At 38.9% G+C, this 57,671-nt stretch carries 39 protein-coding genes, 1 tRNA gene and 1 pseudogene (1 of these 41 only partly in view); 19 read left to right on the top strand and 22 right to left on the bottom strand.

Translation table 11 applies throughout. The annotated features are described in order from the left end of the window. The 9 genes from FJR09_RS19175 to ndhD1 form a co-directional block, all read left to right on the top strand. Positions 1-8,079, top strand: the 3' portion of a protein-coding gene (locus FJR09_RS19175; RefSeq protein ID WP_168653542.1) for a non-ribosomal peptide synthetase. It extends 7,110 nt beyond the left edge of the window; the window shows 8,079 of its 15,189 coding nt (coding positions 7,111-15,189); its start codon lies beyond the left edge, outside the window; it ends in the stop codon at positions 8,077-8,079. Between the two features lie 202 nt (positions 8,080-8,281). Further along, positions 8,282-10,159 (top strand): FAD-dependent monooxygenase, encoded by a 1,878-nt coding sequence (locus tag FJR09_RS19170; RefSeq protein ID WP_015079725.1) that lies wholly within the window; start codon positions 8,282-8,284, stop codon positions 10,157-10,159. Then, positions 10,156-14,403: a non-ribosomal peptide synthetase gene (locus FJR09_RS19165; RefSeq protein WP_168653543.1), complete on the top strand. Its 4,248-nt coding sequence runs from the start codon at positions 10,156-10,158 to the stop codon at positions 14,401-14,403. The genes FJR09_RS19170 and FJR09_RS19165 overlap by 4 nt, the downstream gene beginning before the upstream one ends. A 54-nt stretch (positions 14,404-14,457) precedes the next feature. Then, positions 14,458-15,249 (top strand): class I SAM-dependent methyltransferase, encoded by a 792-nt coding sequence (locus FJR09_RS19160; RefSeq protein ID WP_168653544.1) that lies wholly within the window; start codon positions 14,458-14,460, stop codon positions 15,247-15,249. A 35-nt stretch (positions 15,250-15,284) separates the two neighbouring features. Continuing rightward, positions 15,285-16,022, top strand: a complete 738-nt coding sequence (locus FJR09_RS19155) for an SDR family oxidoreductase (protein ID WP_015079722.1) — start codon at positions 15,285-15,287, stop codon at positions 16,020-16,022. Positions 16,023-16,187: 165 nt separating this feature from the next. Further along, on the top strand, positions 16,188-18,002 hold the full coding sequence (locus FJR09_RS19150; protein ID WP_015079721.1) for an ABC transporter ATP-binding protein/permease: 1,815 nt from the start codon (positions 16,188-16,190) through the stop codon (positions 18,000-18,002). Positions 18,003-18,396: 394 nt separating this feature from the next. Continuing rightward, entirely contained in the window at positions 18,397-19,566 is a 1,170-nt protein-coding gene (locus tag FJR09_RS19145) for a DUF6014 family protein (RefSeq protein WP_015079719.1), read from the top strand. Between the two features lie 379 nt (positions 19,567-19,945). Then, positions 19,946-20,176 (top strand): hypothetical protein, encoded by a 231-nt coding sequence (locus tag FJR09_RS19140; RefSeq protein WP_041457863.1) that lies wholly within the window; start codon positions 19,946-19,948, stop codon positions 20,174-20,176. A gap of 340 nt (positions 20,177-20,516) precedes the next feature. After that, complete coding sequence (ndhD1, locus tag FJR09_RS19135; protein ID WP_174782929.1) at positions 20,517-22,085, top strand: photosynthetic/respiratory NAD(P)H-quinone oxidoreductase subunit D1; 1,569 nt, start codon at positions 20,517-20,519, stop codon at positions 22,083-22,085. Positions 22,086-22,246: 161 nt separating this feature from the next. Here the strand turns inward: ndhD1 and FJR09_RS19130 are convergent. Next, positions 22,247-22,317 (bottom strand) — tRNA-Gly (locus FJR09_RS19130). Between the two features lie 50 nt (positions 22,318-22,367). Then, a complete protein-coding gene (locus tag FJR09_RS19125) occupies positions 22,368-23,471 on the bottom strand; it encodes a hypothetical protein (protein WP_015079717.1) in 1,104 nt (367 codons plus the stop codon). 540 nt (positions 23,472-24,011) lie between these two features. Between FJR09_RS19125 and FJR09_RS19120 the strand changes: the two genes are divergently transcribed. Next, entirely contained in the window at positions 24,012-24,608 is a 597-nt protein-coding gene (locus FJR09_RS19120; RefSeq protein WP_015079716.1) for a GNAT family N-acetyltransferase, read from the top strand. Positions 24,609-24,784: 176 nt separating this feature from the next. Here the strand turns inward: FJR09_RS19120 and FJR09_RS19115 are convergent, their stop codons facing one another. The 5 genes from FJR09_RS19115 to FJR09_RS19095 form a co-directional block, all read right to left on the bottom strand. After that, positions 24,785-25,924: a histidinol-phosphate transaminase gene (locus FJR09_RS19115; protein ID WP_015079715.1), complete on the bottom strand. Its 1,140-nt coding sequence runs from the start codon at positions 25,922-25,924 to the stop codon at positions 24,785-24,787. 120 nt (positions 25,925-26,044) lie between these two features. Continuing rightward, positions 26,045-27,031, bottom strand: a complete 987-nt coding sequence (gene dcm, locus FJR09_RS19110; RefSeq protein ID WP_015079714.1) for a DNA (cytosine-5-)-methyltransferase — start codon at positions 27,029-27,031, stop codon at positions 26,045-26,047. A gap of 79 nt (positions 27,032-27,110) precedes the next feature. Then, the gene (gene gor, locus FJR09_RS19105) at positions 27,111-28,490 is read right to left on the bottom strand and encodes a glutathione-disulfide reductase (protein WP_168652391.1); all 1,380 of its coding nucleotides are present in this window, start codon (positions 28,488-28,490) and stop codon (positions 27,111-27,113) included. 76 nt (positions 28,491-28,566) lie between these two features. Beyond that, a complete protein-coding gene (locus FJR09_RS19100; RefSeq protein ID WP_254433157.1) occupies positions 28,567-28,830 on the bottom strand; it encodes a hypothetical protein in 264 nt (87 codons plus the stop codon). A gap of 4 nt (positions 28,831-28,834) precedes the next feature. Continuing rightward, positions 28,835-29,650 (bottom strand): sulfurtransferase, encoded by an 816-nt coding sequence (locus FJR09_RS19095; RefSeq protein ID WP_015079711.1) that lies wholly within the window; start codon positions 29,648-29,650, stop codon positions 28,835-28,837. A gap of 142 nt (positions 29,651-29,792) precedes the next feature. On the opposite strand from FJR09_RS19095, the gene FJR09_RS19090 reads away from it, so the two are divergent. Beyond that, on the top strand, positions 29,793-30,665 hold the full coding sequence (locus tag FJR09_RS19090) for a tRNA (5-methylaminomethyl-2-thiouridine)(34)-methyltransferase MnmD (protein ID WP_015079710.1): 873 nt from the start codon (positions 29,793-29,795) through the stop codon (positions 30,663-30,665). A 29-nt stretch (positions 30,666-30,694) separates the two neighbouring features. Here FJR09_RS19090 and FJR09_RS19085 read toward each other — a convergent pair whose 3' ends face one another. Beyond that, positions 30,695-31,798 carry a cellulase family glycosylhydrolase gene (locus FJR09_RS19085; protein ID WP_015079709.1) on the bottom strand — a complete coding sequence of 368 codons (1,104 nt, stop codon included), beginning with the start codon at positions 31,796-31,798 and terminating at the stop codon, positions 30,695-30,697. Positions 31,799-31,814: 16 nt separating this feature from the next. Beyond that, a complete protein-coding gene (locus tag FJR09_RS19080) occupies positions 31,815-35,294 on the bottom strand; it encodes an AAA-like domain-containing protein (protein WP_168653888.1) in 3,480 nt (1,159 codons plus the stop codon). Positions 35,295-35,564: 270 nt separating this feature from the next. Here FJR09_RS19080 and FJR09_RS19075 point away from each other — a divergent pair, with 270 nt between their 5' ends. The 3 genes from FJR09_RS19075 to FJR09_RS19065 all read left to right on the top strand — a co-directional run bounded on the left by FJR09_RS19075 (position 35,565) and on the right by FJR09_RS19065 (position 38,092). Further along, positions 35,565-36,893, top strand: coding sequence for a tectonin domain-containing protein (locus FJR09_RS19075; RefSeq protein ID WP_015079706.1), 1,329 nt, complete (start codon positions 35,565-35,567; stop codon positions 36,891-36,893). Positions 36,894-36,975: 82 nt separating this feature from the next. Next, positions 36,976-37,524, top strand: coding sequence for an AbfB domain-containing protein (locus FJR09_RS19070; protein ID WP_015079705.1), 549 nt, complete (start codon positions 36,976-36,978; stop codon positions 37,522-37,524). Positions 37,525-37,627: 103 nt separating this feature from the next. Then, positions 37,628-38,092, top strand: a complete 465-nt coding sequence (locus FJR09_RS19065; protein ID WP_015079704.1) for a DUF6006 family protein — start codon at positions 37,628-37,630, stop codon at positions 38,090-38,092. Between the two features lie 30 nt (positions 38,093-38,122). Here FJR09_RS19065 and FJR09_RS19060 read toward each other — a convergent pair whose 3' ends face one another. Continuing rightward, the gene (locus tag FJR09_RS19060) at positions 38,123-39,466 is read right to left on the bottom strand and encodes an AAA-like domain-containing protein (RefSeq protein WP_168653887.1); all 1,344 of its coding nucleotides are present in this window, start codon (positions 39,464-39,466) and stop codon (positions 38,123-38,125) included. A gap of 249 nt (positions 39,467-39,715) precedes the next feature. On the opposite strand from FJR09_RS19060, the gene glmU reads away from it, so the two are divergent. Next, positions 39,716-41,071 carry a bifunctional UDP-N-acetylglucosamine diphosphorylase/glucosamine-1-phosphate N-acetyltransferase GlmU gene (gene glmU, locus FJR09_RS19055; protein ID WP_168653886.1) on the top strand — a complete coding sequence of 452 codons (1,356 nt, stop codon included), beginning with the start codon at positions 39,716-39,718 and terminating at the stop codon, positions 41,069-41,071. Positions 41,072-41,191: 120 nt separating this feature from the next. On the opposite strand, the gene FJR09_RS19050 is transcribed toward glmU, so the two are convergent. Together FJR09_RS19050 and FJR09_RS19045 are read right to left on the bottom strand one after the other, a co-directional pair. After that, positions 41,192-41,698: a hypothetical protein gene (locus FJR09_RS19050; RefSeq protein ID WP_168653885.1), complete on the bottom strand. Its 507-nt coding sequence runs from the start codon at positions 41,696-41,698 to the stop codon at positions 41,192-41,194. A gap of 17 nt (positions 41,699-41,715) precedes the next feature. Then, positions 41,716-41,979, bottom strand: a pseudogene (locus tag FJR09_RS19045) (GNAT family N-acetyltransferase); the annotation flags it as partial. Positions 41,980-42,122: 143 nt separating this feature from the next. On the opposite strand from FJR09_RS19045, the gene FJR09_RS19040 reads away from it, so the two are divergent. Together FJR09_RS19040 and FJR09_RS19035 are read left to right on the top strand one after the other, a co-directional pair. After that, positions 42,123-43,058, top strand: coding sequence for an AccI family restriction endonuclease (locus tag FJR09_RS19040; protein WP_168653884.1), 936 nt, complete (start codon positions 42,123-42,125; stop codon positions 43,056-43,058). A gap of 6 nt (positions 43,059-43,064) precedes the next feature. Further along, positions 43,065-44,558 (top strand): Eco57I restriction-modification methylase domain-containing protein, encoded by a 1,494-nt coding sequence (locus tag FJR09_RS19035; protein ID WP_015079697.1) that lies wholly within the window; start codon positions 43,065-43,067, stop codon positions 44,556-44,558. Between the two features lie 82 nt (positions 44,559-44,640). On the opposite strand, the gene FJR09_RS19030 is transcribed toward FJR09_RS19035, so the two are convergent. The 4 genes from FJR09_RS19030 to FJR09_RS19015 all read right to left on the bottom strand — a co-directional run bounded on the left by FJR09_RS19030 (position 44,641) and on the right by FJR09_RS19015 (position 50,421). Continuing rightward, on the bottom strand, positions 44,641-46,233 hold the full coding sequence (locus FJR09_RS19030; protein ID WP_015079696.1) for a 2-isopropylmalate synthase: 1,593 nt from the start codon (positions 46,231-46,233) through the stop codon (positions 44,641-44,643). Positions 46,234-46,440: 207 nt separating this feature from the next. Beyond that, the gene (locus FJR09_RS19025; protein ID WP_015079695.1) at positions 46,441-46,962 is read right to left on the bottom strand and encodes an NYN domain-containing protein; all 522 of its coding nucleotides are present in this window, start codon (positions 46,960-46,962) and stop codon (positions 46,441-46,443) included. 851 nt (positions 46,963-47,813) lie between these two features. Next, the gene (mreC, locus tag FJR09_RS19020) at positions 47,814-48,602 is read right to left on the bottom strand and encodes a rod shape-determining protein MreC (protein ID WP_015079694.1); all 789 of its coding nucleotides are present in this window, start codon (positions 48,600-48,602) and stop codon (positions 47,814-47,816) included. A gap of 811 nt (positions 48,603-49,413) precedes the next feature. Next, the gene (locus FJR09_RS19015; RefSeq protein ID WP_041457858.1) at positions 49,414-50,421 is read right to left on the bottom strand and encodes a rod shape-determining protein; all 1,008 of its coding nucleotides are present in this window, start codon (positions 50,419-50,421) and stop codon (positions 49,414-49,416) included. 365 nt (positions 50,422-50,786) lie between these two features. Between FJR09_RS19015 and FJR09_RS19010 the strand changes: the two genes are divergently transcribed. Continuing rightward, positions 50,787-51,149, top strand: a complete 363-nt coding sequence (locus tag FJR09_RS19010; protein ID WP_015079692.1) for a single-stranded DNA-binding protein — start codon at positions 50,787-50,789, stop codon at positions 51,147-51,149. A gap of 15 nt (positions 51,150-51,164) precedes the next feature. After that, the gene (locus FJR09_RS25965; protein ID WP_256370272.1) at positions 51,165-51,287 is read left to right on the top strand and encodes a hypothetical protein; all 123 of its coding nucleotides are present in this window, start codon (positions 51,165-51,167) and stop codon (positions 51,285-51,287) included. A 7-nt stretch (positions 51,288-51,294) separates the two neighbouring features. On the opposite strand, the gene FJR09_RS19005 is transcribed toward FJR09_RS25965, so the two are convergent. The 6 genes from FJR09_RS19005 to FJR09_RS18980 form a co-directional block, all read right to left on the bottom strand. Continuing rightward, positions 51,295-52,038, bottom strand: a complete 744-nt coding sequence (locus FJR09_RS19005) for an SIMPL domain-containing protein (RefSeq protein ID WP_015079690.1) — start codon at positions 52,036-52,038, stop codon at positions 51,295-51,297. 109 nt (positions 52,039-52,147) lie between these two features. Further along, positions 52,148-52,954 carry a phosphate ABC transporter ATP-binding protein PstB gene (gene pstB, locus FJR09_RS19000; RefSeq protein ID WP_015079689.1) on the bottom strand — a complete coding sequence of 269 codons (807 nt, stop codon included), beginning with the start codon at positions 52,952-52,954 and terminating at the stop codon, positions 52,148-52,150. 165 nt (positions 52,955-53,119) lie between these two features. Then, positions 53,120-54,001 (bottom strand): phosphate ABC transporter permease PstA, encoded by an 882-nt coding sequence (gene pstA, locus FJR09_RS18995; protein WP_015079688.1) that lies wholly within the window; start codon positions 53,999-54,001, stop codon positions 53,120-53,122. A gap of 14 nt (positions 54,002-54,015) precedes the next feature. Continuing rightward, the gene (gene pstC, locus FJR09_RS18990; protein WP_015079687.1) at positions 54,016-54,966 is read right to left on the bottom strand and encodes a phosphate ABC transporter permease subunit PstC; all 951 of its coding nucleotides are present in this window, start codon (positions 54,964-54,966) and stop codon (positions 54,016-54,018) included. A 161-nt stretch (positions 54,967-55,127) separates the two neighbouring features. Then, a complete protein-coding gene (pstS, locus tag FJR09_RS18985; RefSeq protein WP_015079686.1) occupies positions 55,128-56,291 on the bottom strand; it encodes a phosphate ABC transporter substrate-binding protein PstS in 1,164 nt (387 codons plus the stop codon). Positions 56,292-56,505: 214 nt separating this feature from the next. Continuing rightward, positions 56,506-57,120: a 2OG-Fe(II) oxygenase gene (locus tag FJR09_RS18980; RefSeq protein WP_015079685.1), complete on the bottom strand. Its 615-nt coding sequence runs from the start codon at positions 57,118-57,120 to the stop codon at positions 56,506-56,508. Positions 57,121-57,671 lie beyond the last annotated feature (551 nt).

Raw genomic sequence — 57,671 nt, 5'->3', positions numbered from 1 at the left:
TCCCTTCCCACCGACAGGCCCAGACCTGCTGTGCAAAAATTCCTGGGCGCGTATCAAGAGTTTGCACTTTCTCTGGAATTAACTCAAGGCTTAATGCAACTGAGTCAGCAACAAGGGGTAACTTTGTTCATGACGCTGTTGGCAGGGTTTGATACATTACTTTACCGCTATACCGGACAATCAGATATTTTGGTGGGGACACCAATTGCTAACCGCAATCACAGCGAAATAGAAGGGTTAATTGGCTTTTTTGTGAATACTTTAGTGATGCGGACTGATTTATCGGCAGATCCTAGTTTCTCATCATTACTGGGGCGTGTTCGGGAAATGGCGCTGTCCGCCTACGCTCATCAGGATTTGCCGTTTGAAATGCTGGTGGAAGCATTACAGCCCCAAAGAAACCTCAGCCATACACCCCTGTTCCAGGTGGCATTTGTGTTCCAGAATGCGCCTAACTCTCAAGTAGAACTGACTGGGTTAACTGTTAGTCCACTGGTTGTAGAAAGCACAACTGCCAAGTTTGATCTTACCTTAGCAATGGAGAACACAGGGACTGGACTGGTGGGAGTGTGGGAATATAACACTGATTTGTTTGATAGCAGCACCATCGAGCGGATGGCGAGTCATTTTGTGACACTACTTGAGGGAATTGTAGCGAATCCCTTTGAGCGAATTTCCCAATTACCTCTGTTGACAGCAGTTGAGCAGCAGCAGTTATTAATTGAGTGGAATGATACACAAGTAGACTATCCCCAAGATAAGTGTATCCATCAGTTATTTGAGGAGCAGTGTTTGAGGACACCCGATGCTGTGGCTGTGGTGTTTGAGAATCAACAACTTACATATCACGAGTTGAATTGTCGAGCTAATCAGTTAGCGCATTACTTGCAGTCTTTGGGTGTGGGTGCGGATGTACTGGTAGGGTTGTGTGTAGAGCGATCGCTAGAAATGATCGTGGGACTACTTGCAATTCTCAAAGCCGGGGGCGCTTATGTGCCACTTGACCCAGATTATCCCCAAGAGCGTTTGAACTTGATCTTAGAAGATGCTCAAGTTTCAGTCTTATTGATTCAACAACATCTAGTTGAGAAATTACAACAGCATCAGGCGCATATCGTCTGCTTAGATAGCGATGGGGAAAAAATTGCTCAAAACAGCAACTCAAATCCTCTCAATATCGCCACACCAAGTAACCTAGCTTATGTCATCTACACTTCGGGTTCTACAGGTAAGCCCAAGGGCGTTTTAGTCAACCACTCTCATGTAGTGCGTCTGTTTGCAGCCACAGACTCTTGGTATAACTTTAACTCTCAAGATGTGTGGACAATGTTCCACTCTTATGCATTTGATTTCTCTGTCTGGGAAGTTTGGGGTGCATTGCTATATGGTGGACGACTGGTAGTAGTGGGATATTTAGTAACGCGATCGCCCAAATCCTTCTATGAATTACTATGTCAAGAGAAAGTTACAATTCTCAATCAAACACCATCAGCTTTCCGTCAGTTGATTCCAGCAGAACAGTCAATTGCAACTGTTGGAGATTTGAACTTGCGCCTGGTAATTTTCGGAGGAGAGACTTTAGAACTCAATAGTTTGCAGCCTTGGTTTGACCGACACGGCGACCAGTCGCCCCAGTTAGTGAATATGTACGGGATTACAGAAACCACTGTACATGTAACTTATCGTCCATTGAGCAAAGCCGATTTGCATAGTAAAGCAAGTGTAATTGGTCGTCCGATTGGGGACTTACAGGTGTATGTGCTGGATGAACATTTACAGCCAGTGCCGATTGGGGTTGCGGGTGAGATGTACGTTGGTGGTGCTGGGGTGACTCGTGGCTATCTCAATCGCGCCGAACTGACAGCACAACGGTTTATCTCTAATCCCTTTAATGGCAACTCCGAGCAGCTACTATATAAATCCGGTGACTTAGCTCGTTATCTGCCGAATGGCGAATTGGAGTATTTAGGGCGAATTGACAATCAAGTAAAAATTCGTGGCTTCCGCATTGAGTTGGGCGAAATTGAAGCTGCGCTGTCCCAGCTAAGAGAAGTACGGGAAGTAGTGGTCGTAGCACGGTCAGACCAACCGGATAACAAACGCCTGGTAGCTTATGTTGTACCGCAACAGAAAAACCTCGAATCATCAAAGAAACCAGAAAAATTATCAACAGACAAAGTAGAGCTATGGCCATCTATAGCTGAATACTATGTCTATGACGACTTGCTGTATTACGCTATGACCAATGACCATCGACGTAACGATAGTTATAAAGTCGCTATTAATCAATTGGTCAAAGATAAAATAGTCGTTGAAATTGGCACAGGTAAAGATGCAATCTTATCCAGATTTTGTGTCCAAGGGGGTGCCAATAAAATTTATGCAATTGAAAGAAATGAGGAAACCTGCCGCCAAGCAAGAGCTTGTATTGAAAAGTTAGGTTTAGCAGACAAAATCACAGTCATTCATGGAGATGCAACTTTAGTTGATATCCCAGAACTCGCTGATGTCTGCGTTTCCGAAATCGTGGGAGCAATTGGTGGCTCTGAAGGAGCAGCAGTAATTATTAATAACGCGAGAAGATTTCTCAAGCCTGATGGTTTGATGATTCCTGAAAGAAGCATTACTAAGATGGCGGCTGTCACTCTCCCAGATGAAATATTACACAATCCTAAATTTGCTGAAATTCCGGCATATTACACCAAAAAAATCTTTGAGGAAGTCGGATATCCATTTGACTTAAGGGTATGTATTAAGAAATTTTCCCAAGCAAATGTTCTATCCACTGTGGATGTTTTGGAAGACTTGAACTTCAATGAATATATTAGCCCAGAATTTTCCCATGAAGTTCAATTGGAAATTCACAAAAATGGGCGAATGAATGGATTTTTGGTATGGCTGAATTTGCATACTATTGCCGGAGAAGAAATAGATATTCTCGAACATGAATATTGCTGGCTTCCTGTTTATTTACCATTATTTGAACCGGGGATTGAGGTTGAGTACGGTGATGTCATTCAAGCAGTTTGTTCCAGGACACTTTGCGAAAATAATCTCAACCCAGATTATGCAATTAAAGGTCGTCTGCTGAAAAAGAATGGAGAAAATATTAACTTTGAATATGTCTCCTATCACTATAAAAATAATTTCCGGCAAACACGTTTCTATCAACGATTATTTGCTGATTATGGCAATGTAAAAAATAATTACCCCGATAATTTAGCTCGATATTTGAGAGCTAATCTTAAGAAACTCTTGCCCGACTACATGATACCCTCCAGCTTTGTGGTGCTAGAGAACTTGCCCTTAACACCAAACGGCAAGATAGACCACCTTGCCCTGCCAAAACCAGAGCTAACTGTTCTAAGTGAAGCTGATTATGTCATGCCAAATACAGAAGCAGAAAAAATCATTGCTGCTATTTGGCAAAAAATACTACAAATAGAAAAGGTGGGTCTTGAGGATAATTTCTTTGAACTTGGAGGACATTCTCTACTAGCAACTCAGGTAATCTCTCGCTTGCAGGAAGCTTTTGGAATTTCGTTGCCGTTACGCTATATCTTTGAATCACCGACAGTTGCTCAGTTAAGTGAGGCGATTTTAAGTCAGCTAGAAACTGGTTCAGGTTTGACGGTGCCAGCCATCGCACCTGTTGACCGAGACAGAGACATACCTCTATCGTGGGCGCAGGAACGCCTGTGGTTTGTAAATCAGTTGGAAGGTGAAAGTAGTGCTTACACAATAGATTTCACCATGCGGCTGGTGGGGAATCTCAATGTCAAAGCTTTAGAGCAAGCTTTTGCGGCGATCGGGCAACGTCATGAACCGCTGCGGACTCAGTTTAAGATTAAGGATAATAAGCCAGTGCAGGCGATCGCACCCAGTATGACCATCACCCTACCAGTGGTGGATTTACAAAATCTCCAAGACCCCACCAAACAAGTAGAGGAACTGGCGACAGCAGAAGCCTGTAAACCCTTCGATTTGGCTAATGGTTCAGTGCTGCGAGTCAAGCTTTGGCAAGTTGCGCCCGACGAGTATGTATTGCTACTAGCAATTCATCATATTGCAGCTGATGGTTGGTCAATGGGCATTTTGATCGATGAACTCTCAGCCTATTACCGCAGCTTTTCAACGGGTAGTTCTGTTGAATTACCAGAATTATCCATACAGTATGCCGACTTCGCTGTCTGGCAGCGTCAGTGGCTGACAAATCAAGTATTAGAGCGTCAATTAAGCTACTGGAAGCAACAGTTAACAGGTGCGCCACCTCTATTAGAATTACCCACAGACCGCCCCCGCCCAGCTATACAAACTTTCCGAGGCGGTACAGAGCAACTGCAACTAGATAGCCAGCTAACCCAGCAGCTGAAAAAGCTCTCTCAAAAGTCTGGAAGCACTCTGTTTATGACACTGTTGGCGGGTTTTGTAGTGTTACTGTCTCGTTACAGTGGACAAACAGATTTGGTGGTTGGCTCACCGATCGCTAATCGCAATCGCCAAGAAATCGAACCATTAATTGGCTTTTTTGTCAATACATTGGCGCTAAGATTCGATCTTTCCCCAGAACCGAGCTTTGAAGCCTTACTAGCGCAGGTGCGAAAAGTTACCCAAAACGCCTACGAGCATCAGGATTTACCCTTTGAAATGTTAGTGGAAGAGTTGCAACTGGAGCGGAACTTGGATCGCAATCCCTTGACGCAGGTGGTATTTGCCCTCCAGAATGCGCCAACTGCGCCTTGGGATTTTCCTGGTGTCAGGGTCCAGGATATGCCTTCAGGACTGGACTCGGTTCGAGTTGACCTAGAACTTTACTTGTGGGACGTACCAGAAGGTCTGGGGGGCTTTTGCTCGTACAACAGGGATTTGTTTGATGGGACAACTATTGCCCGGATGATGCAAAATTTTGTAACTTTATTAGGGGCAATTGTTGACAATCTCCAACAATCGGTGGCTTTACTACCCTTACTAACAGAGGGCGATCGCCATCAACTATTAAAGGAATGGAATGATACCCAAACCGATGATCCCTACCACAAGTGTATTCATCAATTAGTAGAAGAAAAGGCAGAACAGACTCCCGATGCAATCGCAGTAGTCTGTGGAAATCAACAACTGACCTATGCACAGTTGAACAATCGCGCTAATCAGTTAGCTCATTACCTGCGGTCTTTGGGGCTAGAAACCGAGCAGTTGGTGGGGATTTGTGTAGAGCGATCGCCCTTAATGCTCGTGGGAATTTTAGGAATTCTCAAAGCAGGCGGTGCTTACGTGCCGCTTGACCCTGAGTATCCCCAAGAACGTCTGAGCTTGATGTTAGAGGACAGTCAAGTTTCGTTACTGCTGACCCAATGGACACTCATTGAAAAATTACCCCAACATCCAGCCAAACCTGTATTTTTAGATGAAATTTGGCAACAAATTGCCCAAAACAGCCAAGAAAATCTCACGGGAATCGTCACTGCTGCTAACTTAGCCAATGTAATTTATACTTCTGGGTCTACAGGTAAACCGAAAGGGGTAATGGTTGAGCATCAAGGATTGTGCAACCTAGCTCAAGCTCAGATTCAGGCTTTTGGTTTGCATTCTGATAGTCGAATTCTCCAGTTTGCTTCCTTGAGTTTTGATGCTTGTATATCAGAAATTTTGATGTCCTTGGGATCGGGAGGGACACTTTATCTAGGAAGCAAAGATTCTCTAATGCCCGGTACGCCCTTAATTGAGCGATTACGAGATTATGCCATTACCCATATCACCCTACCACCATCGGCATTAGCTGTTCTGCATAAAGTCGAACTGACTACCCTGCAAACCATAATTGTCGCGGGAGAAGCCTGTGCGGTTGAACTTATCAAACAATGGTCAGCGGGGCGCAATTTCTTTAATGCTTATGGACCGACAGAAGGAAGCGTCTGTGCAACTCTGGCAAAATGCACCCCTTTCGACCCAAAAGTTACCATTGGTCGTCCCATTGCCAACGTCCAAGTTTACATTTTAGACTCCCAGTTACAGCCTGTACCGATTGGTGTACCAGGAGAATTACATATTGCTGGCGTTGGGGTAGCCAGAGGCTATCTCAACCGACCAGAATTAACCCAAGAGAAATTTATCTCCAATCCCTTTGGCCCATCAAAATTGTATAAAACCGGGGATTTAGGTCGTTATTTAGCGGATGGGACGATTGAATACCTGGGACGCATCGACAATCAAGTGAAGATTCGGGGTTTTCGCATAGAACTGGGTGAAATTGAAGCAGTTGCAAGCCAACACCCCTTAGTACAGGAAAGTGTCGTCATAGCAAGAGAAGACATCCCTGGTGATAAACGTCTGGTGGCTTATTTAGTTCCGGCTCTCCAGGGTCAAGTTTTACCAGAACAGTTGGCGCAATGGCAAGGCGAGTATGTTAGTGATTGGCAAAAACTCTATGAACAATCCTATAGCCAACAGCAAACCCCAACAGATGACCCCACCTTCAATATTAGTGGTTGGAACAGTAGTTATACTGGCAAAGCCATTCCCGATTCAGAAATGCGGGAGTGGGTTGAGAGTACGGTGAGCCGAATTTTGCTAGGGAAACCGCAGCGAGTGTTAGAAATTGGTTGCGGTAGTGGGTTATTGCTATTTCGCGTTGCTCCCCATTGTCAAGAATATTGGGGAGCGGATTATTCCTCAGCAACTATTCGCAATCTGGAGCGATTATGTGGGGAGATCCAGGGTCTAGAAAATGTCCGCCTGCTACACAAAACAGCAGATAACTTTGAAGGTATCCCCCAAGGAGCCTTTGATACGGTGGTTGTGAACTCAGTAGTACAGTATTTTCCCAGTGTGGACTATCTGTTACAGGTTTTAGAAGGGGCAATGACAGCGATCGCCTCTCAAGGTAAGATATTCGTGGGGGATGTCCGTAGTTTACCCTTGCTCTTGCCATACCATGCCGCCGTACAGTTAGCCCGCGCCGAGTCTGACAAAACCGTTGAACAATGGCAACAGCAGGTACATCAGACTGTGGCTGCCGAAGAAGAACTACTCATTGATCCCAGATTTTTCATTGCTCTACAACAACGTTTTCCCCAGATTACTTGGGTAGAGATTCAACCTAAGCGCGGTCATGCTCAAAATGAGTTAACCCAATTCCGCTATGATGTCACTCTGCATCTAAATACTAATGTGGAGAAAAGGGCAGTTCCTTGGTTAAATTGGCAACTTGACCAACTTTCGTGGACACAATTACAAGATCAGCTCAAGTTGGTTCAGCCAGAATGGTTAGGAATCAGAGATGTACCTAATCAACGGCTACAACAGGCGCGGCAGGTTTTAGGCTGGTGGGAAAATCCTCCTGCCGCCTCTACGGTGGGAGAACTGCGACAACGGTTAGCCGCACAGCCAATGGTGGGGATCAATCCTGAGCAAATTTGGCAGATAGGAGAGGAGTTAGGCTACACAGTCCACCTCAGTTGGTGGGAAAGTAGTCAGGATGGTTGTTTTGATGTGGTATTGAGCCGTAACAGTTCAACGCCAGTTTCTGATATACAATCATACCCAAGTTTTTGGGAGCATGAGACAATTACAACTAAACCCTGGACTGACTATACGAACAATCCCCTCTATGGTAAGTTAGTCCAGAAGCTTGTGCCGCAAGTGCGGGAATTTATCCAACAAAAGCTACCCAATTACATGATTCCTCAAGCTTTTGTCCTGCTAAATGCTTTACCCTTAACTCCCAATGGTAAAGTAGATCGTCGCGCATTACCTACACCTGATACAGCTTCCAGAAATCTGGGAACGGGTTTTGTCTCACCTCGCACTCCTATTGAAGCTCAAATGGCACAAATCTGGAGTGAAGTTTTGGGATTGGAACGCATTGGGGTTAAGGATAATTTCTTTGAACTAGGCGGACATTCTCTATTAGCCACTCAGGTGATCTCTCGTTCCCGCGATATTTTCTCGGTGGAATTGTCCTTACAAAATTTGCTGGAGTATCCAACTATCGTCAATTTAGCCCAAATGATTGAGGTACTTGGGGTTAGTCAAATATCTATTACCGAAACCCCAGAAGATTACGAAGAGGGAGAATTATAGAAAAATTTCCCCGCTTTCAAAGTAGGTAGCTCATCACTTTGTTGCGAAAATCAAAGCCCAAAAAGCTGATAATTTCGTAGGGTGGGCACTCAGGGGGAACGGTAGAGGGCAATACGGCTCAGATAGGGTTGGGGAATGTGGGGGGTGTGAAAGAATAATTGTTGGTGCGATTCGTTGTTATATTTTTATAAAATTTAAACCGATGAAAACAGTTAATTTTTTGTCTCATCTCAATGATTTAGGAATAAATGTCTGGGTGGAAAATGATAAGCTGCGTTATCGTTCACCCAAGGGAGTAATAATTCCAGAATTACTGCAAGAGTTAAAAGAGCGTAAAGAGGAATTAATCGCTTTCTTGCGCCAACAAGCGGAGGATTTAAATCAAGCAGAAACCTATGATGTCGTAATTTGTGGTGGTGGATTAGCGGGTTTAACTTTAGCAAGACAGTTAAAATTGCAAAAGCCTAATATGGCGATCGCCGTGCTTGATAAAATGTCTGGTCTTTCACCAGAAGCTAGTTTTAAGGTGGGAGAGTCAACGGTTGAAGTGGGAGCTTTTTATTTAGCGAATACTCTGCAATTAACCGATTACTTTGAAGAACAACATTTAGTTAAACTGGGATTACGATATTTCTTTAACAATAGTGCTACCAATTTCCAAGAAAGACCAGAACTAGGACTATCAGAGTTTCATGCTCCCAATTCTTATCAAATAGATCGGGGAAAATTGGAAAATGATTTGCGCCAGTTTAATATGGAAGCGGGAGTAGAATTACGGGAAGGTTGTTTAGTTAATGAAATTGCTCTCGCGGAAGGATTACAGCAACATCATAAAGTTGTTTATACCCAAGGTGATGGAGATAATAGAAAAAACAAAATCATTAAAGCAAGGTGGGTAGTTGATGCAATGGGTCGCCGTCGATTTCTGCAAAGGAAACTGGGTTTAGATAAACCTAATAATGATAACTTTGGTGCTGTTTGGTTTCGGGTTAATGGTCGCTTTGATATCGGCGATTTTGTCCCTAGCAGTGAAGAAAAATGGCATAATCGTGTTCCCAACAAAAATCGTTATTATTCTACGAATCATTTATGCGGTGAAGGCTACTGGGTTTGGACAATTCCTTTATCTACTGGTCATACCAGTATCGGGATTGTGGCTCGTCAAGACATTCATCCTTTGAAGAATTATTATAACTACGAATTGGCTTACCAATGGTTACAGAAAAACGAACCTGTTTTGGCTTGTCACTTAAAAGATAAAGAGCCTGAAGACTTTAGGAAAATGCCCAAATATAGCTACTCATCTAAACAAGTATTTTCCTCGAATCGTTGGGCTTGTGTGGGTGAAGCTGGAACATTTCCCGATCCATTTTATTCTCCAGGTACAGATAATATTGGATTTGGTAATTCATTAACGACCCAGTTAATCGCACTCGATTTGGAAGATAAACTTACCAAAGAAAAGGTTGAAGATGCTAATTATTTTTACATAAGCTATAGCGATGGGGTCACGTTAAATATTCAAAATGCCTATAACTGTCTGGGAAATGGGATAGTAATGGCGACAAAATTCATCTGGGATACTTTGTCAGGATGGACATTTAGTGGTTTGATGATGTTTAATTCTATCTTCCTTGATCAGGATTTTAGAACAAGAGTTCAAGAGATAAATAGCAAATTTTTCCCCCTTTCCTATCGGATGCAACAGTTATTTAGAGATTGGGCGAATAAATCTTTAAATCGGGTTAACTTTGAATTTATTGATTATTTAGCGATTCCTTTTGTTGATGAACTGCGAACCCGTAATTTAAAATCTAACAAAACTAAGTCGGAAATCATTGAAAATTATCTCAGTAGCCTCAAATTATTGGAGGAAGTGGCGCAAGTTATGTTTCACTTAGCCCTAGAAGATACCATGCCAGATATGTTATCTAAAGTTAACTCTAATTCATGGTTAAATGCCTGGGCAATTAGTCTAGATATTAGTAAATGGGAGGCGGATGGACTTTTTACTCCTAAGAGCGAACCGCGCAATTTAAACTTGATTAAACAACAGCTTTGGGAGGCAATTGGCAAGTGAAAGTAGTAGAGTTTTTATCTTATTTAAATAGTTTAGATATCAAAGTTTGGCTGGAGGAGCAGAAGCTACGATATCAGGCTCCCAAGGGAGTAATGACATCAGAAATTAAGCAAGCAATCGGGACTAGAAAATCTGAAATTCTGGACTTTTTAAAACAAGCAAAAACGCCGACGAATACTGCTGAATTAGCGATTATTCCTGTCTCACGGGATGAAGATTTACCCCTATCTTTTGCCCAACAGCGGCTCTGGTTTCTGCACCAGCTATCACCGGACAGCACTGCTTACAATCTGTTGGAGGCGTTGCGGCTAGAAGGTGCGCTAAATTTAGTGGCTCTGGAACAGAGTTTGACTGAACTGATTCGTCGTCACGAGATATTAAGAACTACTTTTCCCATGGTAGACGGAAAACCTATCCAGCGAATTGCTCCGCCCTCAACAGTAACCTGGCAAATCGAGGATTTACAGGGGTTATCTACAGAAGAACAAACGGCGCAATTTCGACAGATGGCGATCGCTGCCGCATTAAAACCCTTCGATTTGGCAGGAGAACCCCTAGTACAGTTTACGTTACTGAAACTGAGTCCCTATTCGTATATACTGCTGTTGAAGATGCACCACATTATCTACGATGGTTGGTCATTGAGCATTTTCTTCGGTGAATTATCTCAGTTATATGAAGCTTTCACTCAAGGTTTACCCTCCCCTCTAGCTGAATTACCGATCCAGTACGCGGATTTTGCAGTTTGGCAACGTCAGTGGCTCACAGGTGAAGTCCTAGATCGCCAACTCAATTACTGGCGAGAACAATTAGCAGGGTTAACTCCCATCTTGGAACTGTCAACGGATTATCCCCGTCCCCCAGTTCAGACTTTTCAAGGTGGGGTTGAGTGTTTTCAACTGGATCGCGATCTGACGCAACGCCTCAAGCAGTTTAGCCAGGAGTCAGATGCTACGCTGTTTATGACCCTACTGGCAGCTTTTTTGGTCTTAATTTCTCGTTATAGTGGTCAGTTGGATCTGGTGGTTGGCTCCCCCATTGCCAACCGCAACAGCAAGAGTGTCGAGCCGCTCATGGGGTTTTTTGCTAATACCCTAGCATTCAGGGGTAATCTCTCTGGAAACCCCAGCTTTCGAGAATTCCACGAGCAAGTGCGACAAACAACATTGTCCGCCTATGCTCACCAGGATTTACCCTTTGAAATGTTGGTGGAAAAGTTGCAGCTAGACCGCGATTTGAGTCGTAATCCCCTGGTACAGGTGCTGTTTTCTCTCCAGAATACCCCCCAATCTTCTAGCAATTTGTCAGGTTTAATCATCGAAAATATGCCCTTACCACTTGATGTCAGGGCCAGATTTGACTTGGAAGTGAACTACTGGGAAATTCCAGGAGGTCTGGAGGGTGTTTGGTGCTATAACTCTGATTTATTTGATGCAACCACAATTACTCGTATAGGGGAACATTTTCAAACTTTACTCCAAGCAATTGTGGCAAATCAAGAAATGCGAATTTCGGAATTACCACTGTTAAGTCCAGCCCAGCGTCATCAATTATTGGTGGAGTGGAATGATACACAAGTAGACTATCCCCATGATTTGTGCATTCATCAGTTGTTTGCGGAGCAGGTAGAGCGCAACCCGGATGCTGTGGCGGTGGTATTTGAAGAGCAACAACTTACATATCATGAATTAAATTGTCGAGCTAATCAGTTAGCGCATTACTTGCAGTCTTTGGGTGTGGGTGCGGATGTACTGGTGGGTATTTGTGTGGAGCGCTCTTGGGAGATGATTGTGGGATTACTTGGTATTCTCAAGGCGGGTGGTGCTTATGTGCCCCTTGACCCTGAGTATCCAACTGAGCGGTTGCGCTTTATGTGGGCAGATGCTCAAGTTTCAGTCTTATTAACCCAACAGCATTTAGTTGAGAAATTACCTGAACATCAAGTGCCTGTCGTTTGCTTAGATACCGACTGGCTGGTGATCTGTGAATCTAGTCCGGAGAGTCCAATCACTGAGGTGCAACCTGGTAACTTAGCTTATGTGATTTATACCTCCGGTTCTACTGGCACACCCAAGGGAGTAGTCGTCAATCATCAGGCTGTAAATCGACTCGTCAAAAACACTAACTATGTACAGTTAACACCTGATGACCGTGTTGCTCAAGCGGCAAATATTGCTTTTGACGCCGCAACCTTTGAAATTTGGGGAGCATTGCTCAACGGAGCAAAGTTAGTGATGATCACTAAATCTGTCTTACTTTCCCCTCAAGAATTTGCTGCCAATATCCGCGATCGCGAAGTCAGCGTCTTATTTTTAACCACAGCTTTATTCAATCAGTTAGCTAGTTTTGTACCACAAGCATTTAGTTCTCTTAGATATCTACTATTTGGTGGTGAAGCGGTTGACCCCCAATGGGTGCAAGAAGTCTTAGAAAAAGGCGCTCCAAAACAACTGCTCCATGTCTATGGTCCTACAGAAAATACCACTTTTTCTTCTTGGTATTTGGTAGAGGAATTAACAACGATCGCCACAACAATCCCCATTGGTCGGGCAATTTCTAATACACAAATCTATTTGTTAGACCAAAACTTACAACCAGTTCCCGTAGGTGTACCAGGAGAGTTACACGTTGGTGGAGCAGGTTTAGCACGCGGCTATCTCAACCGACCAGAGTTAACCCAAGAGAAATTTATCCCCAACCCTTTTGATCATTCAAAATTATATAAAACCGGGGACTTGGCACGCTATTTACCTGATGGAAATATCGAATACTTGGGTCGCATTGATCATCAAGTTAAAATTCGTGGCTTCCGCATTGAATTAGGCGAAATTGAAGCCGTACTTAGTCAACATGAGGATGTGCAAATATCTTGCGTCATTGTCCGCGAAGATACCCCAGGTGAGACTTGTACTGAGCGTAGCCGAAGTAAGCAGTTAGTCGCCTATATTGTGCCGCAAAAAGATGTCACACTCACAACTAGCGAACTGCGTCAGTTTCTTGGCAATAAACTACCTGGATACATGATACCAAGTGCTTTTGTGATGTTGGACTCTTTACCACTTACTCCTAATGGTAAAATAGACCGCCACGCCTTGAAAGCACCTGCTCACACCAGTAACTCCGATAGATTTATCGAAGTGCGTAATCAATTGGAATTGAAACTGCTGCAAATCTGGTCAAATATTCTTAAAATTGACAAAATTGGGGTACAGGATAACTTTTTTGATTTGGGTGGTCATTCTCTTTTAGCTCCCTATTTAATGACTCAAATTAAGCAGCAGATTGGTAAAGATATTCCTGTAAAAGACCTTTTTCAAAACCCCACAATAGAACAGTTAGCAGCAATTATCCAAAAAGAATCCGATGATTCTTCTCCATCTTGTTTAGTAGCAATTCAGCCCAATGGTTCAAACTTACCTTTCTTCTGTGTTCCCGGTGCAGGGGGTAGACCTTTTTACTTCTATCACTTAGGACGTTGTTTAGGAGATGATCAACCGTTATACAGTTTTGAAAATAATCTGTATCAGGAATTAGGTGCGATTACTCATATTGAGGATATGGCTAGTATTTACATTGAAGCCATGCAAGCTGTTCAGCCACAGGGACCATACTTTTTAGGCGGACATTCTTATGGGGGAAATGTAGCTTTTGAAATGGCTCAACAGTTGCGTAACCAGGGACAGGAAGTTGCTTTGTTGGCAATAGTTGATTCTTCAGCACCAACCTATAAAGATAAACAAATGCTGATTGATTATATTAATTGGGATCATGCGAGGTGGTTAGTTGAAGTGAGCAAAGGCATAGAAGTTTATTTAGAAAAGAATGTGGATATTTCTTATGATACTCTGCAATCTTTGACTGTGGATGAGCAACTAAAATACGTTTTACACTATTTCAAAATGGCTAATATGCTGCCTCCAAATGCTGAAATTACCCAGTTGACAAATATCGTCCAAGCTTATAAAAATAGTTGTTTATGTCTAGTTGATTATGTACCAAAACAGCCTTATTCAGGTAAATTGACAATTCTCCGCGCTAATGAGGATCTACCAGAAGACCCTAATGGTTATTTAAATGCTGAGGTTTCACAGGATTTATCCTTGGGCTGGAGTGAGTTTTCTAGCGAGCCAGTTGATATTCATTTTGTCCTCGGAAACCATATCACAATTATGGTTGAACCCCATGTCCAGGTTTTAGCCGAAAAGTTGAAAGCTTGTATTCAGCAAGCACAAACAAACATCTAAATGATGAGTGGGGTTGATCACAATGAAAACCAATATAAACAAGTGTGAGTAAAAATGGATAAAAACGAATTTATCAGTATATTTGACAGTTTAATTTTAAATACCTCGACTAGAGATTACTATGGTGAAAAAGAGTTTTTCAATGTGGGTTATTGGCACTCTGATACTCAAAATCAGCATGAAGCCTGTTTTAATCTGATGGAAAAGCTGTTAGAATTTATGCCAAGAAAGCAGGGAAATATCCTCGATGTTGGTTGCGGTTTGGGAGCAACTACCAGTCATCTCCTTAACTATTATTCCCCTGCGGATGTTGTGGGCATTAATATTTCCAGAAAACAAATCGAAAGAAGTATAGTTAATGCGCCAGGCTGCAAATTTATTTGCATGGATGCTGTGCAGATGGAATTTGAGGATGATTTTTTTGATAACATTATCTGTGTGGAGGCTGCTTTTTACTTTAACACAAGAGAGAAGTTTCTGAAAGAGGCAATGCGAGTATTGAAGCCAGGGGGAAATCTGATCCTCGCCGATATCATTTTCGACACTACAAAGTATTTTGGTGATTTGATTGTTCCTGAAAATATTGTCAAAGATAAAGATATTGAAGATTATAAACGTCTTTATCAACAAGCAGGATTTCAGCCAATAGAATTTGTGGAAGCGACAGAGGTATGCTGGAAAATACACTACCGAGATTTAAAATCTTCGATTATAGAGGAATTTAACACAGGAAAGATAGATGAAGAAACTTATAATTTCAATGTGGTTGCTATAGATGCTTTGCTAGATTCTTCATCTATAGATTATTTGTTGGTTTCAGTAAAGAAGCCAGTAAACTTAATGTGATATTTTGTTCTGTTTTTATTTGATGAGGTAAGACAATGTTTCAGTTGCTATCAGGCAAAAAAGTGGTGATTATTGGTATAAGCTCAGGGATTGATTTGGCGATCGCCAAAAAAATGGTAGAAATGGGGGCAAAAGTTGTACTTTCCCACTCATCTCAAGAGAAATTAAATGAGGCGATGGCGTTGATTTCTCTGGGAATTGAGGGTAAAACTGTTGATTTGTTGAATGAGGATGCAGTCAATGGTTTTTTTGAGCAGATCGGCAACTTCGATCATTTGATTGTAACGGCGATGGGAGACAGAAATATGCCGCGATCGCTTTTAGCAGAGATGACCACCCAAACGGCTCAAGGTGCGATGGATAAATTCTGGGGGACGTTCTTGGCTGTGCGTGGATCGTTGAAAAATATAGCGCCTGACGGCTCTATTACTCTCACATCCAGTGTCACTATCTTCAAATCTTCAAAAATGGGGGGGATTTCCGCTATCGCCGCAGCGAATGGTGCTGTTGCGGTGTTTGGGCGCTCACTGGCCTTAGAAATTGCACCGATTCGGGTCAACGTGATTGCGCCTGGACTGATAGAAGATACAAGTATCTGGAGCAGTCAAAGCGAATCTGAACGCTCAGACCTGACAAAATGGGCGATCGCCGCCTTACCTGTCGAGCATCTTGGTCAACCTGAAGAAATCGCGCAAGCAGTGTTAAGTGTAATTACTAATCCCTATCTCACAGGGGTGATTTTGCCTGTGGATGGTGGTGTAACTTTACTTTGAATTGTCAGTAACCCAGCCCTAAAGGGACTGGGCTTGTAAGAGAAATCAAGCAAGCTGTACTGACCAGACCACCCTGAGCGGAGTCGAAGGGAGTCCAAGGGTAGCCGTTATTTGAATGATTAATTTTTCATATTCAGCATTCATAATTTATCTTATTTCTAAAATATGCCAACCCAAGTTGTTCAAGCTCAACCCATAACAAATGCTTTTTCAGATTTTACTCAATTTTTGGCAGGTGTAAAAGCGATTGCGGCACCTTATTGGTATCCAACAAAGCAAGGTGAAAGAGCATTCTCAGACGTGATTCGTTCATGGGGAATGCTGATTCTCCTGATATTACTAATAATCGCGCTTGTGGGTATGAATGCTTTTAGTAGTTTCGTTAATCGTTATTTGGTCGATACTCTGATTCAAGAAAAAGATTATTCTAAGTTCATTAATACCTTATCAGTCAATATTGTTGTACTTGTTTTTGTAACGCTTTTAGTAGGATTTTCTAAATTTGTCAGAAAACAAATTGCTCTTGATTGGTACAACTGGCTCAATTATCATATTTTAGATAAATATTTAAGCAATCGTGCTTATTATAAAATTAACTTTAAAGCAGATATTGATAACCCAGATCAGCGTTTATCCCAAGAAATTGAACCTGTTACCACTAAAGCTCTGAATTTTTCGGCTACTTTACTGGAAAAAGTCCTGGAAATGGGGACTTTTTTCATAATTATCTTGTCAATTTCCCAACAGATTGCGGTTATTTTGCTTGCTTATACAATTATAGGTAATTTTATTGCCATTTACTTAAATCAAGAATTGACTAAAATTAATCAAGAGGAACTCGTATTTAAAGCTGACTACAATTATTCCTTGACGCATGTTAGGAATCACGCTGAATCGATAGCTTTTTTTCAAGGAGAACCCCAAGAATTAAATATAATTGCGAAGCGATTTAATCATCTTTTCAAAAATACCCAACGCAAGATAGGTTGGGAGAGAGGGACGGACATTTTTAGCAGAGGATATCAATCTATTATCCAAATATTCCCCTTTTTAGTACTTGCACCTTTATATATTAGAGGTGAAATTGATTTTGGACAACTGGGACAAGCCGCTTTAGCTTCTAATATGTTTGCTATTGCAATGGGTGAATTAATCAGTGAATTTGGGACTTATGGACAATTTTCTAGTTACGTTAAGCGTTTAACTGAGTTTTCAAATGCTTTAGAAGCAGTTACTAAAAAACCAGAGAATGTCAGTACCATTAAAACAGTAGAAGAAAACCATATCGCTTTTGATCATGTCACTTTACAAACACCCGACTATGAGCAGGTGATTGTTGAAGAATTATCACTTTCTGTCAAAGCAGGAGAAGGTTTATTAATTGTTGGCCCTAGTGGTCGAGGTAAAAGTTCTCTGTTGAGAGCGATCGCTGGTTTGTGGAATGCGGGGACTGGTCGTCTGGTGAGACCACCCTTAGAAGAAGTCTTATTTTTGCCGCAACGTCCTTATATAATCTTAGGAACTTTGCGCGAACAGTTACTTTATCCTAGTACAAATCGTCAAATACCTGACGCAGAACTGAAAGATATTTTGCAACAAGTTAATCTGCAAAACTTACTAAGTCGAGTCGATAACTTCGATACAGAAGTTCCTTGGGAGAACATATTATCGCTGGGAGAACAACAACGCCTTGCATTTGCACGACTGTTAGTTACTCATCCTAGTTTCACTATATTAGATGAAGCAACGAGTGCTTTAGATTTGAAAAATGAAGGTAATTTATATCAACAATTACAAGAGAGAAAAACAACATTTATTAGTGTGGGACATCGGGAAAGTTTATTTAATTATCATCAATGGGTTCTGGAACTTTCACAAAATTCCAGTTGGCAACTTTTGACTGTACAGGATTATCGGCGACAAAAAACCACAGAAATTGCCACTACTAGTTCTTTGACCCTTATTAAGAATAATGCTTGAAAAGGCTCATACTACATTATGAAGTGCAACTTTAGTTTCTTATCTGTTCCTTGTTCCCTGTTCCCTTTTTTTGTAAGATTGAAGAGGATGTTGGAAAAGTTTATGGCTAAGAGGTTGTTTGAAAAGTATTATATGAAACCCATAATCTCCAAAAACCTAACCCCCCTACCCCCATTCCCTGCAAGGGAATGGGGGTTTTAAAGCCTCTCCCCTTGCAGGGGAGAGGTTTGGAGAGGGGTCAGTCTATACATTCAAAACTTTTCAAACACCCTCTAAGGCCACGCTACGCTATCGGCGATTATAAATCGCCCAGAGAGTGTGAATTTAGACTTTTCAAACACTCTCTAAAGCAATAAACGATATCAAACTTTGATTAAATCATTAGGCATAAAAAATGGTAACCATCTTTGTAGATGAACAAGAATTAACTAAACAAATAGTCCAAGATATTGGGCGAAATGAAATTGCTATTGCTGTCAAAAAACTGCGTCAACAGGCTAAAAACTCTTGTGAACTTCCTCCAACTTGGCTACTCAACACAGCCGATGCTTTAGAAAATAACGATTGGAGTATCTTGTCAGCAGGCTTTATCAATATGGATTTTATTGGTAAAAATGGCTATTTCTTAATTATCGCACCTTACCAAATAAATCGACAAAGCCAAGCCAATGTGACGTTAAGCGCACTTTACGGGAAAATACACGATAACCAAGAACCATCTATTGAACAATTAGAAAATCTGGTGCGGGCAAAATTTGGCACACTCGGACAACCAATTCCCATAAACCTTTCCTTTACCGAGATTGCTAGTTGGGGTAATGTCAGTGGTGAAAGTGGTGAAGCCTTTGTAGTCCCACATAGATGGTGTTTTCCTAATAGTGTTTGTGGTCCTGCATTAAACAATGCAAAGGAGCAGCGACGACGTTTTTTAGGTTCCAGCCACGAATGTATCCGAAAAATATTTGAATATGAAACAGCTAATTTACTATTAGGTCCGTTAGAAGACGAAATCAATGGTGAACGCTATCGCCACCTAGATACTCAAGTTCATGAAGCAGGACATGCGAGTGGTTTGGGATTTAACTTCAAGTTAAAGCATAAAATTTTCCGAAACTATACCAATTCTGGTGTAGAGGAATGGCGATCTGATAGCCTAGGATTTGAGTTTGCAGCTTGCACTTTACCTGCTCAAGAAGCTGGGAAGTTGGTAGCTGTCAATTTCTGCATTCGCTTTGGCTTAGATGCTCACCGTTTAGGAGGGATAGAAAAAGATGTGGATGTATATGCTAGCCTGATCAGCTTAGAATATCTTTTCCAAAATGATGCCATATATATCACTAAAAATAGTCAATTAGCTTTACGTAATTTGAGTTATCCAGGTTTACTCCAAGCCGTGGAACTCCATCGAGCGCAAGCATTATCTCTTACCCGAAGAGAGTTAAATCTTAAAAGTCCTACAGGTCTTTTATCTTTGTACAAAGTAGACATTCACCCATCAACTCAATCAATTTTTCAGGGGCTAATTATGGAACGCTGTCAAAGAATTTGGGAACAGTTGCAATAATAATTTTTCTGTCTTTTTGCCCGGATTTCTCACAAAGAAAAGAAAAAAAGGGGTCAAAAACTGCGAAAATGTATATGTATGGCTTGCTGAATAAAGCTAAAACCGTTTATTAATAAAGGTTTTACAGATTTTTATCTCAAAAAAAATGCACCTATTTTGGCTGATGGTCTCCCAAAATAGGTGCATTTTTCCTTGTCGGATTTGGAAAATTGAGGATATCCATATAGCTAAAACTTTTTCTAGTATGATTGGCTTTTTTAGCTGAATAATATTTTTTGGCGTTGCTGAATTGAGGTATGAAATTCCCAAATTGAACCTTTAAAACTCAAACCTCAGTGCGTCTACTCTTCGAGATCACGAAGCGTGATTGCGCCTTTGCGTGAGACTAAAATTCATACCCTTAATCAGCAACGCCTTAAAATCTACTGGGGTGATTTTTCAGCCAAAAGACGAAAAAACGTGGCTATTTACCTATAAAAACCGGGAATACATGATTACTTTTTACCCAGATGTATTTGATGAAATACCTTCTTTAATTCTCATGAATTTTGGAGAACCCTTGTTTGCAGAATTGTTGCGGTTAGTTCAGAACCAGGGGAAACGCAGCTAATTTTTTTGACAAAATGTAACTTATCAGGAGAACACATCTGTACTTTAGACAAAAAATAGAGAATGTGGGGGTTGACATTCGGTTTTAAATTTGTTATCATAAAATTGATAAGGAAGAACTATCATAAAATAATTCTGTAGATTGGGGATGATGGGAGGAAAACCAATACCTAATTCCTGATGTTAAAGACTTAAATAAATAAAATTAACTTATTTTGAACTTGGTTTGAGCATTTACGTTAATCTTATAGCTGTAATCGTTTATTTAACTTGATTCAGAAGTCACTAGATAATGAATTTTTGCCAAACATGATTTTAATTACAGATTGATTATGTTGAATATAGCTAATTTCCCGTGGCTGACGACGATTATTTTATTTCCCATAGCCGCGTCACTGCTGCTTCCTATCATCCCAGATAAAGACGGAAAAACGGTGCGCTGGTATTCTCTCACTGTGGGGCTGATAGATTTTGGCCTAATTGTCTGCGCTTTTTATACTAGCTACGATTTCGCTAATCCCGATTTGCAACTGGTGGAAAGTTATCCCTGGGTTCCACAGTTGGGTTTAAATTGGTCATTAGGGGTTGATGGCTTGTCCATGCCTTTGGTTCTCTTGACCGGGTTTATTACCACTTTGGCGATTTTAGCAGCTTGGCCAGTAACGCTGAAACCAAAATTATTTTATTTCCTCATTTTGGCAATGTATGGTGGTCAAATTGCGGTTTTCGCTGTCCAGGATATGCTGTTATTTTTCCTGGTGTGGGAACTGGAACTTGTGCCAATATACTTCCTGCTATCAATTTGGGGCGGTAAAAAGCGTCAATATGCAGCAACTAAATTTATTTTATACACTGCTGGTGGTTCGCTGTTTATTTTACTGTCTTCCTTGACAATGGGATTTTATGGCGATACTGTGACTTTTGATATGCGATCGCTCGCATTGAAAGACTACGCCCTGAATTTACAACTTTTACTCTACGCTGGCTTCCTGATTGCCTACGCTGTCAAGTTGCCGATTATTCCCCTCCATACCTGGCTGCCAGATGCCCACGGTGAAGCTACAGCGCCGGTGCATATGTTACTGGCAGGTATTTTGTTAAAAATGGGTGGTTATGCCTTAATTCGCATGAATGCCCAAATGCTACCCGATGCCCACGCTTATTTTGCACCCGCATTAGTAGTTTTGGGGGTAGTAAATATCATCTACGCTGCCCTAACCTCCTTTGCCCAGAGGAACTTAAAACGGAAAATTGCCTACTCTTCAATTTCCCACATGGGCTTTGTTCTGATTGGGATTGCCTCTTTTACTGATTTGGGTTTAAGTGGGGCAGTTTTACAAATGGTTTCTCACGGATTAATTGGGGCAAGTTTGTTCTTTTTAGTCGGTGCAACTTATGATCGCACACACACCTTAATGTTAGATGAAATGGGTGGTGTCGGTAAGAAGATGCAGAAGATTTTCGCCATGTTTACAACTTGTTCCATGGCTTCTTTGGCATTACCAGGAATGAGCGGTTTTGTCGCCGAATTAATGGTATTTGTGGGCTTTGCAACTAGCGATGCTTATAACCCAACATTCAAAGTTATTGTCATTTTCTTGATGGCTGTTGGTGTGATTTTAACGCCAATTTATCTACTATCAATGTTGCGCGAGATTTTCTACGGACAAGAGAATGAAGAGTTGGTTTCTCATCAAAATTTAATAGATGCTGAACCCCGCGAAGTCTTTATTATTGCTTGTTTGTTGATACCTATTATTGGTATTGGTTTTTATCCCAAATTGCTAACGCAAATGTATGACGCGACAACTGTACAATTAACAGCAAGATTGCGTGATTCTGTCCCCACGTTATTAGCAAATAAAGCGGTGGAAAATGTTTCTTTGACTGCGCCGATAATTGGTAATTAATTTATAATTACAACTGGGGTGGGTTTTATGCCTACCCTTGTTTCGCGCAGAGACGCTAAGGAGCAAAGACGCAAAGCTAATCTATATCGGCGATCACTAAACATAAAATGTAGGAACGCTTAATCAGTATTGAGTATAAGTTTTAAAAGCTTTCATTCAAAAGCGGGTGGCGGGAATCGAACCCGCATGATCAGCTTGGAAGGCTGGAGTTTTACCACTAAACTACACCCGCGTGCTTCTGACTTAACTAAGATAACATAGCTTTTATCAAATTGCAAGTAGCTATGGAGAATTTATGGGTTTAATTTTAAGACGAATATATAAATTGCTCAAATCGGGTTTTGATCCATCTTGATTATAAGCAGCAAGAAAACTCTCTTGTGCAAATATCTGGTTAAGTGCTTGTTCATAAATATTTGCTTGGCTGCGGAGTGCGGCTGGTTCAATCGTTATCACTATCGCTTGTTGAAATTGTCCATTTTTATCAATTATTAAACTAGCCAGTATATTTGCTGGTTTCAAATCCTCGTCGCTGGGAAGTATACTAGCCTCTAATTCCTTTTCTGTACTTCCTTTATATTCAGCCAGAACATCTGGTAAAGCATCTGCTATCAGTTGTTTTTGTTGTATTAATTCACTAATTTCTTCTTTCAGTATAGGACTGACGGTAGCTATAGCACCCCCTCTATTAGCCGTTAGGGAAGGTTCTGTTGTGGGAGTTGGGGAATCAGCAGGAATATCTTTGGGAAGCAGAGTTCCCTCTCCTAGTTTAACTTCTTGACGACTATTCCAAGGACGTTCACTTTCGGGAATTATTGATGTTGGTTCTGGTGTTGGGTTTGTTGGATATGATTGTTGTCTAACTGGTAGTTTTTCAACTTCAGTTTTTTCAACTTCAGTTTTTTCAACTTCAGTTTTTTCAACTTCAGGTTTTCTAACTTCAGGTTTTTCAACTTCGAGTTTTCTAACTTCAGGTTTTCTAGCTTCAGGTTTTCTAACTTCAGGTTGTTCAGATTTATCTTGTTCTGGTAAATTAACACTAGAATCAGCATCATCTTGATTACTGAGTTTAACAGATGCTGATTTTGGTGGAGTTGAAAAAGAAGATTGTGGTTTAATCTTTGGAGTTGTTGATTGGGTTTTGATTTGAGATTTTGGTTCGGAAGCAATTTCCATGAAGTCAATGGGAATCGAACTTTGGTTAGACTGGGGAAACCACGCTTGAAACTCATTTGATGAACGCATTAACCAAAATACTAATAAATGAAGAGACACAGAACCAATACAAACAAAAGTCCATAACCAAGGAGGATCAGTATGTCGTTTGAAGTTTTTAGATGTAATTGAACTATCATTTAAATGATTATTTGTAACGGTTGGTATCATGTTAATTTAAAAGTTGGATCTAACTAAAGAAAGAATTGCCAAAATTTTTAGTAAAGATGGTAGCGTTATGAATAATACATCAGGTTGACTTGTAGCCAAAGTATACTATTAAAGAAACACCTCTTTCTAAATTTAGCAATCAGCAATCACAACTAATAATAAGGCGTTGTCCTTTTAGGTAAAATGTCCCCCAGGATTGAGTATTATTCTAGGTTATGATTCTATTATCCATTACTCAGTACCTATCCCACCAGCTTCTTTAGTTCCCAAGTAGGGAAATTTTTTAGCTCGAATCCGCTCAGATATTTCGGTTAGATCGGTTTTACCACCTTGATGATAAGTTACTCTAACTACATAATGATTAACTAATTGTTTTCTTTAAGATACCATTTAGTTATAATTGGCAAAGGTACTAGGAAAATATCCTGTTATAGCTGTTGCCAGGTAGGTGAGAACGGACAGTCATCAAAAAAGTGAGCCCCCAAAACACTTTCAATCTTTCTGTCCCCTGCTATTAATCAAATTAATCCCCAACTAGCTTTGAAATCCTGGTTTTTTAACCCTACCCAACCCCAAGCCAGATCAGAAACCGCTACTCTACCTGTTGGACAACTCCAAATTCGTGTAGCTACACCTGATGATCTCATGAATATTGCTCAAATTGTGGCGCAAAGCTTTCACTCTCAGCAGGGTTTATGGGGTTGGACTTTCGCTTTGTTTCGTATGGGTATTTATGAAGATCTCAGGCATCGTCTTCAGTCTCCCACAAGCCATCATATTTGTTTGGTTGCTGTTGATGCTGCCAGTGAAGATCAGAAAATTATGGGAACTATAGAAATGGGTGTCAGGATTACTGATGCTTGGACTAGTATAAATCCAGGTTTCCCTTATCTATCTAATTTAGCTGTTCACCCCAGTTACCGCAGATTGGGTGTAGGTGCTAGTTTACTGGTTCGCTGTGAGCAAATCTCCCAAGAATGGGGATTTCAAGACTTGTATCTCCATGTTTTGGAAAACAATCATCAAGCCCGTCAGCTTTATTTTAAGTTGGCATATCGGGTATATAAAGTTGAATCCCCTTGGAATGCACTTTTTCTCAATCGCTCACGTCAGATATTACTACATAAACGAATATAGCAGGAGTCACTGAGTCAGTTTTTGTATTGATCAGTTTGAATTTTTTTCCCCGCAGAAATAGTTGTTAATATTCCAGATGAAGCTTTTGCTATTTTGGTTGGTGTGTTGACACAAACTGCAATAATAGTTCGCCGCATAGGTATTGATCTTGATAATTAATGGAGAATAATTATTCCCTATTCATGTAAAGCAATTTGTATTCGCTCTGTTGTGCGCGTGTTTTCTGCTGGTGTGCCGATAGTGATTCGTAAGCCATTGGGTAGAAGTCTAATCAGAGTCCCCTGACTTCTGAGTTTTTGGTTAAGATTTGTTAAAATTGTAACTAGTGAGTGAGCATCATCAGTTTTAACACGCAAGTAAATAAAGTTGGTGGTGCTGGGTGTAATTTCTAGATTCGGGTGTGTTGATAAAGCTGTGATCATTTTGGTTCTTTCACTCAGGGTTTGGGGAATTGACTCTAGTAAAAGTTGCCGATTTTCTAAAGCTATGAGGGCAGCAGCGATGGAAAAGCTGGGAAGATTGTAAGGAAGACGGACTTTTTCTAAAATAGCGATCGCATCTGGATGTGCGATACAATAACCTACACGCATGGCGGCAAGACGAAAGGCTTTGGAAAAAGTCCGTAATATTATCCAATTAGGATGTTGTAATAATTCCGCAGCTAAAGTAGTTTGACTAAATTCAAAGTAAGCTTCATCAATAACTACTAAAATTTCTTCTGGTAAACTTTTTAACCATTCTATTTCTGCTGTTGTTAAACAATTAGCTGTGGGGGAATTGGGGTGAACGACAAAAACGACGCGAATAGGGGGATTTTGTGTTTGGGCAATGGCAGATTTAGCTGCTTCTAAATCAGTTTCAAAATTGCTTTGATTTCTCCCGACTGTAACCACAGGAATGCCCAAAGTCTGCGCCAAAATTCCATACATGGAAAAGGTAGGATTGGCAACTAATATAGCACCTTCTCCTCCTAAACAGGTGGCAATTAATAGGGATCTAATTAATTCATCTGAACCATTACCAACGGAAATATTATCAGCGGTGAAAGTTGAATTTGCCAGATTTGCCGATTCGTTGACATATTGGGAAATGGCATTTTTTAAAGTTTCATGGCCACCATCAGGATAACGATTAGTTTCAATAAGTTTTTCATAAGTCCAAGCTAATTTTTCTTTGATTTCTGGTGGTAAATCTAAGGGACTTTCATTAGTATCTAATCGGTCAAATTGAATAGCGACTGGTTCGGCATTATCACTACCAGGATGAGCTTTATAAGCGTTAAGTTTGGATAAATCGGAACGGATAAATTTAAGCATTTGTTATTGGTGATTGGTGATTGGTGATTATATACCTTGTTCCCAGTCTCTGACTGGGAATACTATCACAGAGGCTCTGCCTCTACTGTTATGGAAAATGAAGGCAGAGCCTTCTATAATTCATTCCCATACAGAGTATGGGAACGAGGAACGAGAAATTTTTTTAACATTCAGATTTACTAATATTGCATTAATTACAGAATCAATCACAGTAGCAACACAAGGAATAGCGATGGCATTACCAGTTAATTTTCGCATGGTTTGATAACTTCCTACTATTTTATAAGATTCTGGAAAACCTTGCAATCTTAACATTTCTCTTTCTGTTAATCTTCTTTCTCCATTGACTAATAAATAATTATAAGATGCTCCTGCTCTCAATGCACAGGAATAAGGATATACACTGATATTACCAGATTTATTTTCATGCCATATTGTTGGTTGATCATATTTTTGATTAAGCTTGACTTTTTCTAAACGATTTTGTCTAATTTTGTCCGAAGCGTAATAAAAGTCAGAAACAGATTTTTCTAATATTTCTGATAAAGGCTGCATAGGCATTTTGATTAATGGCCAATTAAAATTATGATGATGAGTTTGATTTTTTAACCCGACTATCAAAATCCTTTCTCGTTTTTGCGGTAAACCAAAATTAACAGCATTAAGAATTTGATAATCTGTATAATATCCTAAATCTTTTAATGTATTAATAATTATTTGTAATGTTTGCCCTTGTTGATGTCCTTTTAGTTGTTTGACATTTTCTAATATAAAAGCTGAAGGTTGTTTATTTTTAATAATTCTGGCAATATCAAAAAATAATGTTCCTCTAGTATCTTCAAATCCTTTCAGTTCTCCACAAATGCTAAAAGGTTGACAAGGAAAACCACCTAATAGTATATCATGGTCAGGAATATCATTTTCATCAATTTTTGTAATATCTCCTATGGGTGTTTCTCCAAAATTTTCTAAATATATTTTTTGGGCATTTATATCAATGTCACTAGAAAAAACACATTGGCATGGAATTTTATAATTATGACAAATCCTTTCAATTGCTAATCTAAATCCACCTGTACCACTAAATAAGTCTATAAACTTGATCATTCACTTTGATGAAATATATGCAAACTAAACCTATCACAATTTTAGGGGTTTAGCACTGCTAAACCCCTACCAAATACAATTATCGCATGGTGACAAATTCCTCTGCTGCTGAGGGATGAATACCTACAGTGGCATCAAAATCAGCTTTGGTTGCCCCCATTTTCACAGCAATAGCGACACCTTGAATAATTTCTGCGGCACTATCTCCCACCATGTGAGCGCCTAAAATCTTATCAGTGTTAGTATCTACTATCAACTTCATCATGGTTTTTTCTTGCTTACCCGGTAAAGTGTAGTACATGGGGCGGAAGCTAGTTCGATAAATTTTGATATTATCATCACCGAATTTGTCCCTAGCTTGGGCTTCTGTCAAACCCACTGTAGCCGCTTCTGGGGTGGTAAATACGGCTGTAGCAACGGTTTCGTGACTGAATTCGCGACGATTGTTGCCAAATTCGCTGTCAGCAAAAGCACGTCCTTCACCAATAGCCACGGGTGTTAAATTTAAGCGGTCTGTGACATCACCAACAGCATAAATATGGGGTTGGCAAGTTTGACTATATTCATTGACGGAAATTGCATTTGAGGTGCTGTATCCTGGTTCTTCTTCAGAACTGGGAACACAGTCAAGTTGGGCATTTTCTAAGCCTAACCCCTCTATGTTGGGACTGCGACCGGTGGCTACTAAAAATACATCAGCAATAATGGGTTCTTGATTTTCTCCCGATAAGGTTAATTTCAGTCCTGCGTCTACTTTTTCTATTGCTGTCACTTCAGTATTTTGGATAATACGAATACCATGATTCGTCATTCCTTCTTGGATACTGGTGCGGATATCTTGGTCAAAACCGTTCAAAATTTGCTCTTTGCGGATAATTTGCGTGACTTCTGAACCTAAACCGCCCATGATACAAGCAAATTCACTACCAATATAACCAGAACCAATGATAGCGATATGTTTGGGTTGGGTTTTCAGGTGAAAGATTTCATTGGAGGTAATACCGTGTTCTATACCTGGAATCTCTGGTTTAATGGGACGACCACCGACAGCAATTAAAATTTTCGCGGCTGTATATTGTTTACCATTCACTTCGACTGTGTGGGGGTCTACAAAACTAGCACGACCGGAAATTAGTTCTACTCCGGCTTTTTCTAAAAAGCTGATGTGAAGTTTGGAAAGTCTGTTAACTTCGTTATCTATGGATGTAATAAAATGTTCCCAGTCAAATTTTACGTCTCCCACTGTCCAACCATAACCTGCGGCTTCTTGGAATTGAGCCCGAAAGTGAGAACCATAAACCATGAGTTTTTTGGGGACACAACCGCGAATTACGCAAGTACCACCAACTAAATCATATTCGGCGATCGCCACTTTTGCACCATAACTAGCCGCCCGTTTAGAAGCAGCCAAACCCCCAGAACCAGCACCAATCACAAACAGGTCGTAATCAAAAGTCATAAATTTCTACTTTTTTCACTAAAAATAGACTATTCAACTATATATAGTCAAGTTGCCTAGATTTAATCTAACGTAACTAACAACTAACAACTAACAACTGTACGGGCGAAGCATTTGGAGAACTATTTTTGGCAATGACCGATAATTTATCTTCCAAATGCTTCGCCCCTACTAACAACTGTACGGGCGAAGCATTTGGAGAACTATTTTTGGCAATGACCGATAATTTATCTTCCAAATGCTTCGCCCCTACTAACAACTGTACGGGCGAAGCATTTGGAGAACTATTTTTGGCAATGACCGATAATTTATCTTCCAAATGCTTCGCCCCTACTAACAACTGACTAATAACTAATCCAATCACTCCAACTACCAGCGTAAAGTTTAGCGGTGGGAATTCCAGCTATAGCTAAAGAAAGTAAATTTACACAAGCCGTCACACCAGAACCACAATAAACTAAAATTTCTTTATTTGTATCTATATTTTGCCAGTGTTGAGATTGTTCTGACGGAGGAAGTAGGCAACCAAAAGTATCAGTTATTTCTTGCCAAGGATAATTAACAGCACCGGGAATATGTCCAGCAATTTTATCAATTGGTTCTTTTTCTCCACGATAGCGTTCTCCTTCTCTGGAGTCTACTAAAACTACATCTGGACTATCTTTGTGATTTTTTACATAAGTAAAATCTACAACTTTATCCTCTTGGATTTGGGGAATAAATATGCCTCTTGCAGCAGTAGGAATTATATCTGTAACAGTATAACCTGCTTTTTGCCAACGGTTAAAGCCACCATCTAAAACAGCTACTTGTTCATGTCCTAAATACCGCAATAACCACCATAAACGAGATGCAAAAGCCAAGCGAGAATCATCATAAGCTACTACTAAAGTTTTTTGAGAATTTACCCCAATTGCTGATAATTTTTCGGCTAACTCTGTGGTATTTGGTAAAGGATGCCTGCCACCATGTTCTTGCACAGGACTAGATAAATCTTGATTTAAGTCTAAATAATAAGAGCCTGGGATATGATTAGCTTGATACTGTTTTTTTCCTAATTCGGCATCAGCTAAAGAAAACCGACAATCAACAATCACAACTTGAGAATTATTGAGATTTTCCAACAGCCATTGTGGAGAAACAATAAATTGATTATTCATGGGTAACTGGTAATTGGTAATTGGTAATTGGTAATTGGTGAAAACTATTCTTCTTTCTTCTTTCTTCTTCCTCCTGACTCCTGACTCCTGACTCCTGACTCCTGACTCCTGACTCCTGACTCCTGAACTCCTGACTCCTAAAATGTTTACACCCCAACAAACGCAAGATGGTTCTTTTACCTTTTTTTCCACAGAGTTTAATGAAGCCTTTCATAGTCACTATGGAGCAAAACAAGAGAGTTTCTTGAAGTTTGCTGTTCCGACTCGATTACCAATATTAGCCGAAACGGGATTTGTGCGGCTGCTAGATGTTTGTTATGGTCTAGGATACAATACAGCGGCAGCTTTACAGACAATTTGGCAAGTAAATCCTCGTTGCCGTGTGGAAGTGATTGGCTTAGAACTAAATCCCATTGTCCCCCAGGCGGCAATTAACCATCAGTTATTTAATGGTTGGGACGACAAATATATAAAAATTTTAACTCAAATAGCGTTTGCACATCAAATCCACATAGATTATTTGCAAGCTACTTTACTAATTGGTGATGCTAGAAGCTTAATTGTACAAGTACATGAATCAGGTTTTCAAGCAGATGCAATTTTTCTTGATCCCTTTTCACCTCCGCAATGTCCACAATTATGGACAGTGGAATTTATCCAAAAAGTATCAGAATGCTTGCATCAAAATGGGTTGCTGGCTACTTATTCCTGTGCTGCGGCTGTAAGGACTGCATTGTTAGCTGCGGGTTTGGTTGTCAGTTCTACTCCACCGATAGGAAGACGGACTCCAGGGACTATTGCTGGACATCCCAAACATGGTGAGGAATCAACTATATCCTCTTTACCGCCTCTTTCCCAAGCTGAAGCAGAACATTTACGAACTCGTGCTGCTATTCCTTATCGAGATCCTAGTTTAAGTGATACCGCGGCAATGATACTCAAAAGACGACAAGAGGAAATTCAAGTCTCTACTTTGGAATCAAGTTCACAATGGCGCAAAAGATGGCGAAGATAGGGATTGAAGAGACTCTGCTGGGAATCGGCCTAAATCCTGGAAGTCATCATTGCAGGTGTAACAGAGGTATTTTTGATACTATAAGGGCTGGAAATTGCTACTTCAGTTGCCCATCCTGGCTTGAGATTCTGGAACAAACGATCAGGAGTCATGTCCATAGTAGCACAAAGAGGATCATTATAACCGTTGCCAGGCCCCCATTCCCAGGCATACCAGCCAATTTCGTGTTTGTGACATTCTTCTAAGATGGTTTTGTAGTCAATTTCTCCATCTGGACTACATCCACTTTTATTTTCACCAGCATAAGCTCCAAATTTGGAGAATTCGCCGACGATTAGGGGATAACCTAGATTAACTGACTTTTGCAATTGCGATCGCACAAAGTTAGCATCAGCACCATTAGATATACCCCAATAAAGGTGAACTGAAAACAGTAAATTGTTGTCTGGGTCAGTTTTGAGTAAAGTAGATGCAGTAGCATCGAGGATGCCGAGATTTTTACCCCAGTCGGGAGCATCTATTACTAAAGGAGTACGAATTCCTGCGGCTCGCATAGATTGAATAGCTGTTGTATAACCATCAATAAATTGAGCTTCATTCACCTGATCATTTCCTGCTTCATTGGCAATATTAACTAATAGATATTGTTGATATTTCTGGATTAAATTGACAACATTAGGCTGAACCCAGTAATCAACCAATGTCTGAAGACGATTCCATTCTCCTGTCGCATCATGTAACTCAATCATGGGAATAAGTTGATTATTTATGGCATTATTAATCAGTTGATCCAGGACATTAATATCTGTTGTCCTTTGTTGAGTTGTGATAGCCCAAACAATTCTGACTGTATTTGCCCCCGTTTTGCGAATTTCTGGGAAAGAAATACTGCCAGTGGGATCTTCTCCATCCCATACCGACATTTTGTTAACTCCGCGCAGAATGACTTTGTTGCCAAGCTGATCATATAGGTTTCTACCCTGGATATAAAAAGTAGTTTTTTGAGGAGTGTTGCGATTAATTTTTTGACGGTTTTTTTTGAACTTAACCAACTTAGCAACAGCTTCATAAGAAAATAATAAATTAGCAGCGAAACCAACTCCAAACCAAGTTAAAAATTGACGACGATTCATAAATAAATCCTTATTTTTAATTGCAAATATTTTTATCAGTATTGCTCACTTGGGAATTGTTTTTGAGATAATTATCTAACCAGTTACAACCCCGATCAATTAGATGATCAAAATCGAGAGTTTCGGCATTCCAGATTTCCACAAGTCCATCATCACTCACCGAAGCAATTTTTTTGCCATCAGGACTGAAGCTAACATTCAAAAAAGCATAACCATGTCCTTCAATAGTTTTGATTTCCTGACCATTTTCCACATTCCAAAGTCGGATTGTGCCATCAGAACTAGCAGAAACTATAATTTTGCTATCAGGACTAAAGCTAAATTTAGTAACTCCCGCAGTATGACCTTTGAAAGTTTTGATTTCCTGACCTTCTAAACTCCAGAGTTTAATCGTTTTATCCTGACTACTAGAGGCAATTATTTTACCATCAGGACTGAAACGAACATTAGTGATATAACTATTATGTCCTTTGAAAGTTCTCAGGTTTTTTCCTTCTAAGTTCCAAAGTTTTATTGTCCCGTCATGATGACCAGAAGCAATCATCATGCCATCAGGACTAAAATTAACACTACGAACCCTACCACCATTTCCTATCAAAGTTCTCAGTTCTTGATTATTTATATCCCATAGTTTGACTGTACCATCATAACTAGCAGTTGCCAGAATTTTACCGTTAGGACTAAAGTTGACATCAATAACTTGATCTTTGTGTCCTTGAAAGGTTTTAATGTTTTCACCATCAAGACTCCAAATCTTAACCGTTTGATCAAAACCTACAGTGGCAATTGTATTACCATCGGGACTAAAGGTAATGTTCCAAATCCGATTCCAATCAAGATTACTGTTGGGACTAATAGATTTGAGTTTTTGACCATCAATACTCCAAAGCTGAATAGTTTTATCATCTCCTGCTGAAGCAATGATTTTACCATCGGGACTAAAATTAATAGCCCAAAGAGAGTCAGAATGTCCAATTAAAGTTTTGGGTTCTTGATCAAGATTCCAAAGTTTAATTGTATTGTCAGCGCTCGCAGAGGCAATAATTTTATGATCGGGATTAAAACTCACACTAAAAACAGAATTATTATGCCCTTTGAGAGTTTTCAATTCTTTACCTTCAATACTCCACAATTTAACTGTGTTGTCAGCACTACCAGAAATGATCGTCTGACCATCGGAGCTAAAGCTAACACTAGTAACATAATTGTCATGTTTGCCAATAGTTTTGAGTTCTTTTCCATCTAAATTCCAAAGTTTAATAGTAGTGTCTCCTCCCGCAGTAACTATGGTTTTTCCGTCAGGACTAAAACTAACATCAAAAATAGATTGATTACCTGCTTTCCAGGTTTTAATTTTTTCTCCATTTGCACTCCAAATAATTATAAATCCCCCTAAATCAGCCGTAATGATGTTTTTGCTATTAAGACTACAACTAATACTCCAAATAGGAAATTTATGACCTTTGAGAGTTTTAATTCCTTGTCCATCAATACTCCAAAGTTCAATAGTATTGTCTTGACTAGCAGCAGCAATAATTTTACTATCAGGAATAAAACAAAGACTATTCATGAAATTATCTTGGTTATCTTGTCCTTTTAAAGTGATTAATTCTTCTCCATTTATTTGCCATATTTTGATAGTATTATTTGCACTTATAGCCGCAATTATTTTATTATCTGGACTAAATTTAACATTTCTAAACATTTGATTATTATCAATAAATCTTCTGATTTCTTTGCCATTGATATTCCATAGTCTAACTGTATTATCTTCACTAGCAGTAGCAATTATTTTTCCATTTGGGCTAAAAGTTACACTTCTGACAGCATCATTATGTCCTTCTAAACGATTTCGTTCTCTGACTTTATAAACTGCTCTTTGTAATGCTAATTTTACAGATTCTTTAGTGTTAATATCTGCCCAAGTTGCTAATTTTAATTGCCTAGCTGCTTTTAGGGCTGCAATTAAAGCATCAAGTTCTCTATTTGAGTTTAATAAAGCATGGGAAGATATACTCAAAGATGTGATTTTTTCTAATTGTATATCCTTAATCATTCTATTTGCCAAAGTTCCAGTAGACATCGCTATAACTATGCTAATTACTAATACTCCTCCTCCTATTTGAATCCGTTTTTTAGCTTTTTGATTAGCTACTAATAAAACATCATTTGCTGTTGCTAAAATCCCAGATGCTTCTGCTTCTATTTGCAATTTTTTCTGAATATCTCGCTTTTCTAATTCCTGACTAGCATCTAAGAATTTACGATCTAAATCGCTTAAACCTTTATCTGCTGCCCAATTACGAGCATCTTGTAAACTTTGACCACGTAATAACCGCGATTCATCTTGAAAATTGGAACTTACCCAAATATTTAACATTTGAGAGTAAGGTCGAATATTTGCTAATACTTTATCAAGCCATATTTGATTAAATATTTCTGCATAAATACAATTGTAAATTCGCAATTTCCCCTGTTGTTTAACAATTAATCCTGTTAATCGTAATTGAGTTTGTTCAGGACTATCATCGGCAATTATTTCTCCATGGTTTAATATTTGTTGATATAGTCCTAATAATCGTCCAGTTTGATTTTCTGAACTTTGTAAAATTCGATCACGGATAGTTTTTAAATGTTCTGGTTCATCCTGTGCTTCCCAATTTTCAATAATTTGAATTTGGACTAATTTTTCCACATACTCCTTTTCCTGAAACGCTGGAAATGAATGATTAGAAGTGCAAATTAATTGACAAAGCTTTTGGGTTAAAAATGGTTGTCCTCTAGTCCACTTTAACACCTCTGATAATATTGTTTTTGGTCTAGCAACTATGTCCTCTAAACCTTGCATTAAGGATTCTACTTCATTTAATTGAAATCCATTTAATTCGATAGCTCTACCAATATTAAAAGGGGTGCGATTTTTATCAGCAATTAAATTAGAGGGAGTTGCTACTCCTAATAAACAAAAGGTGAGCCGTTGATATTCTGGATTATCTGCCCGTTGATTATAACAAGCACGAATAAAGGCAAAAAAATCATCTTTAAAACTTATCCTTAAAATACTGTCAACTTCATCAATGAAAATAATAATTTTTCCAGGAAATTCTGTTAATAGTACATCATCAATTAATTCACTTAATCGTTGTTTAGGTGGTAAAAATTCCCGTTCTCTCCACCAAGTCCCAAAATTCACTTTTTTGGATAAACCAAAACCCCGCAACAACTCAGAAACCAATCCTCCATACCATTCAGAAGGTGTAACATGACTACCAATTCTAGTTAAATCAACTGATGCACATTTTATTCCTTCTTCTTTAAGCTGTTTCATAGTATGTACGCGCAGACTCGACTTACCCATTTGCCGCGAGTTTAAAATATAGCACAAGTCTCCGTTTTTTAAGCCTTCATAGAGGTCAGAATCAGCTTGTCTAATCACATAAGTAGGATGCTGATATTCTAGACTGCCTCCGAGTTTGTAGTAGTTGAAATTTGTCATACTATTTAAGTAATTTAGGCATCTTGCCTGCTATTAGTGTATTTTATGGAGATGAAATTTGCTATCAATGAATGAATATAATTTAAAGGGTTTCTCCAGAAAAAACACATATTTTGGGATTTACCTGACTTTTTATGACATTTACTGACTTTACTAAAACTACTCAATTTAACTACTGATTTTTTAGGTATAGACAGCGATTGAATTAAAGGACATAATCTTAGTTAACAAGCAGAAAACACATAAAAATCTTAACTCAACAGAAAAATCATGAAACCTAACTTTATCAGCAAAAGCCTAGTAACATTATTAATTTTTGGAGCAATTTTAACTTCCGGTAGTCCCAGTCAAGCGGCTCAATTAATTATTAGAGCAATTGAATGTAAATCTGTCTCTACTGGTATTAGTCCTGGTGTTCTCAACGCCATTTTTAAACCACTTGCTGCTGTGACTCAAGCACTGATTTCTACAGCCCTCCCAGGCGATTTAAGCGAAGCCAGTAAGCTAATAGCCGCTATTCCTGACGTAGCCCAAGCAATTGATAGTGCTGGTGGCGGAGATCCTGACGATCTTTATTTAAGTTTATCTAATCAACCAAAGCGAGATTTAGCAGTTTGGCCAGCACCAGGAAAAGACTATGATATTAGCAAAGGTCAAGTAGTTCGTCCTAACCTCAAACTTGATTTCTCTAACGTTATTGATGTAAATTTCTGGGAATATGACAGTGGTAGTGGAGATGATTTTTTGGGTCGTTTAACTGTTAATGAATCTGAAGCTGGTGGCGTAAAAACAAAAATTGTTTACAACCCAGATGAAGGAAATATTTATGTAGTTGAATATGAAGTAACTGGTGTAGCAGTAGCACCTCAACCCGCAGCCCAACCCGTCGGACAACAATGGCAAGAAGTTCCCGGTTGTGCTAAAAAAATTGCATCTGGAGGTGGTATAACTTGGGTTTTAGGTTGTGCCAGTGGTGGCAGTGGTGGTTATCAAATCTTTTCCAGAAACGGTTCAAATTGGGAGCTAGTTGAAGGTGCAGCCACAGATATAGCTGTTAATTCTGATGGTACTCCTTGGGTAGTTAATGCTAATGGCACAATATTTCAAAGAAGTGGTAACTCATGGCAACCAGTTCCCGGTTGTGCCAAAAAAATCGCGGCTGGTGGTGGTAAAGTTTGGGTTTTAGGTTGTGCTAGTGGTGGAAATGGTGGTTATCAAATCTTTACTTGGAATGGTTCAGGTTGGGATCTAATTCCTGGTGCGGCTGTAGACTTAGCTGTTGACTCTCGCAACACTGTTTGGGCAGTGAACGCACAGGGAGAGATATATCGCTACGCAAATTCTCGTAGGGGTGGATACTCCATAACAATTGGTAATTCTTGGAAACAAGTTGCCGGTTGTGCCAAAAAAATTGCAATTGGTGGTGATAAAGTGTGGTTATTAGGTTGTGCAAATAATGGCAGTGCTGGTTATGAAATCTTCTCTAGAAATGGTTCAAATTGGGATCTAGTTCCCGGTGCAGCTGTAGAAATTGCTGTTGATGCTACTGGTAATCCTTGGATAGTTAATGCTAATGGAACAATATTCCGCGCCCCATAAAAGTAGGTTGGGTTGACGCAAGGAAACCCAACAATATCAAACTTCAAAGCATAATTCAAATTAATAGGAAATTGGAACAATCATGAAATTTAACCTACTAAAAAGATTCTTGAGTATTTCAACTTTAGGTTTGTCAGTCTGTGGGATTGTGCTAACATCATCATCTTCCGTTTATGCCCAATATAAAAGTTTGTACGGTCAAGTTCAGTCCTTTCGTTCGTATAACTTTCCTGATCGCTATATTCGCCACAGAAATTTATTGGGCTACATAGAGCCAATTAATAACGAACTCGGAAGAAAAGACGCAAGTTTCAAAATTGTTCGGGGATTAGCAAATAGCAAATGCTCTTCATTTGAATCTGTAAACTTTCCAGGTCATTTCTTGAGACACGAAAATTTCCGACTGCTGTTGTCAAGGATGATCAATCAGCAGCTTTTTAGGGAAGATGCTACTTTTTGCATTAAAGGTGGACTCTTTGGTGATGATGCTCGTTGGACATTGGAATCTCTCAATTTTCCTGGACACTACATCCGACACAAGAATTTTGAGTTGTGGGTAGAACGCTCAGATGGTAGCGATTTATTTGCACAGGATGCGTCATTTAGGATTTTCAATCCTCTCTATCGGTAGGGTAATCTTGTTCGTCAATCAAAACTACTTTTTTTCCTAATATCTAATGAATAGAGTTGACTTTCATAAAATATTCACTGCTATAAAATATTGGAGATATTTCATGTCATTAATTAAATTACGTCAAACTCACAACTTACTTACCAAAGGCTTATTAACTAACATTTTTACTGTGGCTGTTAGTTCAATATTGTTCACCAACATTGGTACAACTAATGCCTCACAGGTGGTCACTCAGTGGTATTTTGGCTCATGGGATTGTAATATTGATGGTCGTAATGCCAAAATGCAGTGGCTTGTAGTTGATGACCCGCAAACTCAGTGTGATGGTGATGTCTGTAGGACTACATCAGGTGTTAAGGTTGTAGGACAGTTCAGTGATAATGGTAGTGCATGGGTGTCACTAGCAAAACATTCTGCAAATTCAACATCTCTCTCAATTCGTTATTTAGGTCAAGAACAAGATAACTGGTTTTTAAGATACAATGTTAAATCAGGTCGGGCTATCGGTTGGACTACCTGGAGAGGCAAACGTTATCCTTTATCTTGTGCAAATAGAAGACGTTAGGAAAAAATTTCACGAATACAAATATTGATTTTAATTCTGCAAATGTTCTCGAAAATATTGTTGATATAACTGACAACTTGGTGTTAATTTATCTCCTATTCTCTTTACTAATCCTATGCTGTAAAGTTGATATGCTGAAATTGTTTCTACGCTTACAGGTTTTTGAGCCGTAACTACTTCTAGGAATGCCTGAGTTAGATGAGGATTAATTTTAAAAGTATGCAAAAATCGCCGCAAATGTTCTTCGTAAATTCCGGCATTTGTTGGCGCATTTTGCAATAAATTTTCTAAAGTTATATCCCCAAGTGCTAGATGATAAAGTGCCAATCTAATTAAATATGGATGTCCCCCAACTAGAGACATTAATTGCTGTAATTGATTTTGATTATAATCAAGTTGATGATTGTGGGCTAAAACTTTTATTTGTTCTTTGGTAAATTCTGTTAATTCCACTACTAAGCCAACATTAAAGGGGGATTGATTGATATCTAATGACCCATAATTTTCGGTAGAATGGACTACAGCTAATCGTAATTTTTCCCAAATATCTACAGTTTTAGCTTCTTCATGCCAACTTCGTAACATGGCAAAAAAACCTTGGGAAATTTCAGGATATTGAAAAACTCTATCTACTTCATCTAATGCCAAAACTAAATTGTTATTGATATTGTCTAAAATGTGATCTTCAAAATATGTGGTACAATTAATAATGCTACCTCTATATTCATCCCAAGATTCATTTAATAAAGAAGGTAATTTTAATTTGTGACTAACATAAGCACAGAACCAGCGTAAAAATTTATCTAAATCATTAAAAACAGTTGCTTCTGCTTGCAAAAAATTTAATCTTACTGTGTGATAACCTTGCTGATTTGAGTGAGCGATAATTCTATCAAGTAGGGATGTTTTACCCATTTGATTTGGGGCTTTAATCCGAATTAGAGAACCAGCCTGGAGAATTGTATCATAACAACGTTCTTCTATTAGATTGCGTTGAATATAAAATACAGAATTTAGAGGAACTGAACCTTTTGGGTATTCTGGTAAAAATTCATTTTTGATGGGATTAGAAATATTTTGATGTAATTCTGTTTGTAGAATGTTGTTATTGTTAAGATGCGAACGTTCAACTGCTGCACGAAAATTAGTTTTATTAACTTCTTCTCCTAATGCTTCTGAAAGTAATTTCCACAATTTGAAACCTACATCTTGGCGGAGATATTTGGCTGTATAACCTCCATTATTGGCAATTTCATCATAATTTAGACCTTGCCAAGATCCTTTCAGGATAATTATCTCCACATCTTTCAAGTGTCTGTTAACTTTATTAAAGACAACTGTATCTAAAATTTGTAATGCTTCTTCAACGTTCATATATTTAATTTATGCCGATTGAAGTCAGTATATCGAGTTTGTGCCGAAAAAGAAATATCGAAATTTGGATACATCGCTTACTTGTTAAGGTATTCTCATTAATTGAGACTATCCCGCTAACAGTGGGATGGGTTCTTTTTCATCTAAAATCTCCAGAAGACTCCCACTACAGATGATTAACTGATATGATTTGACCTGGAAGGGAGCAAATCAAAACAGCATTTATCGCAAATTTACTGATATATAACTATGGTTGTTGTAGCAATTCTCGCGGCAGGAAAAGGCACAAGAATGAAATCAAATCTGCCTAAAGTTTTACATTCTTTAGGTGGTAAATCTTTAGTCGAACGCGTTATTGAAAGTGCTGAACCCCTTTTACCTTCACGCAGATTAGTAATTGTTGGCTATCAGTCCCAAGAAGTAAAAACGGCTATGAATGCAATTCATGGTGTGGAGTTTGTGGAACAGACTGTACAATTAGGCACAGGTCATGCTATCCAACAATTGCTTCCCCATTTAGAAGGTTACACTGGGGATTTATTGATTTTAAATGGTGATGTCCCTTTATTACGGACGGAAACTTTAAACAACCTCTTACAAACTCACCAAGAAAATCAAAATTCTTGTACTATCCTCACCGCACAATTGTCAAATCCTCAAGGTTACGGACGAGTTTTTCGTAACAGTGAATGTATTGTCCAAAAAATAGTTGAGGACAAAGATTGCACTCTTACCCAAAGAGAAAATGACCGCGTGAATGCTGGTATTTACTGTTTCCGTTGGCCAGATTTAGCAAAGTTTTTACCTCAATTAGAAGCAAATAATGCCCAAAAAGAATATTACTTAACTGATGCTGTCACTCAGGTTGGTAAGGTAATGGCTGTAGATGTGGAAGATTACCAAGAAATTTTGGGAATTAATGATAGATTGCAATTAGCAACAGCTAACGATATTTTGCAAAGACGGATTAAGGAAAAATGGTTGTTAGCAGGTGTAACGCTAATAGATCCTACCAGTATTACGATTGATGAAACGGTGGAATTACAACCAGATGTGATTATTGAACCGCAAACTCATTTGCGCGGAAAAACGATAATTCAAGCTGGTAGTCGCATTGGTCCGGGGAGTTTAATTGAAAATAGTGAATTAGGTGAAAATGTTACTGTTCTCTATTCTGTAGTTACAGATAGTATTATTCAATCTCAAACTCGAATTGGACCCTATGCCCATTTACGTGGTCATGCTAAGGTGGGTGCTAATTGTCGAATTGGTAATTTTGTGGAGTTGAAAAATACCCAATTAGGCGATCGCACTAATGTATCACATCTCTCCTATTTAGGTGATACGACAGCCGGATCTCATGTAAATGTTGGTGCGGGGACAATTACTGCTAATTATGACGGTGTGAAGAAACATAGAACAATTATAGGCGATCGCACCAAAACCGGTTCTAATAGTGTTTTAGTTGCACCTATTACTCTGGGGAATGATGTCTACATAGCCGCAGGTTCAACGGTAACGGAAGATGTCCCTGATGATTCTTTGGTTATTGCACGCAGTCGTCAGGTTGTGAAACCAGGTTGGAAGATGAAAACTGATACTTAATGTTTTTTTGGGTGCGTTAAGAAACGCACCTTTTTATAGCTATTTTTAGGTAAATGAACTAGTGTTTTTGTTTCGCGCAAAGGTGCAAAGGAGCAAAGACGCAAAGGAAGAAATTCATTTTTATGCAGAAATCTGATTAATTCCTACTTGATAAATTATCTGTTCTTGTACTGACTTTGCAGCAGATACAGCTATTTCTTCCCAATCACTAGCTAATAATACAATGCTCAAAAGCGACTTTAATAAATCTCGATTAGATATAAATTCTTCAACATTATATAATTCATCTTGTTTTAAAATATCTTGCAGTGCTGATAAAGCCACAGGTTGGGGTAATTGTAGTCTTTGAATCAAGCATTTTTGTGCTACTTCTAAGGCTGTTTTTTCCCCTATACCCAAATTCCATTCTTTTATGAGTAACCGCAGTTCCCGGTTGAGTGATACGCGCAACTGTGTCATTCTTCCAAACATTCCCGGATTTTGTAATAAAGCGGGAATTGCTAAACCCCAATCTAATCCTGCTGTCACGTCGCAGTCGGTTTCATCTTCAATTTGAATTGCTTCTTGAAGGGATGTTGGGTTAAAAAGTAAATTAATAGCTTCAGCTACATTTTGGTTATTATTCATAATAATTTCGCTCATCATTATTGTAGTCGTAACATACCATATTCAAAGTAGGTAAGATTCTCGTATTCTTCATCAATACCAAGATTGAGCATATTTTGGTTTTCATAAAATCGTTCCGCAGTTGGAAGTGAATGCAGTCCAATTCTCCCACCATAACCTAATTCTACACTTCTGAGTCGTGCATATCTCAATAATGCAGTACCTACACCTTTGTATCGTGGTGGACGTTGGATTTCTTTACGATTCCAAGGAGCAGAGGTAATGTACTGGATATATACTAAAAAATTATCTAAATTTTACGAAAGTTATTTACACAACCAAGTAAAGTATGGTAATAATCATATTCCTACTGGATTAAATTTTTATGAACAAAGATTTAGTGTAAAATCCAGTAAACATAATTTTTGACTTAAAGGTATAATCAATGCACCCTTTTGAAAAAATTTTATCAGTATCGAAAGAAAACATTGAACTTGAATTAAAATATATAAACGAAATTAGTTGGGCTGACTTTTGGTTAAATCCAAGACGTTTAAGAGGCAGTGATTTTTTGATGCGTTGGTCTCAAGGTGTTTGGAGTGAAAAACGCTTAACTGATGCTATTAATGAGACTAATCAGTTTTATGCAATTCCTTATGGACCAAGCGGAACAGCCGCTACAGATGACGTAAGGGCATTTGAACTTTACTTTGAAAGATTGGAAGCTGCTGGACTTGGGAAAATAAAACGTCCTGATTTATTGATTTTTAAAATAGAAGAAAAATCCTATGTTGATAGTTTCTTAAAAGATATTGGTGGTAGTGAAGAATTACCTTTCATAGTTGAAAATGAACTGCAATCTCTGATTAAAAAATCAATTATAGCAGTTGAATGTGAAAATTCACTTTGGGTTGCCGAAAAAATGCCTGATTATAATAAACAGATGAAACCTCAGAAAAGACTGGGAGGTAAAATGGGATTGTCCAAAAGTGCTGTTTTACCAACAGTAATTATTAAAGAAGAAGACCGGATTCCATTACATAAATGGCAAATAGAAAATAAAATTCCTATCCACATTTGGCACGTTTTTTTTGATAAAGCTTACGGGTTATCTCTTGATCAAGCTGAACACCTTGTAAAAGAAGGTTTAATTGAGCCAACAATTCAGACCTTTCAAGCTCCAGGTGGAGCAACAACTAAAAAAGCCATTTATAAATTTTATTATCATTATGCTTATCCTCTAGGAATTTCAACAGAGCGACCCACTTTAGTACCTAATTATATCGAAGATAAAAATGGACATATTTTGCCTTATGTAAAATTTGTAGGAGGCTCACTTCAGATTAACGAAGATGCTTTAAAAATTCTCAATAACCTTTAATAAATTATGATTCACCAAAAACTACCTAATAACTGGCAAGAAAGAGAAAAATTACGTGATAAAGGTCAATTCTGGACACCAGAATGGGTGACAAAAGCAATGGTTTCGTATATAGCAAAAGACACAAATTTGGTGTTTGATCCTGCTACTGGAAAAGGAGCTTTTTTAAATGCTTTATTACAAATAAATCCCTCTATTAATTATTATGGGATTGATATAGATGAATATATTTTAGAAGATGAAATTTATCAAAAAAATAGTTGCTTTGTAGAATTACGTGATTTTATCAAAAACCCTCCACAGAAAAAGTTTAACGCAATTATAGCTAATCCACCTTACATCAGACATCACCGAATTGATGAAAAGATGAAACAATTTCTAAAAGAGCTTTTTATAAAAATTACAGGTTTTACAATTGATGGTAGAGCAGGTTATCATATTTACTTTTTTGTGCAGGCGTTAAATTTACTTGATAAAAACGGAAGATTAGCTTTTATAATGCCTGCTGATACTTGTGAAGGGATTTTTGCTCAAAAACTGTGGCAATGGATTACTAAAAATTATTGTCTTGAATGCGTTGCTACATTTCATGAAAATGCGACACCTTTCCCAAAGGTTGATACCAATGCAATTATTTTTTTTATCAAGAAATCTGAACCTGTCCAGATAATTAAATGGATCAAGGCAAATGAAGCCAATGAGGAACTTTTTAATTTTGTTAAATCGGATTTTAAAGATACAAATCATATAACTCTGGAAATTAATAATCGAGATTTAAAAGAAGCATTAGCCACAGGTTTATCAAGACCTGAACAAAATAATTGTGATTTTAAATATCATCTTAATGATTTTGCAAAAGTGATCCGTGGTATTGCCACAGGAGCGAATGATTTCTTTTTTTTAACAACACAGCAGGTACAAGAACTGGCAATTCCTAAAGAATTTCTTAAACTCGCAATTGGACGGACAAAAGATGTAACAGGAGATAAATTAACTATTGAAGATATCAAAAAATTAGAAGAAAATAATCGTCCCACAATTTTACTTTCAATAAATAGTAATGATAATATCCCTGAATCAGTTGCTAACTATCTTCAAGAAGGTGAAAAATTAGGTCTGCCTGACCGTCCCCTGATTAAACAACGTAAATTGTGGTATAAGATGGAACATAGAGAAGTGCCACCCATATTATTTGCTTATCTTGGTAGACGCAATTCTAGGTTCATTAAAAATGAGGCTGGTGTTGTTCCATTAACAAGTTTTTTGTGTATTTATCCTATTTATGATGATGAACTATATATCGCTAATCTTTGTGAGGCTTTAAATGATCCTGAGACAATTCAAAATCTCAGACTTGTAGGCAAAAGCTATGGTTCTGGAGCAATTAAAGTTGAGCCTCGTAATCTTGATAAAGTTCCCATTCCAGAACATATTGTAGATAAATATAATTTAACCCGACAAAAATATAAAATTAAAAGTCAGCAACTTGAACTATTTTAATAATTGAAATCTAACTTCATACGCATAAAAAAATCAAACCACATTAATGTGGTTTGAAAAAATCAAAAACTATTTACATTTTCTATGCTGTGACTTCTTCCTTCACTTCCTGCTGTAAAGCTGAAACCAGTCTATTCAGTGCATTTACGTAAGCCTGAGCCGATGCCACAATAATGTCTGTATTGGCTGCATGACCTGAAAATACACGGGATTCATGGCGCAAGCGAATTGTCACTTCTCCTAAAGCATCAATTCCCCCGGTGACAGATTGCACAGAAAACTCAATCAATTCATTCGGTACATTCACCACCCGATTGATGGCTTTGTACACCGCATCTACTGGACCTGTACCAATGGCTGCATCAGTTAATTCTTCTCCGTCGGGAGTGCGAAGAGTTACAGTAGCAGTAGGTTGAGCGTTACTACCACAGGAAACCTGTACCAACTCTACCTTAAATAAATCTGGCGCTTGTTGGATTTCGTCGTTAACAATAGCTTCCAAGTCCCAATCAGAGATTTCTTTCTTTTTGTCCGCTACTTCTTTAAATCTAACAAAGGCTTTATTTAGGTCATTTTCTGATAGTTCAAAGCCCAATTCTTTCAAGCGGGTACGAAAAGCATTTCTGCCAGAATGTTTACCCAATACTATTTGATTGTCCGATAAACCAATCAATTGGGCATCCATGATCTCATAAGTGAGTTTGTTTTTCAATACTCCATCTTGGTGAATTCCAGATTCATGAGCAAAGGCATTTGCACCGACAATGGCTTTATTTGGTTGCACCAACATTCCCGTTAAATTGGAAACCAAACGGGAGGTTTTATAGATTTGTTTGGTGTCAATATTCGTGAGTGATGCTTCCGAATTTTCAGCGCGTCCCAAGAAGGGATTAAAATATTGTCTGCGGACGTGCAAAGCCATGACTAATTCTTCTAAAGCTGCATTTCCGGCTCTTTCCCCAATGCCATTAATGGTACATTCTAATTGCCGAGCGCCGTTTTTCACAGCTTCCAAAAAGTTAGCAACTGCTAAACCTAAATCATTATGGCCGTGAACGGAAATAATGGCTTTGTCAATGTTGGGGACATTTTCGGTAATGCCTTTAATGATGCCCCCAAATTCGCTGGGTGTGGTATATCCTACGGTATCAGGAATATTAACAGTTGTTGCTCCAGCAGCGATCGCTCTTTCCAAAACTTCATACAAAAATTCTGGATCAGATCGTCCGGCATCTTCAGGAGAAAATTCGACATCATCGGTGAAGGTTTTGGCATAGGCTACCATTTCTTCCGCAATGGCAACTACTTCCGGTCTGGTCTTTTTTAACTTATATTGCAGGTGGATATCAGAAGTAGCAATAAAAGTATGAATTCTGCCTTTAGCAGCAGGTTTGATAGCCTCCGCTGCGGCTTTAATATCATCATGTCTGGCTCTGGCCAAACTACAAATTACCGGACCATTTTCCGTTCCCACAGTTTGGGCAATTTTGCTAACTGCTTCAAAATCTCCAGGACTAGCAAAAGCAAAACCAGCCTCAATAATATCTACTCCTAAACGTGCTAGTTGTTTGGCAATAATTAGCTTTTCGTCTATATTGAGAGTTGCTCCTGGACACTGTTCTCCATCACGCAATGTGGTGTCAAAGATGATAATTCTATCGGCTTGTTTGCTCATTAGCTTAACCTCTTTTAATTTTGAGAGTGGACCCAATAAAAGAACATAAGGGAATTAGAATTAATCAAATGTGACTTGATTTGTCAGTCCTATAGAATTTATTTTCATCACTGACTTCTAATTCCTCAATTCTTTTTTGATAAAATAGCTGAAACTGTGAAATGAGAGTTTTTAACTTTGAGATGTGTAAATAAATACTAAGCTAAGTTAACCGTCAGTTTTTTCTATTCTCTCTCTTATATCGTTCAAGTCTATATATCTATCAGTAGCATTACGTAGTTCTCTGGCGATCATTCCTTCAGTTGATACTACTGTAATATGCGTATTTTTTGAGCGTAATAGTTCGATAGCTCTTTCAAAATCACCATCTCCGCTGAATAATACAACTCGGTCATATTGATCTACCGTATTAAACATATCAACGACAATTTCAATATCTAAATTCGCTTTTTGGGAGTAACGACCGGAAGCATCATCATAATACTCTTTGAGGATTTTCGTGCGAACTGTATATCCTAAACTGATGAGTGCATCTCGGAAACCCCGTTGGTCTTGTGGGTCTTTTAATCCAGTGTACCAGAAAGCATTGATTAATGTAGTTTCTGACTGTTCGTATTTGAAATATTCTAAAACCCGTCGGGGGTCAAAAAACCAACCATTTTTTTGTTGAGCATAGAACATATTGTTTCCGTCTACAAAAATAGACAGACGATTCATTGGAGAACCCATAAAAATTTACACCTAAATAATAGATAAGAATGTTAGAGGGAAGAATAGATTATAGCAATTATCAAGTGGTAATTTCGCTAATATCTTTAAGGTACATAATTATGTATAGCCATTATCTTACCTCTTTTAAAGCCAAAATTTGGACAAAATATCCCAGTTGAGATCCGAATTATTTAACTTGTTTCACCTCCGGGACTTGTAAATATGTTGTCTGATCAAAATCTACCAATAAAATTGACCTAGTAACAGGATTGTAAACTAGATGATATTCAATTTTACTCCTAAAGAGGTACGGGATAGGATTCTGGAGAAGGAATGGGCTGATCTTCATCAATAGATTTTTTCATCGACTGTAGGGATGATTTCAGAGGATTATCAATGCTTCAGGAGAGAAGACTATTGAGGATACGCATCTAGGATATCCTAGATGGACACCTAAAATTTGAAGAATACTCTATGAAAGTAGTTTGAATAATTTGATGACTCCGAATATAAATTTTTATGACAACTAACCTGATCTGCGATCACAGGGGTGGGTTCAGTTGCGTAAATATGGGAATGTATCTGTACAGAGTTTTTATACAATGAATATACTGATATGAGTTGGATAAAAATTAAAGGATGGGTGAAAAAGGGATAAGATGGTCATTTAAGTCTTAAATTTGCAGTTTTTAGCAGTCGAACAGAGTTCTGAATCAATATAAGTATTGTACTTAAACTAGTCAGTACAATAATATCGCCCCAGAACCTATATCTAGCTTAACCAAAAAATCAGATTCTGTTGGCAAATTAGAAAAGCAGCCTGGTGCGAGTGGTAGATTTGAGTCATTTACACTAATTAACCTTGTCCATCATTTCGTCAGATTCGGAGTTTCTAAATATTGTTTCTCTGGTTGAGGATAAACAGTTACCCAATCTAAATACCGAATTGGCGGAAATAACTCCACTTTAGCGATTGATGCCGGGAGTTTCTTTAAATCCAAGGACTTAATTTTACCTATGGCTAAACCAGCGGGAAACTTCTGACTATAAGTAGATGTGGAAACTAAATCGCCTACTTTAACATTAGGCACTTTTTCATAAAACTCTAACACCCCTTCAGCGGAAGCATCACCTTGCAAAACTCCTTTAGCTGATGTGCGGCTGACAGTTACACCCACTTGACTTTTTAAATCACTAACCAACAATACACTGCTAGTATTAGTCGTCACACTTTCTACTAAACCCACTAATCCCCCATCGGCTTTAACAATAGAACCTTCTTGAATGCCTGATGCAGTCCCCCGATTCAAAATTACCTGTTGCCACCAATGATCTGCACTCCGTCCAATTACCCTTGCTATAATTGGCTTCTGTGGCAAGGTTTCTTTTTCTACGTAACTCAGTAAACTTTTTAATTTTTCATTTTGGCTTTCTAGATCGACGATGCGAGTCTGTAATTCTAAAAATCTTGCATCTTTAATACTTTGCTCAGGAATCGTCCCTGACTGCACCATCTGTAATGGAATGGTGATTCCTTGATAGATTTCGCGTAATAATGCCCCTTTTGTTTCTCTGATTGTCCAAGCACTACCTACAACTAAGGCCAATAACCCTATTTGTAATCCCTTATATTCCCACCAGCGCTTTAAAGTAAACATAAACATACCTGTATATATTTTTTATAAATTATTCAGGAGTTGCAAAAATATTGCTTAGGAACGCAAATTTAATCACCTGCAATTCTGATTTAACCGGAAATGGTGCGTTACGCTTTGCTTTAGCGTAGCCATGCTCGCAGAGCTTTACACACCCTAATTTTGTACTTTATTTAATCTATACTCCTTAGTAAGACTTTCCGTGATCATTATCCCTCAACTTCCCTATACTTCTGTTGAAAACAATAGACATCTCCGGAAATTAAATATGCGTGACCTAAAACCCTTGTAGAGACGTTCCATGGAACGTCTCTACAATATTTACCGAAGCTGTCTAATGGATTCTATAATTTTGACACTCTCAGGGAAGACAGCCACTGAGATTCTACTGACAGAATTAGATTAAAGGTTTAGCCTAATCTAATCTCGCTGCGACCGTCAAACGCCGCCTAGACGCTCAATACAACCACCAATCAAGGTGTCGAAATTGCGCTTACTTTTATTGTTTTCAGTGTTTTTGTGAGTCCATCACTAAGCCAAGATGCGGTACGCTCCACAACCTGCCATTACTTGCTCTTTCTTGTCATACTGCCGCTAGGACTTGAACCTAACCGTTGTTTCTTATGAGCCGGGATTTCTCCGTACTAGGATGTTTCAACACGTAGATGTTTATTGTTCTTACTCACGATTTCATTCTAGCATACCACAGGGATTAAAATCCCTCGTGTCGCTTCCCTCTGTTGGGAGCCAAGCCACGCTCGTTTCCCACTTACCGCGAGGTCTTATGAATAAATACAGAACCCATATATTCCTACTACATATTACGGGAATGCCCGCTAAATACTCTCTCCAATTGTTTGAAGTTTTCTAATACACGACCTGTTCCCAACACTACACAGCTTAAAGGGTCTGCCGCAATGTGAGTCACAAGACCTGTCTCATGACTAATTAATGTATCCAGACCTTTGAGTAATGCACCACCTCCTGCCAACATGATCCCGCGATCAATAATGTCTGCTGCCAGTTCTGGAGGTGTCCGTTCTAGTGTCCGTCTCACTGCTTCGATAATTACCGCTAGAGGCTCTACCATACTTTCCCGAATTTCTGGGCCTTTGATGCTTACAGTTCTGGGTAATCCAGAAAGTAAATGCAAGCCCCGGACTTCCATGACACTATCATTATCATCTGCGGTCGGATAGGCAGAACCAATCTTAATCTTAATATCCTCAGCAGTCCGTTCACCAATTACCAGATTATGAATTTTCTTCATATACTGAGTAATCGCTTCAGTTAGTTCATCTCCAGCAATGCGGACTGACTCGCTAATTACTGTACCCTGAAGACTTAATACCGCTACTTCTGTTGTGCCACCACCTATATCAATTATCATGTTACCCGTAGGTTCTGCAACTGGCAGTCCCGCACCGATTGCCGCTGCAACTGGTTCATCAATTAAATATACTTCCCTCGCTCCGGCTTGATTGGCTGCATCCATGACAGCCCGTCTTTCTACTCCTGTGACACCACTAGGAATGCCAATGATAATGCGGGGACGCATCAGCGATCTTCCCTCATTTACCCGCTGAATAAAGCTTTTTAGCATCAATTCAGCCGTGTCAAAGTCAGCAATCACACCGTCACGCAGGGGACGGAGGGCAATTACATTGCCTGGTGTCCGTCCGAGCATTTTTTTGGCTTCTTCTCCCACTGCCAGTGCCACCTTGAGATTTTGATCAATGGCAACTACAGAAGGTTCTTGCAGGACAATTCCTTTACCAGACACATAAACTAGGGTATTGGCTGTACCAAGGTCGATACCCATATCCCATGATGGACGAAAATTTCTGAAAAGATCCACGCTTCTCTTTGCCCCTTATTTGCGATACTTAATAACTACAAAGATAAAAGTTAATAATGATAGATTCCATGATGTTTGCTTGCCTGACTCCAGTAACCTAGACTATTTTTTTATCTAGCTTTTGTCAATCTTGATTTTAGTTTCACGAATCTTATGTTCTATTTTTTCATGGTCAGTCAGTATAACCGTATATTTTTTTTAATGTCAAGTATTTTTTGAATTTTTGTGTGAGTTAACTGTTGGGATTCTAACATATTTTCAATACTTTCACAATTAGTTATTATAGAATCCGGAATAGTACAATACAAAGTTACTAAGAAATAAAAGCCATGAGCATTAATGTTGTCACTCTTATTGGCCGTGTAGGCATCGATCCTGACATGAAGTTTTTTGATTCGGGTAAAGTTAAATGTAGATTGACTCTAGCAGTCAGTCGTCGTACCCGTGAGGGAGAACATACAGACTGGTTTAACTTAGAATTATGGGGAAAAACTGCGGAAGTTGCGGGTAATTATGTTCGGAAAGGCAAACAAATAGGCGTTAAAGGTTCTTTGCGGTTTGATTCCTGGAGCGATCGCCAAAGCGGAGTTAGCCGTTCTAGTCCAGTGATCAATGTCGAGCAACTAGAATTACTAGGTTCTAAGCGTGATGGTGAAGGTGGGGGAGCAGATATGTCTCCAGATAATTTCTAATTAGTGAGTTGTCAGTTGTTAGTAGGGGCGAAGCATTTGGAAGATAAATTATCGGTCATTGCCAAAAATAGTTCTCCAAATGCTTCGCCCGTACAGTTGTTAGTTGTTTTTTCCTTGCCATTGACCACTGACCACTGACCACTGACTAATAACTAATTTGCAATGTTACTGATGCTTGTACTTCCTGTTCACCGGCAATTATGGGAGTAGAAGCATCTGCATTAGCTAATTTAGCCTCAGCCCGGTAAAGCATGGGAGGTGGTGGTGGAGTTGCACCATTGACTTGAATACTGACAATTTCTTTTTGTTGTAATCCCAGGCTACTTAAAACGGCTTCTGCTTGCTGTTGGGCATCCTGGGTAGCTTTTTTCAGAGCTTGTTTTTGGGCGATCGCAATTGCTTCATCACTAGCAATAAAACTCACACCGTTAATTTGTGTCGCTCCAGCCTTCACAGCTTCATCTAACAATGTTCCGGCTTGATCTGTAGGAATGCGGAAACTGACTGTATTACTGGCAGCATAACCAGTGATTCGTTGGACATTATTGCTGTAGCTATACACTGGATTCAGGCGAATTCCTGTAGTTGTCAATTTTTCCACATTACGTTTTTTCAGCAATGTCACCACAGCGGATGATTTACGAGCCGCTTCTTTTTGGACATCTTCAGCGGTTTTTCCTTGAATTTCCACACCTAAACTCACTTGAGATAAAGTTGTAGAAATTGTTTCTACTCCCCGTCCACTCACGGTTAAAGTTCGCCATAATTTTGCCTTTTCTTGCGCCGATGCAGGTAATATAAAAGTCGCGCATATCAATATACTCAAGGATAAGATCTTCCCAAAATTCCTGGTAGGAAAACGAGAATTGGATAAAATAGTGTTAGACATTCTGCTGGCACTCCTCCAAAAACGGATCAATTCTTGGTTAACTGTTAATTATCAACTAATTATCAACAACCACCAAAACATTTTTACCACTTGTTTTATCATCTCAGCATTAACCAAATTTACCGCTAATGTAAGCTTTGGTATCTTCCTGTTGAGGGTTGCTGAAAATTAGCTCTGTCGAATCGTACTCTACTAAATACCCAGCCCGTCCACCTGATTCTGAGGCTCTGACATTAAAAAACGCCGTTTTATCAGATACTCGTGATGCTTGCTGCATATTGTGAGTGACTATGACGATGGTATATTGCTCTTTAAGTTCATGAATTAGTTCTTCAACCCGCGAGGTAGAAATAGGATCAAGAGCAGAACATGGTTCATCCATGAGGATAACTTCTGGTTGTACTGCGATCGCTCGGGCAATACATAAACGTTGTTGTTGTCCACCGGATAAAGATAAACCATTTTGGCGCAATTTATCCTTGACTTCATCCCACAAAGCCGCTTGTCGCAAACTCCGTTCTACTAATTCATTCATATCACCCCTGTAGCCATTAATTCTGGCCCCAAAAGCAATATTTTCATAAATTGACTTGGGAAATGGGTTGGGTCTTTGAAACACCATACCAATACGTCTCCGCACCTCTACGGGATCAATATTGGGTGCATAGAGATTTTTATCATAGAAATAAACTTTACCTTCGGCTCTAAATGATGCGATTAAATCATTTAGACGGTTATAACATCGCAATAATGTACTTTTACCGCAGCCAGATGGTCCAATAAAAGCCGTCACCCGATTTTTAGGAATATCTAGCCAAACATTCTGTACAGCCAAAAAATTGCCGTAGTAGATATTGAGGTCTTCTGTGCGTAAAACCGATTCAGCCCCATTAATCGTGCTAATTGTAGTAGCCATAAATACTTAAATGAATGCAGAATTTAGAATTTAGAATTTAGAATTACGTTTTGCAACGGGGATTTTACCCCGACGCAAAACCCGCTGCTTGTAGAAGCAGGGGACTTTAACCCCCAAAGGTAAGTTAAAGAATAAGTTTTTCGGGATGAGTTTCAGTTTTGTTAACTAAACCTTTTGTTTAGTCACCCAGCGAGTAATAATACTAGTAATTAAAACCATCATTACGAGGATTAAAGACGCAGCCCAAGCTAGAGATTGCCAAGTTGGGAAGGGAGAAGTAGCAAAGTTGTAGACTAAAACCGCGAGAGAAGCAGTAGGTTTGAGAATGCTATCCGGCCAAAAAGCAGAAAAAAGAGCCGTAAATATTAATGGTGCTGTTTCTCCAGCAGCCCGAGCGATCGCCAAAGTAGAACCAGTGACAATTGTTGGTAATGCAGCCGGCAATACCACCAGGATCACAGTTTGCAAATTACTTGCACCTAATCCAACAGACGCTTGCCGCAAATCTTGAGATACTAATTGCAAAGCTTCGTCTGTAGTTTTTACAATAATAGGTAACATCAAAATTGCTAAGGCAAATCCACCCCCCAGGGCTGAGTAAGAGCCTAAATTCAGCTTTACTAAGGTCAAAACCACAATTCCATAAGCAAATACCCCAGCAATAATAGAAGGAACACCACTGAGGACGTTAGTAGCAAAACGTATCCATCTAGCAATCTTTTGGGAACTAAACTCATTTAAATAAATTGCGGCCAATACACCAAAGGGAACACTAATGACAGCGGCAATCCCGACCATGAGAATTGTGCCAACAATGGCATTACCAAAACCGCCATTTTTGCCAAAAGGCGGCGGTGGTAACTGCGTAAAAATATTGAGATTTAAACTACTAAACCCTCTAATTACTACATAATAAAGCACTGCCAACAAGGGGACTAGTGCCAATGCTCCACAGATAAAAGCTAATCCAGTCATTGCTGTATTCAACAATGTCCGAGGAGAGGAAGGAGAACGAGTCAGGCTTCTTTGCTCAAAAGAAGAAGTCATAATTTAACCTATCACTATAGTCTCTGGACTCGCGCCACAATAAACTCTGCCAGAATATTGACTATCATCGTCAATAGAAATAGGATTAAAGCTGCATACATTAAAGCAGCAACTTGTAACCCATTAGCTTCAGCAAATTGATTTGCTAGTAGGGAAGAAATTGTATTAGATGGTGCTAAGAAAGAGATGTTAATATTATTGGCATTACCAATTAACATTGTCACAGCCATTGTTTCACCCATGGCTCTACCAAGTGCCAACATCACCGCACTGACAATGCCAGAAAAAGCAGCGGGGATAATAACTTGAAAAATTGTTTCCCAACGGGTTGCACCGATTGCCAAGGCAGCTTGACGTAAACCCGAAGGTACAGAAATCAAAGCATCACGAGAAATAGCGGTGATAATTGGCAAAGTCATAATTGCTAAGATCACTCCCGCAGGTAACATTCCTGGCCCTGTAGGTGAGGTACTAAAAATAGGTAGCCAGCCCCAATAATGATGCAGCCATTTGCCCAAATCAGTTAAAATCGGGATTAAAACAAAAATTCCCCAGACTCCGTAGACAACACTGGGAATGGCAGCTAGTAATTCTACTAAAAATACCAGTACCAATTTTACCTGGGAGGGCAAAAAATCCTCACTCAATAAAATCGCTGTCCCCACACCAATTGGAACTGCTAAAACTAGTCCGATTAAAGAACTCATGAGAGTCCCATAAATCGCAGGTAATACCCCATATTCATTATTAACAGGGTTCCAATTGCTGGTGATTAAGAAATTAATCCCGAATTTTTGGATCGCTGGACTGGCCGCAATAGCAACTTGCAAGGTAATCCATAATAAAATTCCAGCAATTGCTAGGGCAAAAATTCGAGTTAACCAAATAAAGCTCCGATCTAGATTTCTGTCTATTTCCGAGCGATTTTTCGTGACTAATTGGGTTTCTGGAAAATTTATGGCCATGAATGCTGACTCTAAGATGTGGGAAAAAGCTAACTTTCTCAAAACTAGTACAATACGGCGTAAGTTAAGCAACCATTAAAAATCCCTGAAAAGCTTATACCATCTGCTTTTTAATTTTTAATTGTTAATTTTTAATTCCGCCCTGCGGTACTAGCTTGTCATTACTTTGTAGTTTTAGGATCAGCGCCAAGAGAGATTTTATAATCAGGACTAATTTGATCAGCAGCAGCAGCCACTTTAGCAATCACATTTGCTGGTAAAGGAACATACCCTAATTGAGTAGCTAACTTTTGTCCATCAGTTAAAGCGTACTCAATAGTTGCTTCTATTGCCTTGGCTTTACCAGCATCAGCATATTTTTTATAAGCGAGAATCCAAGTATAAGTGACGATTGGGTAAGAACCTTCCCCTTCAGGATCAGAAATAAAAGCGCGAAGATTTTCTGGTAAAGTTACTGATGCTAACGTTTTAGATGCTGATTCTTCAGAAGCCAAAACAAACTTTTTAGCTTTATTTTCTAAACTCGCAAATTTGAGATTACTTTGTTTGGCATAGCCATATTCTACATAACCAATAGCACCTGGAGTTTGTTGAATTTGGGCGGTAATACCTTCATTGCCTTTAGCACCAATTCCTACAGGCCATTTTACACTTTTACCGTCACCTACTTTAGTTTTCCATTCTGGACTAATGGCGCTAAGGTGTTTGGTAAAAACGCCTGTAGTCCCGCTACCATCAGCCCGATAAATAACTTTTATCTCGTCTTTTGGTAATTTTACATCAGGATTAGCTTGAGCGATCGCCGGATCATCCCAAGATTTGATTTTACCTAGTAAAATATCAATATAAACTGCTCGTGGTAGTTTGAGTATAGCTACGCCACCGGAGCTATCAGCAATATCTGGTAAGTTATAAGCGAGAACAATACTACCAGCAGTTACAGGTAGTAAGATCACTCCTTTATCTGCGGGGATATTCTGAATTTCTTCATCTTTCATGGCTACATCACTAGCACCAAAGTCTACTGTCCCTTTGGTAAACTGCTCAACACCAGCACCACTACCAACTGGCTGATAGTTAACTTTTAAATTGGGATATTTTTTGTTTAACTCCGCAAACCAGGTTTGGTAAAGGGGTGACGGAAAAGTAGCACCGGCACCTGTTAATTCAATATTACCTCCTAAATCTAGTTTGCTGGAAGCAGTTGTAGTTTGACTGGAAGATTTGTTAGGAGTGGGATTCGTTGAGTTAGTTTCTCCACAGGCAGATAAACTAATTGCTAGTGTGAATACCGATATTAAAGCTATCAGGCGATTATGCTTCATTGCACTTAGAGGTAATGGTAGTAATGTTAATTTTTAGCTAAACACCTCTAACATACTTCTAAAAAATTGTTTCAGAGACTTACAAATCAAAAATACCCCATAAGACTGGATAATCTTTTTTGTGAAGTTCTCTTATCGGTAAAGAAATGGGGAAAGCTATATTTATAGTATTTGCGTATTTTACAAGTTGATCATATCATCCTTTGACATCAGCCTACTTTTTTTGTTTTTTTCCATTCCCTTGATTAGCTCTTGATTCTAATGTAAACTCTGGTATTTCTTCAAGTTCATCTTCACTTAAACTATACTGTTCACACACAAGACTTAACCGATTTCCAGGAGTTGTCACTGCATTGACAGAATGAGTTAAATCACCCTGAAAGTAAATTAAAGAATTGGTTTGCGGTTTAATTTGTCCCACTTGGCGTTTTTGCAACTTCAGCACCAATTCTCCTCCCTCCATATCTTCTGGTACACGTACATAAAGAACGCTCACAAATGCAGGAGGTTCAACGGTTTTACAATAGGAACGCAAAGACCGGTCAATATGGGGGTCAACGCGAGAACCTGCTTTGAGTAGTAAAGGATTCAGATAAAAAGCATTACAATTAGGCAAAAGTGCCAAATCTAAATAAGGCTTAAAATAGGGGAATTTTTGAATAACTTCTGCTAAACCTTGACGCTGAAATACCACAGAAAAGCCTTTAGTATTGATAAAATCTCGGTTAAGGTTATTGATAGCAAAATAGGGACAAGCTTGGATTTCTCCCCACAAGTCCTGGAGATATTGAACAGGAAAGGCGTTAGGATGTTGTTGATAGTATTTCACGGTCTTAAATTAATGGATATTGAGTTTAATTTTTGTCTGAATCAGGATATCCAGGATTAGAGGATTAACAGGATGTTTGACATTTCTATAGTCTTTCATAGTCTTAAATTAATGGATATTGAGTTTAATTTTTGTCTGAATCAGGATATCCAGGATTAGAGGATTAACAGGATGTTTGACATTTCTATAGTATTTCATAGTCTTAAATTAATGGATATTGAGTTTAATTTTTGTCTGAATCAGGATGCCCAGGATTAGAGGATTAACAGGATGTTTGACATTTCTATAGTCTTTCATAGTCTTAAATTAATGGATATTGAGTTTAATTTTTGTCTGAATCAGGATATCCAGGATTAGAGGATTAACAGGATGTTTGACATTTCTAGGGAATACCTTAATAAAACAATCAATAAAAATCATGATCAAAAAACCCATCAACAAAACCATCAAACCATCCTGTACATCCTTAAATCCTGGACATCCTGATTCAGACAATGATATTTCCAGGGAATACCTTAATAAAACAATCAATAAAAATCATGATCAAAAAA

This window comes from Dolichospermum sp. UHCC 0406 (assembly GCF_009712025.1).
GTDB lineage: Bacteria > Cyanobacteriota > Cyanobacteriia > Cyanobacteriales > Nostocaceae > Dolichospermum > Dolichospermum lemmermannii.
The sequence above is the reverse complement of the archived record's forward strand: the minus strand, read 5'-3'. Positions and strand labels throughout refer to the sequence as shown.

What these genes read in the sequence shown, in the direction of transcription:
- FJR09_RS19035 (WP_015079697.1), top strand. Translation starts at nt 43,065, where the DNA reads ATGATTCACCAAAAACTACCTAATAACTGGCAAGAAAGAGAAAAATTA.
- FJR09_RS19125 (WP_015079717.1), bottom strand. Translation starts at nt 23,471, where the DNA reads ATGATACCAACCGTTACAAATAATCATTTAAATGATAGTTCAATTACA.
- FJR09_RS19015 (WP_041457858.1), bottom strand. Translation starts at nt 50,421, where the DNA reads ATGGGTATCGACCTTGGTACAGCCAATACCCTAGTTTATGTGTCTGGT.
- FJR09_RS19030 (WP_015079696.1), bottom strand. Translation starts at nt 46,233, where the DNA reads ATGAGCAAACAAGCCGATAGAATTATCATCTTTGACACCACATTGCGT.
- FJR09_RS19040 (WP_168653884.1), top strand. Translation starts at nt 42,123, where the DNA reads ATGCACCCTTTTGAAAAAATTTTATCAGTATCGAAAGAAAACATTGAA.
- FJR09_RS19155 (WP_015079722.1), top strand. Translation starts at nt 15,285, where the DNA reads ATGTTTCAGTTGCTATCAGGCAAAAAAGTGGTGATTATTGGTATAAGC.
- FJR09_RS19010 (WP_015079692.1), top strand. Translation starts at nt 50,787, where the DNA reads ATGAGCATTAATGTTGTCACTCTTATTGGCCGTGTAGGCATCGATCCT.
- FJR09_RS19150 (WP_015079721.1), top strand. Translation starts at nt 16,188, where the DNA reads ATGCCAACCCAAGTTGTTCAAGCTCAACCCATAACAAATGCTTTTTCA.
- FJR09_RS19115 (WP_015079715.1), bottom strand. Translation starts at nt 25,924, where the DNA reads ATGCTTAAATTTATCCGTTCCGATTTATCCAAACTTAACGCTTATAAA.
- FJR09_RS19095 (WP_015079711.1), bottom strand. Translation starts at nt 29,650, where the DNA reads ATGAATAATCAATTTATTGTTTCTCCACAATGGCTGTTGGAAAATCTC.
- gor (WP_168652391.1), bottom strand. Translation starts at nt 28,490, where the DNA reads ATGACTTTTGATTACGACCTGTTTGTGATTGGTGCTGGTTCTGGGGGT.
- dcm (WP_015079714.1), bottom strand. Translation starts at nt 27,031, where the DNA reads ATGATCAAGTTTATAGACTTATTTAGTGGTACAGGTGGATTTAGATTA.
- FJR09_RS19170 (WP_015079725.1), top strand. Translation starts at nt 8,282, where the DNA reads ATGAAAACAGTTAATTTTTTGTCTCATCTCAATGATTTAGGAATAAAT.
- pstS (WP_015079686.1), bottom strand. Translation starts at nt 56,291, where the DNA reads ATGAAGCATAATCGCCTGATAGCTTTAATATCGGTATTCACACTAGCA.
- FJR09_RS19065 (WP_015079704.1), top strand. Translation starts at nt 37,628, where the DNA reads ATGTCATTAATTAAATTACGTCAAACTCACAACTTACTTACCAAAGGC.
- FJR09_RS19005 (WP_015079690.1), bottom strand. Translation starts at nt 52,038, where the DNA reads ATGTCTAACACTATTTTATCCAATTCTCGTTTTCCTACCAGGAATTTT.
- FJR09_RS19060 (WP_168653887.1), bottom strand. Translation starts at nt 39,466, where the DNA reads ATGAACGTTGAAGAAGCATTACAAATTTTAGATACAGTTGTCTTTAAT.
- FJR09_RS19075 (WP_015079706.1), top strand. Translation starts at nt 35,565, where the DNA reads ATGAAACCTAACTTTATCAGCAAAAGCCTAGTAACATTATTAATTTTT.
- FJR09_RS19070 (WP_015079705.1), top strand. Translation starts at nt 36,976, where the DNA reads ATGAAATTTAACCTACTAAAAAGATTCTTGAGTATTTCAACTTTAGGT.
- FJR09_RS19160 (WP_168653544.1), top strand. Translation starts at nt 14,458, where the DNA reads ATGGATAAAAACGAATTTATCAGTATATTTGACAGTTTAATTTTAAAT.
- FJR09_RS19145 (WP_015079719.1), top strand. Translation starts at nt 18,397, where the DNA reads ATGGTAACCATCTTTGTAGATGAACAAGAATTAACTAAACAAATAGTC.
- FJR09_RS19025 (WP_015079695.1), bottom strand. Translation starts at nt 46,962, where the DNA reads ATGGGTTCTCCAATGAATCGTCTGTCTATTTTTGTAGACGGAAACAAT.
- FJR09_RS19050 (WP_168653885.1), bottom strand. Translation starts at nt 41,698, where the DNA reads ATGAATAATAACCAAAATGTAGCTGAAGCTATTAATTTACTTTTTAAC.
- pstB (WP_015079689.1), bottom strand. Translation starts at nt 52,954, where the DNA reads ATGGCTACTACAATTAGCACGATTAATGGGGCTGAATCGGTTTTACGC.
- FJR09_RS19090 (WP_015079710.1), top strand. Translation starts at nt 29,793, where the DNA reads ATGTTTACACCCCAACAAACGCAAGATGGTTCTTTTACCTTTTTTTCC.
- glmU (WP_168653886.1), top strand. Translation starts at nt 39,716, where the DNA reads ATGGTTGTTGTAGCAATTCTCGCGGCAGGAAAAGGCACAAGAATGAAA.
- mreC (WP_015079694.1), bottom strand. Translation starts at nt 48,602, where the DNA reads ATGTTTACTTTAAAGCGCTGGTGGGAATATAAGGGATTACAAATAGGG.
- pstC (WP_015079687.1), bottom strand. Translation starts at nt 54,966, where the DNA reads ATGGCCATAAATTTTCCAGAAACCCAATTAGTCACGAAAAATCGCTCG.
- FJR09_RS19085 (WP_015079709.1), bottom strand. Translation starts at nt 31,798, where the DNA reads ATGAATCGTCGTCAATTTTTAACTTGGTTTGGAGTTGGTTTCGCTGCT.
- pstA (WP_015079688.1), bottom strand. Translation starts at nt 54,001, where the DNA reads ATGACTTCTTCTTTTGAGCAAAGAAGCCTGACTCGTTCTCCTTCCTCT.
- FJR09_RS19080 (WP_168653888.1), bottom strand. Translation starts at nt 35,294, where the DNA reads ATGACAAATTTCAACTACTACAAACTCGGAGGCAGTCTAGAATATCAG.